The following is a 57671-nucleotide window of genomic DNA, read 5'->3' as shown; positions in this document are numbered from 1 at the left end:
GACCCTGCAGTACCACTTCAACAGCAAGGGCAAGGTGTCGCCGTTCATTGGTGCGGGCGTGAACTACACCACCTTCTTCAGCGAAGACACCACCGGTGCACTGAAGGACAGCCGCCTGAAGCTGCAGGATTCGTGGGGCCTGGCCGCGCATGCGGGCGTGGACTTCGCGATCGGCGAGAAGGGCGCGCTGCGCGTGGACATGCGCTGGATCGACATCGACAGCAAGGTGAAGTTGAACGGCGAGAAGATCGGCACAGTCAACATCGATCCGCTGGTCTACGGCGCGTCGTACGTCTTCAAGTTCTAAGCGTGTGCCGGGCGCGGGGGCTTCCCCCCCGCTCCCCCGCTGAACGCAAAACCCTCGCAGCATGTTGCCCCGGTCTTTGCCGGGGCCTTTTTTTGGAAAGCATGCAGAGGCGCGCTCTTCTGTAGAGCCGAGCCATGCTCGGCTATCGCGCGGAGCGCGCAGGTACCCGAAGAAGATCAGCCGAGCATGGCTCGGCTCTACAGAAGCATGAACGGGCCGCCTTTCAGTCGATTATTGATCCGGCGCCACTTCCACCCGGTTGCGGCCGCCTTCCTTGGCGCGGTACAGCGCTGCATCGGCCCGCGCCAATGCCTGTTCCAGCGTATCGCCACCATCATCATGCCAGCGTGCCACACCGATGCTCACGCTCACCACCGGGGCCGCATCCGAATCGGCATGTGCGATCGCCAGCGCCTGCACCTGTTGCCGAAGCTGCTCGAAAGGCGCTGATTCCGGTTGTCCCGGCGCCCAGTGCCCGAGCGCCACGAACTCTTCGCCGCCGTAGCGTGCCACCACCGAGTCGCTACCACGCAGCTGAGCAGCCAGGGTCGTCGCCACCGCATGCAGCACGGTGTCACCGGCGGGATGGCCGTGGTGGTCGTTGTAGCGCTTGAAGTAGTCGATATCGATCATGGCGATGCGCAGTGCGCCACGCGCATGCGGTGTACGCAGATAGCGCTGGAAGATCTGGTTGGCCTGGCGATCGAAGGCGCGCCGGTTCAGCAGGCCGGTCAGCCCATCGTGGTTGGCCAATGCATCCAGGCGTTGCTCGGCCCGCCACGTTGCACGCGCCTGCCGTTCGGAAATGTAGCTGCCGACAATGCCGGCCAGGTTGCTGGCCAGCACGAACATCACGCTCTGCAGCATCTGCGCCCAGTGCCGGCCCACCTGCAGCTCGGCCAGCACGAAGGCCAGCGCGATCAGGGTTCCGGTCAGCGTCGCTACCCCGAAGCGCAGCCCGCACAGAAAGTAGTTCAACAACAGGAACAGGCTGATGCCTTCGTAGGGGTAGTCCACGCCGGCACGGTGCGCGGTCCAGATCATGGTCACCAGCGCCAGCCCGCTGACCAGCACGACGCTGCCGCCCAGCCACTGCAGGTGGCGCCGCAGCACCGGCACGAAGGTCAGCGCGACGCCGAGCAGCAGTGCCGGCAGCAGAACGCCCAGCCGCCAGCGCAGCACCGGCGCGTGCACGTCCGGCGGCAACCAGTAGGTATCGAGCACGGCAAAGCCCAGCGAGAACGCCCCGGCCACGGCGCAGGCCCAGCGCATGCGCCAGACCACCTGGGCATCGAACGCGGCAGCGAACCCGTCGTCATCGGGATGCCCGGCCATGATGCGCCTGTCCGTGATCGCCATCGGCCCCTCCCCGCATGTGCACGGGCCACCCTAGCGGCCGCCGCATCAAGGCCGCGTGGCGAACACCAGGCGTGATCAAGCCCGGGCCTGCAGAGGCCCGCTAGAATGTGCGCATGAAAGCCCTGCACTCCCTGTTCCTCGCCGCCGCCCTGGCGCCGGCCCTGCTGTCCGTCTCCGCCCCCGCACATGCCTGGGGTGCGCAAGGCCACCGCCTGGTTGCCGAAGTCGCCGACGCCCGCCTCACCCCCACCGCCCGCGCCGAAGTGGACCGTCTGCTGGCCACCGAGCCAGACGCCACCCTGGCCAGCATCGCGCCCTGGGCCGATCAGCTGCGCGCCAAGGACCCCGGCCTGGGCCGTCGCTCGGCCGGTTGGCACTACGTCAACATCGCCGAAGACAACTGCCACTACGAAGCACCGAAGCACTGCAAAAGCGGCAACTGCATTGTCGAGGCACTGAAAGCACAGAGTGCCATCCTCGGCGACCGCAGCCTGACCGACGGCGAGCGCCTGCAGGCGCTGAAGTTCGTCGTGCACCTGGTGGGTGACATCCACCAGCCGATGCACGCCGGCTACGCCCATGACAAGGGCGGCAACGATTTCCAGCTGCAGTTCGGCAACCGCGGTACGAACCTGCACTCGCTGTGGGACAGCGGCATGCTCAACACCCGCAAGCTGGACGATGCCGGCTACCTGCCGCTGCTGCAGAGCCAGCGCGCGCCGAAGCTGGCACGCCAGTCCAACCCGCAGCGCGACCCGCAGGCCTGGGCCGAGGCCAGCTGCCGCATTTCCATGCAAGCTGGCGTTTATCCGGCCACGCGTAAGATCGGTGATGAATACACCGAGCGCTACCGGCCGCTGGCCGAAGCGCAGCTGCGACTGGCCGGCGAGAACCTGGCGCAGTTGCTGAACCGCGTGCTCGGCACGCGCTGAGGAGCGTTCCAATGTCGGTCCAGGTGCAGTCGTTCTTCCACCGTGACAGCAACACCTTCAGCTATCTGGTCAGCGACCCGGCAAGTGGCGAGGCAGCGCTGATCGACCCGGTACTGGACTACGACCCGGATACCGACGCCAGCAGCGAAGCACCGCTGCGCGACGTGCTGAATGCCATCGAACAACAAGGCCTGCAGCTGCGCTGGCTGCTGGAGACGCATGCCCACGCCGATCATGTGTCGGCAGGGCGCCGGCTCAAGCACCGCTTTCCGCAGGCCACGCTGGGCATCGGCGAAGGCATCCGTGCGGTGCAGGCCACTTTTGCGCCGCGCTACGGCCTGCAGCTTCCGGCCGCCGATGAGATCTTCGATCGCCTGTTCAGCGATGGCGAGACCTTCGCTCTGGGCGAACTGCGCTGTCAGGTCATCGCCGTGCCCGGCCACACCAGCGACAGCATCGCCTATCTGATCGGCGATGCGCTGTTCACCGGCGACTCGCTGTTCATGCCCGATGGCGGCACCGCCCGCTGCGATTTCCCGGGCGGCGATGCCGCGCAGTTGTACCGCTCGATCCAGCGTCTGCTGGCCCTGCCCGATGCGACGCGCGTATTCGTCTGCCACGACTACGGCCCGGGTGGCCGCGGGTTCGCCAACGAGACCACCATCGGCGAACAGCGCGCGCACAATATCCACGTGCACGACGGCGTGGCCGAGGCGGAGTTCGTCAGCGTGCGCCAGGCCCGCGATGCGACGCTGGAAGAACCGAAACTGATGCAGCCAGCGGTGAAGGCCAACATCCAGGGCGGGGCCTGATCCACGCCACTGCGCCCGCCGGGTGTGGACCGGCGCTATCCTGGTCATCGCGAGCAGTCATTTTCCCTGCGTGCGCACCACGTGCCGTCCCTTCACGATCTCGAACGTGAAGGCGTACTGCAGGGTGACCGCTACCGGCTCGACGCGCTCGGCGCCGCGGCAGTCGCCGCGGTCGGCAGGCACCTTGCCGGCCGCGAAGTGGCAGACCGCTGCGGACGAGTACTTCCACATCGCCACGGCTTCCTGCGCAGCCTGCAGCAGGGGCGCGTTCTCGCGTGCAGCCCCTGCCGCGCACTCCGGGCGATCGGTCAATGGCAGGCTGCGCTCGACGTCGCCGTTGGCATCAACCACCACCTGCAGGCAGATGGTGGTCGGCGCCAGTTCCGCGCGCGGGTCGCTATCCCCGACCTCCGGGTCCGGTGCCGCGTACAGTTGCGGCATCCGGTAGCCCTCGGTCGCACCCAGCGAATACACCTGCAGCTGCCCACTGCCGCCGCCCGCCTGCGGCTGCAGGCGCTGGTGACCGACATTCTCGCTGCGGGTATCGACGGTGGTCAGGCGATCCTGGGTTGCACACCCCACCAGCAGCGCTGCCATCATCAACAGCGGCGCGGACTTCACTTCGCGTCCTCGGTGTCATCCATGGCGTAGGTGATCGGAATGCGTACGGCACCGGCCACCGGCTTGCCGTTCTTCACCGCGGGACGATAGGTCCAGCTGCGCGCGGCGGCGACGGAGACGGCGTCGAACACCCCCGGATTGGTCGCACTGAGTACCCGCACATCGGTCGGATGGCCCTGTGCATCCACTTCGATGCGCAGATTGACCACGCCTACCTGGCGTTGCTCGACGGCGGACTTCGGATAGGACGGCGGCGGCATCTTGTCCACCTGGATCGGCCGGTCCAACCCCACCTTGGCCGCATCGTCCTGCGCATGTTCGAACGGCTCGACACCGATCCGGGTGCCACCGGCCGCACCGCCCTGGCTGGCCCATGCCACCGCCCCCATGCCCACACACAACCCGACCACCAGCACCTGCCCGGACACCCACGGCAATGCCTTCCGCTTGGACTGCTTCAACATGGCGATACGCTCCTTCAACACGGGTTGGCTGCGCCAATGGCAAACCGCGGGCGCAACCGGGTGGACCAGCTGCGCCTTCAGCAGCGTGCTGGCATACAGGCCGCGCAGCGCAGGCTGCGGACCGATGGTGCGGGCATCGCAGGCCAATTCCTGATCGCGCAGGAAGCGGCGTGCGGCCCATGGCAGCAGCGGGTGGAACCAGAACACCGCGCGCGCCAGCAGCAGCGCGCCGTTGGCCCAGTGATCGCCGTTGCGACGGTGGTTGCGCTCGTGCTGCAGGATCAGGTTCTGCTCCTGTGCGGTGAACTGCTGGTCGAATGCCGGGCCGACCACGATGCGCGGTCGCCACAGGCCCACCAGCGCGGGCAGGCCGGGATCGCCGCTGGCCTGCCAGCTGCCATCGGTGCGCGGCGTCAGTGGATCCATCCGCCGTTCGAAACGGAGTTGTGCGCGCAGGTCGCGCAGCAGGCAGATGCCCGCGCCCAGCGCCCACAGCGCGAACAACAGCCCTGCCCATGGCAACGACGGCCCGTTCAGAGCATCGATGGCACCGGGCATCACTTTCAGCGGCAGCGTGGGTACCTGCTGCAACAACGCAACCTGCGGCAACGGCAGCATCAGTGCCACCAGCAGCATCGGCAGCAGCCACCAGCTGCGGTAGGCCAGCCCCGCGCCGCCCATCCGCACCAGCAGCGGTCGCATTACTGCCAGCAGGATCACGCCCACCGCCAGCCACAGGCTGGCCTGCCACAGTCCGTCGAGCAGCTCAGTCATGGTCCAGCTCCTGGATCAGCTTCTTCAGTTCGGCGATGTCCTGTGCGCTCAACTGGCCACGTTCGCTGAAGTGCGCGACCAGCGGCGCCACGCGCCCCTCGAAGACACGCCCGATGAAGTCCTGGCTCTGCGCCTCCACCCAAGCCTGGCGCTGCAGCAGCGGCCGGTACAGGTAACGCCGTCCATCGCGCTCGGCGGCAATCGCGCCCTTGGTCAGCAGGCGGTTGAGCAGGGTCTTGATGGTCGGCTCGGCCCAGTCGCGATGGGCCAGCGCGGCCACCACGTCATCGGCACTCCGTGGTGCCTGCTGCCACAGCACCTCCATCACAACGGCTTCGGCTTCGCTGATCGGGGTCATGGTTTACATCCGTAATCGACAGCTCGATTACGCGCGTAATCGAATCATCTGTCAAGCCCCTCGACTCCGGGTTCATCCCGGCTACGCCAGCATCGATTCCTCCCGCCCCAGGCCCCGGATGAAAGCGCTGCCCAAGAAGGATTTCCCGGTCGAGCAGGCGCGCCGCTTCCTCGAACCCGGCCCGATCGTGCTGGTCAGTACCGCGTGGCAGGGCCAGCGCAACCTGATGACGATGGGCTGGCACATGGTGATGGGCTTTTCGCCGTCGCTGGTCGCCACCTACCTGTGGAATGAAAACCACAGCCATGCACTGGCCGTCAGTAGTGGCGAGTGCGTGATCAACGTACCCGGCGTGGAGCTGCTCGATACCGTGGTCGACATCGGCAACTGCAGCGGCCGCGAGGTCGACAAGTTCGCCCGGTTCGGGCTCGACGCGCTGCCCGCACGCGAGGTCGGCGCGCCACTGGTCGGGCAATGCCACTCGAACTTCGAATGCCGCTTGTACGACGACAGCCAGGTGGCATCGAGCAACCTGTTCATCTGGGAAATCGTGCGCGCCCACGTCGCGCCCCGGCCGAAGCTGCCGCGCACGGTGCATTACCGCGGCGATGGGCAGTTCATGGTGTCCGGCACCGAAGTGTCGCGTCGACGGCGGTTCAAGCCCGACATGCTGTAATGCCCGCACTCCCCCACACGCAGGACCGCCCCGCATGACCGAACACCTCACCGACCTGGACGCCGCTGTCGACTGGTTGTTTGCGCGCGTGGACGGGCCGCTGCGGATCGGGGCACCGCTGGCACTGGGCAAGCCACACCGGCTGCTCAATGCCCTCTACGCACGCGTCGAGCACGACCCTTCGCGGCCGCTGCAGCTGTATACCGCGCTGTCGCTGAACCCGCCGAAGGCGCGCGGCAACGGTCTGGAAGCGCGCTTCCTGGCACCGTTCGCGCAGCGCCATTTCGGCGACGATTTCCCGCGCCTGGCCTATGCCGATGCGATCGCGCGCGACGCGTTGCCGGCACATGTGCAGGTGGAAGAGTTCTACATGCAGTCCGGCGCCCTGCTCGGTTCGCGGCAGGCGCAGTCCAGCTACACCAGCCTGAACTACACCCACGCCGCCGATGCGGTCGCCCAGCGCGCACCGCAGGTGATCGTGCAGAAGGTGGCGATGCGCCCGAACGACCGCCGGCTTTCCCTGTCGTGCAACAACGACATCACCCAGGACACCCTGGATGCAATGACCGCGCGTGGCCTGCCGCGTCCGCTGCTGATCGCCGAGATCGATCCGCAACTGCCCTATATGGGCGGCTCGGCCACGGTCGATGTGTCGTTCTTCGATCTGGTGATCACCCCGCCACCGCCGTACCCGGCGCTGTTCGGGCTGCCGCGGCAGCCGGTCGGCGATGCCGACTACGCCATTGGCCTGTACGCCAGCACGCTGGTGCGCGACGGCGGCACCCTGCAGATCGGTATCGGCACGTTGGCCGATGCACTCAGCCACGCGCTGGTGCTGCGCCATACCGACAACGCCCGCTACCGCCGCGTACTGCACGCGCTGGACCCGCAGCTGGCCAGCCACCCGCTGGTGCAGGAAATCGGCGGACTGGATCCGTTCGAGGTGGGCCTGTACGGCTGCAGCGAGATGCTCAACGAGGGCTTCCGCCGGCTGGTGCAGACCGGGGTGATCAAGCGCAAGGTGCACGACGACCTGGCGCTGATGCAGCGCATCGAGAACGGCAGCACGTTGTCGATCGACCACGCCACCCTGGCCGCCGAGGGTGAGTACCTGCACGGTGCGTTCTACCTGGGCTCGCCGGAATTCTACGAATGGCTGCGCACGTTGCCGGAAGACGAATGCCGCGCGATCGGCATGCGCCGCATCAGCGAGATCAACCAGCTGTACGGCGGCAACGAAACGCTGGAACGCCTGCAGCGCCGCCATGCGCGCTTCTTCAACTCCTGCATGATGGCCACCGCGCTGGGCGCGGCGGTGTCGGACGCGCTGGACGATGGCCGCGTGGTGTCCGGCGTGGGTGGCCAGTACAACTTTGTGGCGATGGCGCATGCCCTGCCGGAAGCGCGCAGCGTGCTGATGTTCCGCGCCGCGCGCGATGACAAGGGCCGGCGCGAGTCCAACGTGCGCTGGAACTACGGGCACACCACCATCCCGCGCCACCTGCGCGATATCTACCTGAACGAGTACGGCATCGCCGACCTGCGAGGTCTGACCGACGAGGACTGCGTGCATGCGATGACCGCGATCACCGAAGCCCCGTTCCAGGGCGATCTGCTGCAGCAGGCACATGCCGCGCGCAAGCTGCTGGCGACCGCGCAACCGCACCCGGTGCGCCTGCAGCGCAATACGCCGCAGGCATTGGCGGCAGCGCTGGCCCCATTCCGCGCCGATGGCAGCCTGCCGGACTACCCGCTCGGCAGCGACTTCAACGAGATCGAGCAGGTACTGGTGAAGGCACTGGGCTGGCTGAAGGCCAACACGCAGACCCGTGGCGACAAGCTGCGCACGGTCTGGGCCGCGCTGCGACAACCGGCCGGCGACGGCGATGCGGTGTACCTGCAGCGCATGGGCCTGCAGGCGCCGAAGAATTTCGCAGAGCGCCTGGATGCGCGACTGCTGCGCCTGGCGCTGGCACGCACTGCCTGAGAAAGGGGGACGGAGGGGATCAAGTCGTTCATGCACAGACGACTTGATCCCCTCCGTCCCCTTTTTCATCCATGCATGGCGTGGATCTACCGCTCTATCCTCACTGCATCCTCAAGATACAGGCGGGCAATGGGCGGATGCTCTCGATGCTCGACCTGCCACAGGTCATAGGCCGCCTGCATCGCCAGCCACATACGAGCACTGCCGAGGCCCGCAAGTTCAAGACGGTACGCGAGTTCAGCAGAGATGCCGGCGTGCCCGTTGATGATGGTCGACAGCTGTCCACGGGAATAACCAAGGTGCTGCGCCAGCGCACTGATGGACATGCTGATCGCCGGCAGGATGTCTTCGCGCAGCGATTCTCCTGGATGCGGCGGATCATGCAACGGCATCGAGCAGACTCCTAGTGGTAATCAAGGTAATCGACCAGTTCGACGTCGAGCCCACGAAAGCGGAACACCAATCGCCAACTCGCCGAGACATTCACAGCCCAGTAGCCGCTATAGCTTCCGTGCAGGGGATGCAGGCGATTTCCGGGCAGCCCCATGTCTCCAGGCAGCCGGGCTTGATCCAACTGCAGAAGCAAACGCCGCAACCGAGCCACATGATCGGCACGGACTCCGGAAATGTCGCCCCGCTCATAGAGCGCCTTCAGGCCCTTATGCCTGAAGCTGACGATCATGCAGCACCAGTGTAAGGCCACACCTTACACTCCGCAAATCCAGTATAGGTTTCTGCGCCGCGCTTGTTGACCATTTTTACTATTGAGGTTGTCTCGGCAGACTCTCCTTTTCGCAAGGAACGCAGGCCAGATGAAGAGGCCAACGCGACAGCGGCGCCGTCGGGCGGAACACGCCGTCCCCTTTTCTCGTCCACGCATGGCGTGGATCTACCCAGGAAAACGAGAAAGGCCGGCTTGCGCCGGCCTTTCCTTCATCACGCTGCGATGCTGCTTACAGGGCCTTGGCCGCTTCCACCACGTGGGCGGTGGTGATGCCGAAGTGCTTGTACAGCTGATCGGCCGGCGCCGAGGCACCGAAGGTGTCGATACCGACCACAGCACCGTCCAGGCCGACGAACTGGCGCCAGAAACCGGTGACGCCGGCTTCCACGGCCACGCGCTTGCGCACGGCATTCGGCAGCACCGATTCACGGTAGGCCGCATCCTGGCGCAGGAACACGTCCGTGGACGGCATCGAGACCACGCGGGTCTTGAGGCCGGCCGCGTCCAGCTGGGCCTTGGCTTCGGTGGCCAGCGAGACTTCCGAACCGGTGGCGATCAGGATCACATCCGGGGTACCGGCCGCATCGGCCAGCACGTAGCCACCGCGCTCGATCTGGGCGATCTGCTCGGCGTTGCGCGGCTGGTGCGGCAGGTTCTGGCGGCTGAACACCAGGCAGCTCGGGCCGTCCTGGCGGGTGATCGCGGCCTTCCAGCTCACCGCCGACTCGACCGCATCGCACGGACGCCACACGTCGTTGTTCGGGATGTAGCGCAGCGAAGCCAGGTGCTCCACCGGCTGGTGGGTCGGGCCGTCTTCGCCCAGGCCGATCGAGTCGTGGGTATAGACGTGGATGGCGTGGGCCGGGATCAGCGCGCTCATGCGCACGCCGTTGCGGGCGTAGTCGCTGAACACCAGGAAGGTGGCGTCGAACGGAATGAAGCCACCGTGCAGGGCCAGGCCATTGGCAATGGCGGTCATGCCGAACTCGCGCACGCCGTAGTACACGTAGTTGGCGTTGGCGTCGTCGCTGGCAACGGACTTGCTGCCCTTCCACAGGGTCAGGTTGGAGTGCGCCAGGTCGGCCGAGCCGCCGACGATTTCCGGCAGCAGCGGGGCATAGGCTTCAATGGCCAGCTGCGAGGCCTTGCGCGAGGCGATCGTCGGGCCTTCAGCCGCCACCTGGGCGATGTAGGCATCGGCCTTGGCAACGAAGTCGGCCGGCAGTTCGCCGTGCGAACGACGGGTCAGTTCGGCGGCCTCGCCCGGGTACTGGCTGGCGTACTTGTCGAACAGCTGTTCCCACTCGGCCTGGCGCAGGGTGCCGGCGCCATTGGCGCGCCAGCCGTCGTAGATCGCCTGCGGGATCTCGAACGGACCGTACTCCCAGCCCAGCTGCTTGCGGGTGGCTTCCAGTTCGTCCTTGCCCAGCGGTGCGCCGTGGCTGGATTCCTTGCCCGCCTTGTTCGGCGAACCAAAACCAATGGTGGTGCGGCAGCAGATCAGGGTCGGCTTGTCGCTCTGCGACAGCGCGGCCTCGATGCCGGCCTTGATGCTTTCCGGGTCGTGGCCATCGACGTCACGGACCACGTTCCAGCCATAGGCTTCGAAACGCTCCGGGGTGTTGTCGGTGAACCAGCCCTCGACGTTGCCGTCGATGGAGATGTGGTTGTTGTCCCAGAAGCAGACCAGCTTGTGCAGGCCCCACGTACCGGCCAGCGACGCCGCTTCATGCGACACGCCTTCCATCAGGCAGCCATCGCCCATGAACACCCAGGTGCGGTGGTCGACCACTTCCAGCTCCGGGCGGTTGAAGCGCTGAGCCAGCAGCTTCTCGGCCAGGGCGAAGCCCACGGCGTTGGCAAAACCCTGACCCAGCGGGCCGGTGGTGGTTTCCACGCCCGGGGTCTCATGGCGCTCCGGGTGGCCGGCGGTGTGGCTGCCCAGCTGGCGGAACAGCTTGAGCTGCTCGATCGGCAGGTCGTAACCGCTCAGGTGCAGCAGCGCGTACTGCAGCATCGAACCATGGCCGTTGGACAGCACGAAACGGTCGCGGTTGAACCAGTGCGGGTTGCTCGGGTTATGGCGGAGGTAGTCGTTCCAGAGGACTTCGGCGATGTCGGCCATGCCCATGGGCATGCCGGGGTGGCCGGACTTTGCGGTTTCAACCGCATCGGCGGCAAGGAAGCGGATGGCGTTGGCCAACTGGCGACGGGTAGGCTGCGTCATGGTTCTGTCGGAATCGGGAGGCGGCCGCGGACGTGCGGGCGGCCTATTGTCCCATAGTCGCCGGGCGGGGGGTCGGTTCACCGTGCCCGGCAGTGCCGGCCGCTGGCCGCCAACTGCGCAGAATTCAATGAAGATCATGAAGTTGCCGGCCAGCGACCGGCACTACCGCCCCCGGAGTCCGGGGGCTGCGCCCTAGGCGCGGGGGTGTGGAGGCCGGTAAGGGGGCCCACGATTCGCATCGCGAAACGTGGGAGCGGCAGCGCGCATGCGATGACGCGTACCCGGCCAGCGGCCGGCACTACCCGCCCCCGGAGTCCGGGGGCGGGAATCCGGACTCAGTCCTGCTGCGGGCCCAGCGCCGGGCCATCGTGGCCTTCGCCCTTGGCCACCAGCGTGGTCAGGGCCAGGTCGCCAGTCACGTTCAGCGCGGTACGGCACATGTCCAGGAAGTGGTTCACGCCCAGGATCAGGCCGATGCCCAGCGGGTTCACGCCCACCATCGCACAGATCATCGCCACCACCGGCAGCGAGCCCGAGGGCACGCCGGCCGTGCCGATGCCACCGAGGATGCAGACCGCCATCACCATGATCTGCTGGCCGATGCTCAGGTCCACGCCGAAGAACTGGGCCAGGAAGATCACCGTCACGCCCTCGAACAGCGCAGTGCCGTTCTGGTTGGCGGTGGCGCCCACGGTCAGCACGAAGCGCGACACGCGCTGCGGCAGGCCCATCTGGTCGGCCACGCGCAGCGCGGTCGGCAGGGTGGCGTTGCTGGAGGCGGTGGAGAACGCCATCACCGTCGCTTCCTGGGTATCGCGGAAGAACGACAGCGGCGAGCGGCCGGACAGCCACACGGCGGTGCCGTAGGTCACGATCATGTGCAGGCCCAGCGCCAGCACCACCACGCCCACGTAGGCGCCCAGGCGGATGATCAGTTCGAAGCCGAACAGCGCGGCCAGGTTGAACATGAAGCAGGCCACCGCGTACGGCGCCAGGCGGATGACCAGGTTGATCAGGGTCATCGAGATTTCAAACACGCCTTCGATGGCGCGGCGCAGCGGGGCGACCTTCTCGTCGTCGGTCAACACCATGCCGATGCCGAACATCAGCGCGAAGAACATCAGCGACAGGATCGCGCCGTTGTCGGACGCGGCCTGCAGCACGTTGCTCGGCACGATCGACAACAGCATGTCCATGCCCTTCGGCGTGCCATGGATGCCGGCAACGATTTCCTTGCTGCGCTCTGCGTTCTCCGACAACATCATCGCGGCCACCTGCGGATCGACGCCGGCGCCCGGCTTGAGCAGGTTGACCAGCACCAGGCCGATGCCCACGGCGATGCCGGACAGCAGCACGGTGTAGGCGAGGGTCTTCCAGCCGATGCGGCCAAGGGCGCGGATGTCGCCCATCTCCGACACGCCCATGATCAGCGCCGAGAAGATCAGCGGCACGATCAGCATGAAGATCAGGTTGAGGAACAGGCCCGACGCCGGGGTGGTGATGTAGTCCATTACCCACTTGGCACCGGCCTGCAGACCATCGACGCTGCCACCCAGGGCGTGCACGATCAGTCCCAGGACCAGGCCGATCGCAAAGCCGATGCCCATCTTCCAATGCAGGGGCAACTTCTTCTTGTCGGCAGCAGCTGCTGTCATGCGCGGGTTTCCTCGAAAAATGAATGCACTCTAACAAAGCGCGCAAGCGGCGCCGGTTCAGGTTCGCCGCGGCGGATACAGCGGCGCCAGGCCAGTGTCAGCGGTGATCGCCGCCGCCGACCAGTGCGGTCCGTCACGGAAGACCCCGCGCAGGCGCGTGCGCAGCGGCGCCAGATCACCCTGCCCGCCCCAGCGGGCCTGTTGCAGGTCCTGCAGCACCTGGCGCTGGGCCGGGTCATCCAACCGGGCGATGACCTGCTCGATGCGTTCAACGCCGGCCATCGCGCATAGCTGAGCTTCTACCTGATCGAAGCCTTCACCATCCAGCGCGCGGCGCAGTTCGGCCAGGCCGGCACGTCCCGTCGTCACAGCGGGCACAGCCCCCCTGCCCGCCTCAGGCGGCGCCACGCGCGGGCGACGGCCACGCTGCCAGCCCCACAGCAAGGTCAGCAGCCACAGCAGCGCCAGGCCGATAGCGGCGCCCATCCATGGCCACGGACGCTCGGCCAGGCCGCTGGCGCGCGGATCGGTGGCCGCGATACGGCTGTCCTGGCCATCGCCCCCCGGCAGCGCAGCATCGGTGTCGATCGGCGGCAGCGGCGCAGGTGAAGCACTGCCACCGCCATTACCGGCTGCGACGGCGAGTGTCAGGTCCGGCAGCTTCGCTTCCTGTGGCTTGCCCGCACGAACATCCCACCACGGCAGGTGCGGCCCCGGCACCACCAGCGAACCCGGCTGGCGCGGCACGATCGAATAGCGGCGGGTGATCTTCAGGCGCGGCGTGCTGCCGTTGAAGCTCTCTTCGTACTGCGCCGGTTCGGCGAACACCTGCGCGGCGCTGCCGACGTCGGGCACCGGCAGGTCGGTGAACTGCGCGCGGGTGGCACCGTCGGCAATCGCCTCGACCACCACGTTGGCCGCCTCACCGGTACGTGCGCTGGTCGGTGCACTGGTGTAGCGCAGCTGCAGGCCCTGCAGCGGCAGCCACGGCTGCGGCGCCTGCGCCGGCTGTGCCTGTACCTGCAACGTGCGGTCGGCGCCGGTGGCATTCATCCGCCCGTCGCCGCCGCCAAAGAAGTCGTCGAAGAAGCCACCGGCACTGCGCCCACTGAAACGCGCACCGGCCAGCCGAAGTGCACCGCTGCGCTCAGGAATCAGCAGGAAGCGCCGCTCGACCACGTTGTAGCGGCGGCCATTGACCTGCCGCACATCGGTGCGGTCATCGCCCACCCGCTGCAACGACGCACCGGCCGGGGTATCCAGCACCAGTTCGCCGGAGGCCAGCTGCGAAGCGAAATACAGCCGCACCACCACGCCCACGCTCTGCTGCACATACGGCGTCTCGTCATCGACAACGGTTTCGATGAAGGCCACCGCGTTGCTGTCGGGGCCGGCCACGGCAGCGGCATCCACTTGAAGGGTCAGCGGCGCGGTACGTACGCTGCCCACCTGCAGGCCCGGCACCACCAGCGCGCCGCTACGCCGCGGCGTGAGTGCCACGCCATACAGAGTGCGCTGCTGCATGCTGCCATTGCGCCACTCCACCTGGCGGCTGCTGGTCTGCCCGCTGAGATCGAAGTCGGTACGCAACGGCGTGAAGTCCGGCGCGCCCTGGTCGCTCTCGACATTGAGCATGACCGTGTCACCCAACGCGATGCGGTCGCGGTCCAGCCACGCGCGCGGCTGCGCCCAGGCCAGCAGCGGCAGCCACAGCAGCAACGCCGCCAGTACCTGTCGGGGCCAGTGCCTGTGCATGTTGATCGCCCGCGTCATCGCCCTTCCCTCTTCCTGCGTTCGTTTTCCAGCTGGAACTTGGCCCGCAGCAATGCCCCCGGATCATCCGGCACGCGTCGCATCCACGCCTCCACCGCCTGTTGCTCCTCGCGCTGGCGCGCAGTGCTGCCGTCGCTGCCGGGCACGGGCTTGCCGTCCTGTTCGCCCTTGCCCTCACGTGCCTGCTGCATTGCCCGCTGCATGCGCTGGCGCTGCTGCTCATCGGCCCGGGCCTGTGCCTTGGCATCCTCCACCTGTGGTGGCGCCGGCTGTCCATCGCGGCCGCGCTCGCCGGGCTGCGGGCTCGACGGGTTCTTGTCGTCACCGGGCTTGGGCTGCCCCTGCTGGCCCGACTGCGGCTGGCCCTGGCCAGGATCCTGCTGGCCCTGCTGCGGCTTCTGGCCCTGCGGATTCTGCTGCCCCTGGCCGTTCTGCGGTGGCTTCTGCTGCCCGTTCTGCGGTGGTTTCTGCTGATCCTGGCCTTTGCCACCGGACTGCTTGCGCTTGCGCGCGGCATCGACCACGGCACGGTTGGCGACCGCATCGGCCATGCCGGGATGCAGCGCCAGCGCGCGGTCGTAGGCGGCAATGGCTTCGTCGTAGTGGCCCTGGCGGGCCAGTGCATTGGCCAGGTTGTACCAGCCCGCATCGCTGTCGATGCCCTCGAACTGCTTGCGGGCACCGGCGAAATCGCCATTGCGGTACGCCTGCGCACCTTCGGCCAAGCGCTGGTGCTGCACCTGGTCGGCGCGCTTCCACAGCGTGCCCTGCGCTGGCGGTGCGGCGGGCGCGGCAGGCGCCTGCGCCTGCACGTCGCTCATCCATGGCAGCAGGCCCACCGCCAGCACTGCCGCCAGCAGCGCGCGGCGGCGGAAGGCCAGCAACGCCAGCAGCATCACCGGTGGCAGCAGCCAGAACCCTTCATCACGCCATTGCTTGCCCTCGCCCGGCCGCTGCGCTGCAGTGCCTTCGCGTGCATCCAGTACGCCCAGTGCGCGCAGATCACTGGCATCGGCGGCGATGCGGGCATAGCGGCCACCGCCCGCGGTGGCCACGGCACGCAGGCTGCCTTCATCCAGCGCAGCCTGGCGGATCTGCCCACTGCCATCCCGGTACGCCGCCCCGGCGGGGGTGCCCAGGCCCAGTACCGACACCTGCAGGCCCAGGCTGCGCGCCTGCGCTGCGGCCAGTGCCGCTTCATCATCGGCGTGATCGCTGACCAGCAGGATCTGCCCCCGCAGCGCCCCGATCTGGCGCATCAACCGCGTTGCCCAGTCGATGCCGCGGTCGGCACGCTGGCCGTCACGTGGCATCACATCCGGCGACAACGCGTCCAGATACAGCGCCACATTGCTGCCGTCGTCGGTCAGCGGCGCCACGGTGTAGGCGTCCTCGGCGTAGACCACCAGGCCCACCTGTCCGCCCTGGCGGGCACGCAGCAGCTCACCCACTTTCGCCCGCGCCTGCAGCAGGCGCGACGGCGGCAGGTCGGTGGCATTGATCCGGCTGGACAGATCCAGCACGACCAGCAGCGGTGCGCTGGCCTGGAACATCGGCTGTGCCTGCTGGCGCCAGCTTGGCCCGGCCATGGCCAGCGAGGCCAGCGTCCAGCCCAGCAGGACGGCCCCGGGCAGGCGTACGCGGCGGCGCGTGCCCGCGGCCAGCAGATGCGGCAACAGGTGGGCATCCACCGCTGTTCGCCACACATCGCTGCGCCGCTGCCGGTACAGCGCCAGTGCAAGAATGACCGGCAAAGCCAGCAAGGCCCACAGCCATTCCGGGCGCAGGAAGTGCAGCGCATTCCAATCGGGAAGATTCGAAGCAAGCGCGATCATCGGCGACGCTCCGGCCACAGCCACGCCAGCACGCCCAGCAGCAACGCCACCCCCAATGGCCAGGCATAACGTTCTTCGCGCGGGCGCAGGCTCGGCCCCTTCGCGGCGATCGGCTCCAGCCGGTCCAGTTCAGCGTAGATCCCGGCCAGCTGCGCGGTGTCACGCGCGCGGAAGAACTGGCCACCGGTCATGCTGGCAATCTTCTTCAACGTGGCCTCGTCGACCGGGTCCTGATCGGCGGAAATGGGAATACCGAACAGGCGCATGCTGCCATCGCCACCAAATGCGACGGTGTGGATGCGCACGCCCTCGGCGCGGGCCACCTCCGCCGCGCGTAGCGGTTCCAGCACGCCGGCGTTGCTGACGCCGTCGGTCAGCAGGATCAATACGCGCTGGCCTTCGGGTTGGCTGCGCAGGCGCTTCACCGCCAGGCCGATGGCATCACCGATGGCCGTCTCGCGACCCGCCAGGCCAACCACGCTGTCGCGCAGCTGGTCGCGCACGCTGGCCAGATCGGCCGTCAGCGGCGTAAGCGTGTAAGCGCGGTCGCCGAAGATCAGCAGGCCGATGCGGTCACCGGCACGACGATCGAGGAAGTCGGCCAACACGGCCTTGGCTGCGGTCAGGCGATCCACCGCCTGTCCACCCAGCACCATGTCGCCCTCGCCCATGCTGCCGGACACGTCCATCGCCAGCATCATCTGCCGGCCCTCCTGCGGCGGCGTGATTGCTTCGCCCAGCTGTTGCGGGCGAGCCAGTGCGACGCACAGCGCGCACCAGCCCAGCCACAACAGCAGCGTACGCAGCCACGACACATCGACGCGGCCGCCACCGGCCAGCGCTTCCAGTTCCGTCGCCGCATAGGGCACACGCAGTGCTGCGCCGGGATCGGCACGACGCTTCCACCAGTGCATCAGCAACGGCAACGGCAGCGCCAGCAGGGCCAGCGGCCATGCCAGCTGCAGGTCCGGCCATGGCCAGTAACTTGCCAGCAGGTTCATCGGCGCCGCTCCAGCAGCATGGCCAGATAGCGCTCGCGCGCCCAGCTGCGCAGCGCCGCCACATCGTTGGCGTCCACGCGTGGGCGATAGGCACCTTCGGCCAGCAGGCTGCGACGCGCCGCGGGCAGCGTGCCTTCCGGATCCACGCGCTGCCACCAGGCATCATCGCGCAGGGATTCACTGCCGGGCTGTGCCTGGCGCGCGGCGCGACGCAGCAGTCCTGCGATCGCCGCCAGTTCGGCAGCCGCATCGGCGGTGGTTGCCAGCTCCTGATCAAACAGCTGCAACCAGCGTTGGCGGCGTCGGCGGCGCTGCCACCACAGGAAGGCCATCGCCACCAGCAACAGCAGCACCACGCCGCCGATCATCAGATAGCCCGGTGCCGGTGGCCACCACGATGGGGCCGGCGGCAGCTGCACATCGCGCAGCGGCAGGTTCGCGCTCATGCCGGCGCCTCGGTGGGCGATGGTGCCAGCCAGGCATCGCTGGGCGCATCGGTGGACAGCACCTGTACATCGACGCGGCGCGCTCCCAGCTGGCGCCGCAGCTCCTGCAGCGGTTCGACGAAGTGGGCCTGCCAATGAGCCTGCACCTCGCTGCGCCGCAGGTCCAGGCCGATGCGCTGCTGCAGGGTCTGGAACTGCAGCGCAGCCGATGGAGGCTGCAGTTCCAATGGATCGACCAGCAGCACCAGGCTGAGGTCATGGTGCTGGGCCAGCGCACTCCAGCGCGCAGGCGGAATACGGATGGCCTGCTGCGGGTCGGCCAGCACCAGCACGCGTGCACCCGGGCGCAGGACGCGACCGGCATGGTCCAGCGCGCGCTCCAGGCCAAGGTCATCGGCCGGTGGCTGCGCATACCACCGGGTGAGCGCATCCAGCACGCGCAGCACGCCGCGCGGGCCACCTGCCGGTGCGATCGGTGGTTCACGGTCGCTGCCACGCAGGGCGCCGATGCGATCACCACGACGCTGTGCCGACCACGCGGCGACAGCACCGGCACGTGCGGCCTGCACCGATTTGAAGCGCACGCGGGTGCCGAAGTACAGGGCCGGCGAGGTATCGGCCACGATCAGGCTGACCCGCTCGCGTTCGGCCTGGAACAGTTTGGTGTGGGCACGACCGGTGCGTGCGGTCACCCGCCAGTCGATATGGCGCGCATCATCACCGGCCACGTACTCGCGTGACTCGGCATACTCCATGCCACGCCCACGCAGCGGCGACGGCGCCTGCCCCGCGTTGCCGGCGCGGCCACGGCGTGGCGGCGGCGGTCGCTGTGCAAGGCGGCGCAGCGCTACCAGTTCGGCCAGCTGCGGGCGCAGCCCGTCACCGTCGCTGACGGAAGAGGCGTGGTGCAGGGATGGATCGGCCATGCGCAGGCTCAGGGTGCCGGCACGCGGGCCAACAGTTCCTGCACCAGGCGTTCGCCGTCCCAGCCTTCGGCGGTGGCTTCGTAGCTGGGCAGTACGCGATGGCGCAGCACGTCGGCGGCAACCGCTCGCACGTCATCGGGCGTGACGAAGTCGCGGCCGGCCAACCAGGCGCGCGCACGTGCGCAGCGTTCCAGCGCGATGGAACCGCGCGGGCTGGCGCCCCAGGCAATGCGGCGGCCCAGGCCAGCGTCATAGCGCGACGGATCACGCGAGGCCAGCACCAGCTCGATCAGGTAGCGTTCCAGCGCCGGCGCCATGTGCAGGTCCAGCACTTCGCGGCGGGCATCGAACACATCCTGCATCGGCAGCTTTTCCGCCGCCGGTGCGGCTTCGCCCAGCGCGCCACGGGCGCGGTCGCGGGCCAGCCGAAGGATCTCCGATTCGGCGGCCTGGTCCGGGTAGCCGATGCGTACATGCATCAGGAACCGGTCCAGCTGTGCTTCGGGCAGCGGGAAGGTGCCTTCCTGCTCGATCGGGTTCTGCGTGGCCATCACCAGGAACAGCGGCGGCAGCGCGTAGGTGTGGCGGCCAACGGTAACCTGGCGCTCACCCATCGCTTCCAGCAGCGCCGACTGCACCTTGGCCGGCGCGCGGTTGATTTCATCGGCCAGCAGGATCGGGTGGAAGATCGGGCCGGGTACGAATTCGAAGCGGCCCTCCTGCGGGCGCCAGATCTCGGTGCCGGTCAGGTCGGCCGGCAACAGGTCCGGGGTGAACTGCACGCGGGCGAAATCCGCCTCCAGGCGCGAGGCCAGCGCACGGATCGCCGTGGTCTTGGCCAGGCCCGGAGCGCCTTCCACCAACAGGTGGCCATCGGCCAGCAGCGCGATCAGCAGGCGTTCGACCAGTGCCGCCTGGCCGACGATCTCGGCCGACAGGGCATCGCGCAGCTGGGTGAAGGCGCCATGCAGGCGGGAGGCGGCCGGCGCGGGCGGCGGCGAGACGGTTTCGGGCATCGGCGGTGGCAGGTTCATGGGGGCCTTTGACCGGCGCGGGACGGCACGGGTTCCCGACATCATCGCAGGGTGCCTTGCGATTGGCATCAAGAACGGCTGAACGGCGCATCCACGCATGGCGTGGATCTACGGGTGGAAACGCAGAAGGGCCGCGCATGGCGGCCCTTCTTCGTTTCGCGGGTGGCGCGGGCTCAGTTCTGCTTGGCCACGCGCAGCACCTTCGGCGTCACGAACACCAGCAGCTCGGCCTTGTCCTTGTTGCGGCCGCGCTTCTTGAACAGGTTGCCCAGGAACGGCACGTCGCCCAGGAACGGCACCTTGCTGATGCTGCTGCGGTCGGTGAACTCGTACACGCCACCGATGACCACGGTCTGCCCATCCTCGACCAGCACCGCGGTGTTGACCTCGCGGCGGTTGATCGACGGCACCGTGCCGTAGCCCTGCAGTTCGATCAGGCGGTCGACTTCATCCTTCTTCACCTGCATGTTGAGGAACACGCGGTTGTCGTTGGTGATGGTCGGGGTCACCCGCAGTTCCAGCACCACTTCCTTGAACTGCACGTTCGGGGTGGAGCCGGCGCCACCGGCAGCACCGGTGCCGCTGATGGTGACGTAGCCGATTTCCTTGCCTTGCTTGATCATGGCCTCGCGCTGGTTGGTGGTGACCACGCGCGGGTTGGAGATCACCTCACCTCGCGACTCTTCCTGCATGGCCGACAGCTCCACGTCCAGCAGGTAGCCTGCGTTGAGGATCGACAGCGCCAGCGAGCCAGGGTTGTTGGCTGCGGCCACCGGCAGGTTCCAGTTCAGGCCGCGCTTGATGGTCGGGCCGCTGGGAATAGGCGCCGGGCCGACGCTGCCGCCGGCCTGCCACTCGCGAATCGCCTTGGCGTTGGCCTGCGCCGTATCGACCTGCGACTTGCGGGTTTCGGCATTGGCATCCAGGCTGCCGCTGAAGTACACGTTGTCGCGGCTGCCGCTGATGCCGAACTTCGCACCCAGCTCGCGGGCGAAGGTATCGGTAGCGATGACAATGCGGCTTTCGATCAGCACCTGGTCAACCGGACGGTCGATCACACCGATCAGCTCACGCATGCGCGCGATCTTCTTCGGAATGTCGCTGATCATCAGCGTGTTGGTGCGCTCGTCGGCCACGATACGGCCGCGCGAGGACAGGAAACCACTGTCTTCCTGCGACGAACCGCCACCACCGCCATTGCCGCCGCCACTGCCGCCGCCGATGCCCTTGGCCTCGGTCAGCGCTTTGAAGATCTGCGTGGCGCTGTGGTAGTTGATCTGGACGTAATCGGTGACCAGGTCTTCGCGGTTCTCGATGGCGATGCGCGCGTCTTCCTTCTCCTGCTCGAACTTGGCCAGCTCAGCCTGCGGAGCGACCCAGATGACGCTGCCATCGCGACGCTTGTCCAGGCCCTTGGCGCGCAGCACGATGTCCAGCGCCTGGTCCCACGGCACGTTGACCAGGCGCAGGGTCACATTGCCCTGTACCGAATCGGACGCCACCACGTTGAGATTGGATTCCTCGGCGATCAACTGCAGCACGGTGCGCACCGGCACGTCCTGGAAGTTGAAGGTCACCGGCTTGCCGGTGAAGCCACGCTGCCCCACCGCCTTGGCGGCCTGGGTGACGCTGCCGGCGGTGACCGCGCCCACCGCGGCGGGCGCCTGCCGCGGGCTGATCTCCACCACGTACTCGTTGCCGCTCTGGTAGGCCAGCGACTCCACCGCGCCACCGGTACTGAGCACCAGCTGGGTACCGGCACCGGACGGCTTGGCGTCGATGCGCTGCACCGGCGTGGCGAAGTCGGTGACGTTCATCGGCTTCTGCAGGTTGGCCGGCAGCCGGGCGTTACCGACATCGACCACCACGCTGTTGCCCTGCGTACGCAGGTCCGGGACCGCGCCCTGGCCGTCGAACTGGACGATCAGGCGCCCGGCGCCATCATCGCCGCGCTTGAAATCGATCTTGGCCACCGACAGGCCGGCCGGCGCTGCCGCCGGAGCCACGGTGGCGCCCACCGGCTTCTCGGCTGGTGCGGCGGCCAGCGCCGGAGCGCAGGCCAGCATCAGCGCGACTCCCAACGCGCTGACACGGTTCAAGGTAGAGCGCCGGATGGGACGCAGCCCCTTGGCTTGGTGAAAGGTCATCGTGCTATCCCCAGTAAACGATCATTGATCTTCAAGCGAGAGCGTTGCCGGCCGTTCCAGCCAGCCGCCCGCGCCATCCGGCACCAGTTCGATCAGCTCCACGTGGTCCTCGAAGACCGCCGTGACCCGCCCGTCGCTCTGCCCAAGGTACCCACCCGGGCGTACCCGGTAGGTCACCTTGTCCGGCCCCATCACCAGCGCCACGGTAGCGGCGCCGGTGCCGATGGTACCGACCATGTCCAGTGCATCCAGCGGGAAGCCTTCCAGCGGCTCCTTGCGCCGGTTCGGATCCGGACGCAATCCGCCATTCCCCTGCTGCGGATTGGTCCAGGCATCGGTGAACGGGTCGCGCAGACCCTGTGCGGAGTATTCGAAGGTTTCGAACTGCTGCATCACCGGCAGCGGCTCCAGCGGCTGCGCCGGTCGGGCACGCTCGCCTTCCACCCACTTTTCAAGGTTGGGCGCATCACCCGGCGTGCTGGTCACATCGCGGCCGCACGCGGCCAGCATCAGCACGACGGCTGCCATCCCACAACGCGCAAAGAGGGAACGGATCACTTCTTCTCCTCCTTGCCGGCGTCAGCCGCCTGCTGTGCCTGCACCTCGGTCTCATCCAGATAGCGATAGGTCTTGACCGTGCCGGACAGCTCCAGCGCACCGCTGCGGGCGTTGCCGCTGGCCTTGTCCTTGGGCTTGAGGTTGATGTCGTGCATGGTCAGGATCACCACCCGCGGCAGCGAGGCCACGCCGCTGACGAACGCACCGAACTGATGGTAACTGCCCACCATGCGCAGCTTGATCGGCTTTTCGGCGTAGAACTCCTTGACCTGCTCCTGCTCCGGCTCGAACAGCTCGTTGGTCAGGCCGCTGGACAACGCGGTCTGCGAAATGTCGATGATCAGGTCCGGCATTTCGGTCTTGCTGGGCAGCTGCCGCAGCATCTGCTGCAGCACCTGTTCCATCTGTGCCAGCTGCTGCTTCAGCGGCGCCAGGTTCACCGCGCGTTCCTGCTGCTTGGTGAACTCGGCACGCAGGTCGACTTCCTTCGATTCCAGGCCGGCCAGTTCCTCGCGCTTGCCACTGATCAGCAGCATCCACGCAACGAACATGATCACCAGCGCCAACAGCGAGCAGAAGACGATCTTGGCCTTCTGCGGCCAGTTGCCGATGTCGTTGAAATCCAGGTTCTTCAGATCGATTTTCTGGCTCATGCGCGATCCCCCTGCAGCGGGGCGTTGAAGGCCTGCGGCGGCTGCGCCAGGCGGCTGCCCTCGGGCTTCGGCGCAGGCTTGGCAGCCGGGGCTGCCGGCTGGTTCGGCGCGGCCGGGGTGGCAGCGGGTGCGTTGACCGGAGCGGCGGCGGGGGCAGCCGGAGCAGCAGCGGGCTGGCCTGCGGCCGGTGCAGCAGGCGCCGCTGCATCCGGGCCGGCGGCAAGCGGGGCCACGGCGGGCGGAGCCGGCGTTGCCACCGAACCATCGGCGTTGAGGCCTGGCGTACCGGCCACTTCCTCACTCTGTGCCGGCAGCTTCACCTTGACCACGAACACATAGGGCAGCGCCTTGATGTCCGCAACCGGGCCGGTCTTGCCGTCCTTGTCCTTCTCGGGGTCACGCGCTTCGATGATCGACAGTTCCGGGTTGGTCATCCAGCCGGACGTTTCCAGGTTGCGCATGTACGCCGAAACACGGGCGTTGGACTGGGTGCGCCCTTCCAGGGTCAGCACGTCGCCTTCCTGCTTCAGCGCGGTCAGCACCAGGCCATCGGGAATCGTGCGCACCAGCGCATCGAACAGGTGCACCATCTGCGAGCGCTTGGCCTGCAGTTCTTCAATGACCTTCTTGCGGGCCAGCAGGCGTTCCTTCTGCGCGTCAAGGCGGTCGATCTCCTTGTTCTGTTCCTTGACCTTCTCGATCTCGGCTTCCAGATAGGCATTGCGGTCCATCTGGCCGCTCACCTGGCGGTCGTAATAGAACCAGATCACCAGCGACAGCAGCAGGCCACCGATAGCGGCCATGCCCAGCATTGCGTAGAACTCGCGCTGGCGTTGCTTGCGCCGCTCGGCGCGCCAGGGCAATAGATTGATGCGTGCCATCAGTCGAAGCTCCTCAGCGCCAGACCGGTGGCGATCATCAGCGCGGGGGCATCCTGGGCCAGCGCATGTGCGTTCACCTTCGGCCCCAGGGTCATCTGCGCCAGCGGGTTGGCGACCACGGTCGGCACGCCCAGCTGTTCCTCGACCATTTCCGGCAGGCCGCCGAGCACGGCGCAGCCGCCGGCCAGCACGATGTGGTCAACGCGGTTGAACTCGCTGCCTGCATAGAAGAACTGCAGCAGGCGGCTGATCTGCTGGACCGTGGCTTCCTTGAACGGCTCCAGCACTTCCATCTCGTAGCTTTCCGGCAGCCCACCCTGGCGCTTGGCCAGGCCGGCTTCCTCGTAGCTCAGGCCGTAACGGCGCATGATCTCGTCGGTCAGCTGCTTGCCACCGAACACCTGTTCGCGGCTGTACAGGCTGCGGCCGCCGCGCAGAACGTTGAGGGTGGTCATGGTGGCGCCGATATCGACCAGCGCGACCACGCCCTCGATGGACACCGGCAGCTCGCTGGCGACCAGGGCGTAGGCGTTCTCGACCGCGAAGGCCTCCACGTCCATCACCTTGGCCTGCAGGCCACCCAGTTCCAGGGCCGACTGGCGCAGTTCCACGTTCTCCGAACGCGACGCGGCCAGCAGCACCTGGACCATCTCCGGGTTGTTCGGGATCGCCCCGATCACCTCGAAGTCCAGGTTCACTTCCTCGATCGGGTACGGAATGTAGTTGACCGCTTCCAGCTCGATCTGGGCTTCCATGTCGTTCTCGTCGAGCTCGGCCGGCATCGGGATCACCTTGGTGATCACCGCCGAACCGGCAACGGCGGCAGCGGCCAGCTTGGCCTTGCTCCCCGAGCGGTTCATCGCGCGGCGGATGGCCTCACCCACGGCCTCCACTTCCACGATGTTCTTTTCCACCACCGCATTCGGCGGAAGAGGTTCCACAGCGTAATGTTCCACGCGAAAACGGTTGCCACTGCGGGACAGCTGCAAAAGCTTTACCGCAGTCGAACTGATGTCGACGCCTACAAGCGGCGACTGACTTTTTGGGATGAGCCCCACGGTTTCTCCCCTGCCGACGGGCACTTGGACGCAAGACCTGCGCCCGAGCATTAATAACGTATTCTTAGCAAATGGCAACGGCCCTGCTGTGAAGTTCCTCACGGATTCACGATGCAGCCCCTGACTGTTCCCCTTGCGCTCCCCGGTGCCGACCCCAGCCGCCACCTTGCGTAATCTATACTCTGCGACCACGAAATTCGCAATCGGAATCTGAACCCGATGACTCGACTCCGCCGCTGGCTGCGCTGGATCTTCCTGATTGTCCTGGTCCTGGCGCTGATCGGCGCGGCCGCCGTGGGCGGTCTGTACTACGCCGTGTCCTCCAAGCTTCCCGACGTGCAGACCCTGCGCGACGTGGAAATGCAGGAGCCGATGTACGTCTATGCCGCCGACGGCAAGCTGATGGCGGTGTTCGGCGAGACCCGGCGTACCCCGATCACCATGAAGGACGTGCCGGAGAAGCTGAAGCAGGCCTTCCTGGCCACCGAGGACGCCCGCTTCTACGAGCATGGCGGCGTGGACTACAAGGGCATCGGCCGCGCGGTGTGGCTGCTGGCCACCACCAACGACAAGCGCGTGCCCGGTGGTTCCACCATCACCCAGCAGGTGGCCCGCCAGTTCTTCCTCAGCTCCGAGTACAGCTATACCCGCAAGCTGGCCGAGATCCTGCTGGCGCGGAAGATCGAATCCGAGCTGAGCAAGGACGAGATCTTCGAGCTGTACCTGAACAAGAGTTTCTTCGGCAACCGCGCCTACGGCGTGGCCGCCGCCGCCGAGTTCTATTACGGCAAGAAGCTGAACGAGCTGGACCTGGACGAGATGGCCTCGCTGGCCGGCATCCCCAAGTTCCCCTCCTCGGGCAACCCGATCTCCAATCCGGAGCGCGCCCGCCAGCGTCGTGACAACTATGTGCTGCAGCGCATGGCCGACCTGAAGTTCGTCAGCCAGGCCGAGGCCGACGCGGCCAAGGCCGTGCCGATGCACGCCACCGCGCATGAGCCGCCGGTGCAGGTCGATGCCCCGTACGTGGCCGAGCTGGTGCGCCAGGAAATGATCGCCCGCTTCGGCGGTGACGTGGTCAACAAGGGCTACCACGTCACCACCACGATCGATTCGACCCTGCAGACCGCCGCCAACCAGTCGGTGCGCGACGGCCTGCTGCTGTACGACCACCGCCACGGCTGGCACGGCGTGGAGAAGCAGGTACAGGTGGGTGCCGGTGAAGACGCCGCCGCCCTGGCCGAGCACCTGCGTGGCCTGTACGGCCAGGCCGGCCTGCTGCCGGCCATCGTTGCCAGCACCGGTGCCGATGGCAGCGCCACCGTGGTGCTGGCCAACCGCAGCGAGATCGTGCTGCCGGCCGGTGCCGCCAAGTGGACCAACAAGACCCCGGGCAAGCTGGTGCAGCGCGGTGACATCGTGCGCGTGCGTGCCGGTGCCAAGGAAGGGGAGTGGCTGCTGGACCAGATCCCGCGCGGCCAGTCCGCGCTGGTCTCGCTGGATGCCCACAGCGGCGCGCTGAAGGCGCTGGTTGGCGGTTTCAGCTTCTCCGGCAACAAGTTCAACCGTGCCACCCAGGCCCGCCGCCAGCCGGGTTCGAGCTTCAAGCCCTTCATCTACGCCGCGGCCTTCGACAAGGGCTACAACCCGGCCTCGATCGTGCTCGACGCCCCGGTCGTGTTCCGCGACCGCCGCGGCAAGACCTGGGCCCCGCAGAACGACGGCGGCGGTTTCCGCGGCCCGATGCGCCTGCGTGAAGCGCTGGTGCAGTCGCGCAACCTGGTCTCGGTGCGCCTGCTCGATGGCATGGGCGTGGACTATGCGCGCAAGTACATCAGCGAATTTGGCTTCGCCGAATCGGAGCTTCCGCCGAACCTATCGATGTCGCTGGGTACCGCCTCGCTCACCCCGCTGTCGGTGGCCCGTGGTTACGCCGTGTTCGCCAACGGCGGCTCGCGCGTGGACACCTGGCTGATTGACCAGGTGAACGACCGCGACGGCAACCTGGTGTTCAAGGAAAACCCGGCGATGGCCTGCCGCGACTGCGCCGGCAGCAGCGACCAGCCGGTCAACCAGGTGGTGGACGGCTTCAACTTCGGCGCCCCGGCCCCGAAGGTGGACCCGGCTGCTGCGGCCAAGGCCGAAGCCAAGGCCGAGACCCCGGCCGCGCCGGTCAACCCCGATGCCCGCACCGCCCCGCGCGCGATCGACGCCCGCACCGCCTACCAGCTGGTGTCGATGATGCGCGACGTGGTCCAGCGCGGTACCGGTGTGCAGGCCAAGGTGCTCGGACGCGAGGACGTGGGCGGCAAGACCGGCTCCACCAACGACCACCGCGACGCCTGGTTCTCCGGCTTCGGCGGCCCGTACGTGACCACCGTATGGGTGGGCCGCGACGACTTCCGCTCGCTGGGCTACCGCGAATACGGTGGCAAGGCCGCCCTGCCGATCTGGATCGACTACATGCGCACCGCGCTGAAGGACACCCCGATTGCGCAGAACGAGCCGCCCAGCGGCATGGTCCAGGCCACCCTCAACGGCGCGACCGAGTGGGTGAAGGTGGAAGACATGGACCGCCTGACCGACTACGACCTGAACCTCAATACGCCGCAGGCCGACGCCGCCGCGTTCGATATCTTCTGAGGAAGGATTCGGTGGGTGCCAACCGTTGGTTGGCATCTCCGCGCCATACCCACGCAGATGTCACATCCGTGCGCTACTCTGTAGCCAGGTCGCAACAGGGAGTCATCGCATGCATCGCGCCCGTCAGCATGCTGCCAGCCAGACCCGCGAGCGCCGTCACCGCCTCGCCCACGAAGCCGCCCGCCTGATGGCCGAAGGCGGCATCCGCGACTACCACCAGGCCAAGTTGAAGGCTGCCAGCCGGCTTGGCATCCACGACGATGCCTCCCTGCCCCGCAACACCGAGATCGAAGACGCCCTGCGCGAATACCAGCGGCTGTTCTCTGGCCCCCAGCACGGCAGCGAACTGCAGCGCCGCCGCGAAGCTGCCATGCGTGCGCTGGAGTTCCTGCAAGGCTTCGCCCCGCGCCTGGCTGGCCCGGTGCTGGAGGGCACCGCCGACGCCAACAGCCCCGTGCAGCTGCACCTGCACAGCGACGACCCGGAAGCCGTGCACCGCTTCCTGGAGGAGCACGGCATTCCCGCCGAATCGCGGACGCGTCGCCTGCGCATGGATCGCGAGCGCAGCCTGGATGTGCCGGTGTGGGTGTTCAGTGCCGAGGAGCTGACTTTCGACCTGGCCGTGCTGCCCTACGATGCCCTGCGCCAGGCACCGCTGTCGCCGGTGGATGAGAAGCCGATGCGACGTGCGTCCGTGGCGCAGTTGCGGCAGGTGCTGGCCGAGGCCGAGATCACCGCGTACATCAGCGGATGACGGCAGCGCCGGCCCATGGCCGGCGAGCGCAGCGGTACCTGCCAGTGATGGGTGCGGACCGTTGGTCCGCACTGTGCTTCAGGCAATCGATTGCTGGCCGGAGAGCAGTCGAGCACGGCTCGACTCTACAAAAGCTGCGCTACCTGCGCTGGCAGATGATGCCCATCATGCTCCCGCTACCAGACGAAACGGGTATCGCGCAGCGGGTCGCTGAGCAGCCGCGGCAGCCACGGTACTGGGGCTCGCTGCGGATACTCCCGCATCATCTGTGCATGCATGACCTGCAGGCCCCGCAGCAACCAGATCTGGTCATAGATGTCGTTGAACCCATCCGACCACCCACTCTTCACCCGCTCATGCTCGCCGCCCTTCAAGAGCGGCATCTGGTCCAGCGGCACGTCCAGGATCGTCGCCAGTGAGGCGTTGATCTGCGCATTCTCCACAGCGGCCTTGCGCACGGGGTCCAACCGATCCCGAATCTGCCGGCAGTCGTAGGGGAAGCACCCGCCTGTGACGTTGATGTAGTCAGCGATGTCCGCCAGCATGTCGGCCTTCAGACGCCACACCACCTCGCTGTCCATCACCTGCCGTACCCGCATCGTGCGCAGCGTACTCGCCCGCACGTCCTCCGGCGTGGTGAACTCGGCCCCCCGCGTGCTGCCAGCGTGACGCACCAGCACGATGCGATGGATCGCCTCGCGGGTGACGCCTTCGATGCGCAGCGCCGCGGCTTTCGGTTGCACGCGCGGCGGCGGTACACCCAGCATCTGCCACAGGTACCACAGCACCAGCAGCAGACCGGCAATGCATAGCCCGCTCATCAGCGTCCACAGGTCCAGGTTCCGGGTGTAGTAGCGAAAGCGCGCCCGCCAGATATAGAACGTGCGATAGCTGACGATTCCACTTACCCATCTGTACATTGCCTTCTCCTCGGCAAGGACCCCGGCGCGGCGGGGTTCATTACGCGCACCACGCCGGGGCCGCATGGCTTACCAGCCGATGCCGACGCCGACGCCCATGCTGCGCTCACCGCTGTTGGTGAACGCACCATTGAGGCTGAAGGTGGCCGAGCCCTTCTCGTTGAGCACGCGCTGGTAGCCCACGGCCATCGCGGACTCACCCTCGCTGTAGCCCACGCCCGCACCCAGGCGGTTGTAGGTGGCCAGGCCAGCGGTGTTCATCGCCATCGCGGTCTGCGCGCTGCTCATCGCCGCCATGCGGTTGAAGCGCTTGTCCATCTTGTCCAGGCGACGCTCGAAGTTACTGATCGCGCCATCGGTATACTCGTTGGCGCGTGCCAGCATCTTCTCCAATTCAGCGGTGTCGACCTGCGGCTTGGGCGTGTCGTCCTGCTTCGACTTCGGCTGCGGCGCGGGCTTCTCACCCTCGCCGACCGACGCCACCTGCTGGCCGCCTTCGGCCTGCGGCACCGGTGCTTCCGGCTCCGGCGCCGAAGCGACGGCCATTGCCCGCGGCTGCGGCGCATCGATGCGCTGCTCCAGCCCGTCCATGCGGCCGTTGAGCTGCTGCTGCATCGAGTGCAGCTGGCCGCCATTGACTGCATCGCGGCTGCCGGCCGCAATCAGGCCATTGGCCACGTTGGAAATGACCATGCCGTGGGCTCCGGCCAGGGTGAGCTGGTTGAGACCGTCGGCGCGGACCGAGGGGGTGTCCTGGAACACGCTGCGCAGCTGGGACTCGACCTGGTTCAGCCGCGAGCGGTTGCTGATGACTGCACCGTCGAGCGCCTCCAGCGCACCATTGAGGGTGGACTGGGACTGGCCCTGCACGGTGAAGCTGGGGCCGACGATGTTGCCGTTGGCATCGACTTCACCGCCGAGAGCAGAGAGCGCACCGCGCAGCTGACCTACGGTGGCGGCATTGTGGTTGGCGGTGCCGTTGGCGATGTTTACGAGGCGGCGTTGGAGTCCGGTAGATCCAAAAGAAACGGTACTGGATTCATCTGCAATGGAACTTGCGCCAATCGCAACGCTACTGAACGCTCCGCTCCTAACCGAGCTATGGGAGCCGATAGCAACACCGCTGGTTTGCCTAACGGACGAAAGGACACCAATCGATATACCGGCCTCCGCCTCCCCAAGAACAAGGGATGCTCGTCCGAGCGCCACAGAATTCCTGGATCTAGCCTTCGCAAAGCTGCCGATGGCCGCTCCACCTTCGCTAGACAAAGATGCCTCGGCAGAAACGCCCATCGCGACTCCAACCAGTCCTGCACGAGCGTCGATTTCAGGACCTCCAATGCCAACAACTACGTAGCGTGACTTGTTCAGAAGCCCTTCTACAGCCTGATTGGTCGAATAGAGCTGACCTCCACGCACCACGTCCGTGCTACCTACAGACAACTGCGCCTCAGCAACGCCAGTCAGTCGTGCACCACCATAGTCAATGACACCCGAATCTAAGCCTGCCAGCGAGCGCTGCTGAGCCTTAGTCTCTTGACGCATCGCCTCCAGATCATTCCGATTTTGCGAGATCTTCTGCTCTGCGGCGTACAACTGACTGCCGGTTACGGCATCACGGCTTCCTGGCGCCACTCGGCCGTCAGCCAGGTTGGTCAACACCATGCCATTCACGCCATTCAGCGCGATCTGGTTCATGCCGTCGGCGCGGGCCGAGGGTGAATCCTGGAAGATCGAGCTGAGCTGGCCTTCCACCCTGTCCGCACGGCGGCCTGCGGTGATGACAGCGCCATCGAGCGCCATCAACGCATCCTCCACGCTGTTCTGCGCACCACCCTGCACCGAATAGGTTGGGGCAATGATTTTGCCGTTGACATCCATGCCTGCGCTGCCGCCGAGGGTGGCGAGGGAATCCTTCAGCTGAGAGACGGTCGTCGCGTTGTGATCAGCGGTGCCCCGGGCAATGTTTACAAGACGGCGCTGAACGCCAATACCGCCAAATGACGCAACTCCCTCTTCACCTGCTTGGGACCCATTTCCAAGTGCGAGCGAGCCGTGAGCCCCGCTTGAAACTCTTGCGCCCGCACCAATTGCGACACCGTCATTCGCGCCGCCCGCGCTTCCACCAACCTGTGCACCGACTCCCATTGCGAATCCATTCGCAGAGTCCACAGAGACAGTCGCCGCTCTACCAATTGCGGTCGAGTTCTTCCCCATGGCCTCCGAAAACGTCCCTACCGCAGTTCCTCCCTCCAGTCCCGTCTTTGCTGAATTTCCCAACGCAACGCCTGCCACACCCGCTTCGGCGCGTTCACTGAGGGGAGCTGAGCCGATACTCACAAACTGCGCGATATCCTCAAGATCAGAGACGCGTGAATTGGTTGAATATAGCTGCCTCCCAGACACAGCTTCGGCACTACTGGCACTCAGGACTCCATCCGCCACACCACTGATCTTCCGGTTGGCATTGGCACTGTTACGCACGTCCAGTAAGGTGCCGCTGTTCTTCCCACCCAGGCGGACATTGCCGGTGGCGCCTGTCTGGGAGACCAGGCCGGCGAGCGCGGTCGTCTCGGTCAGTGCCTTGGCAGCATCGGCTTTTGCGGCGTTGGCCGCCGTCTGCGCGCTCGTCGCCATGTTCTGCGCAGTGGACACGGCCTGGTTGGTCGCGAACAGCTGATTGCCGGTGATGGCATCGGTACTGCCATTGCTGACCGCGCCATCGGCAATGTACTGGATCTTGCGCTTGAGAGTGGCGCTGCCCACCGAAACGGAGTTGACGGACGCCGTGACAGAGCCCGCACCCAGTGCCACTGCATTGTCATGGCGGGCATTGGCCCGGTCACCCAGTGCAACGGCGCTGGTGTTGGCCGATACCGCAAGATTGCCCAACGCGGTGGCGAACTGCGCGGTGGCCTCGCTGCCACGCCCCAGCGCAGTGGACTGCTTTGCCGTCGCTTTGCTCAGGTACCCCATTGCAGTGGCATGCTCGGCAGCCGCATTGGCGTCACCGCCCACGGCGATGGAGAAGTTGCCGCTGGCAATGGCCCGGAAGCCGGTCGCGACCGCGCCGTTTGCGCTGCGCGTGTTTGCACCGATGGAAACGCCGGCATTCTGGTTGTTCACCTTGTTGCCTTCTGCATCGACGCCGGCCAGTGCATCGAATCCGAGTGCGACACTGCGACCGTTGTAGGCCTTGGCATTGTTGCCGATGGCGGTGCTGATGCCGTAGCTGCCCGACTCTGCAACCGCGCCCTTGCCCAGTGCCAGGGTGGTGGCATCGATACGATTGGTGGCGGACTGCGCGAGCGTCCGAACGTCCGCGAGGTCTCCCTTTACGGTTCCCACTGCCGATTCCACTGTCCCCAGCCTGGTGTTTGTGGCGTTGAGCTGCCGGCCGTTCACGGCATCCGTACTGCTTGTCGTCAACGTTCCATCAGAAACGCCACTCACTTTTCGCGTCGCCAACACTGCATTACGCATGCTGACTTCCGTGCCGGTATTGCTGTTGGCAATACGCACTATGCCGCTCGCGGAATCCTGCTTGATCAGGCCATCGACCCGCTCGTTCATCGCATGCAGTTGCTTGCCGGTAACGGCATCTGAGCTGGAAGCCGTAATGCGGCCGTCTTCCACGTTCACAATTCTCCGCCGCAGCGTCGAACTGCCCACAGAGACAGTATTCATTTCGGTTGCGGAAGAACGCACACCCAGCGCAACTGCTCCTTGCGCGGTGGTCGACGCGCCGTAGCCCAGGGCTACGCCATCAATGCGCGCCTCGGCGCCACCGCCTATGGCGATTGCACCGGTGTAGCCGGCCGTCCCGGCCTTCGCAGCAGCACCAATGGCGATGCCGGAGTTGCCGCCGCCGGTATCAACCGAGGCTTTGCTGCCCAGGGCGACGCCATCAACGCCATTGGCAAATGCGTTCGCGCCCATTGCGACCGCATTCTCGCCCTGTGACAACGAGCCACTGCCGACCGCAAGCGCGTTCTGGCGCGTTGCCGCAGCGCTGTTTCCGAATGCGGTGGAGCCGATGCCCTTGCCATAGGCGTTCGTGCCCACAATCGTGCTGTGACCGCCATTGGCGCTGGCATTGTAGCCAACGGCAACGCTGTCCACGCCGTTCGCATTTGCCTTGGCGCCGAACGCAGAACTGAAGTTCCCCTTCACATAGCTTTGGTGGCCAAACATGGTGATCCAGTCGCCATCCGCTACTGCCCCACCGCCCATGACGAGATAGTCCTGGCTTCCCAGGACAGCGTTTGCGTAGGAGACTCCCGACGTTCTACCAATGATCGGGACGCAGTTGACGTTCCCAGAGTCGGTGTAACTGCATCCCCCCATGTAGAAGGCCGCTGCTTCTGCTCCACTCAGGCCCGGCCCGATCTGCATAAGCGCGACTAGCGCTGTAGCCGTGCACGCTTTCGCCACACGCCCGCCGCCTTGGTTGCGGTTGATCAGCTCGCTGGCTACCTCCCAGCACCCCTTGGCCCGGTTCCAGATACGCCGATAGATTCGATTCATGGTCTTTCTCCTTAACAGTTTTCGGAAAAGGCATCCCGCGCCATGCGCGGGACGCAGGGAGGGGGATCAGCTGGACTGGATGGCCACGTCCTGGACATGCTCGCGATAACCGTCCTGGGAAAGCCGGTAGCGCAGGCGCAGCGAATTGCCCGGCTGCGGCTGGAACGGCAGGGTGAAATCGGCATCCGGGTACAGGCTGTGCGAGAGGTCGTGCGGCGTGCAGACGCCGGCGGCCGTGCATTCGGCCGCATGGACGATGCCCACGCGCAGCGTGCCGCTGTTGTGCAGCGTGTTGCCGCGCACCTGCAGGTCGACCACGCCGTCGGCGGGCACCACGTTCACCAGCGCACCCCACACCAGGCTGACGCCGACGTCGGCGTGCGCAGCGTCGTCGCTGCTTTCCAGTTCAGTGCCTTCCGGGCCGCGCACACCTTCGAAGTACACGCGGTATGCGGTTTCCTTCTGTACCGGCTGCAGTGGGATCAGCCGGATCAGTCGATTGCCACCGCCTGACAGCGCGAACTTGCCGGGGGTGATGGCAATGGCCGAATCGGCGACCTCGATGTCCTGCTCCTGTTCGCGGGGCGTTGCCGGGTTGTCGATGCGTCGCAGGCTGGCCTGTACATACTGCGGGCGGGTGGACTGCGAGTAGACGCGGATCTGCGCACCGCGCTTGGCATCCATCGCGGTTCGCATGGGATGGATGGACAGGTTGGCGTGTGCTGCTGGCGCAAGCAGCGCACTCAACGGCAGCATCCAGGCGATCAGTTTGTTCATGGCAGGCTCCGTGTGGGATCAGGGTTTGGCGGTGGGGACGCGCAGTTCGACCGTCAGCTCGCCCTCGTAGAGACCGGGGCGCTTGCTGGCGACGGGGGTGGGAGGTGTCAGCAATGTCAGCGGCGTGGGCACGCAATAGACCGGCTGGCTGATACCGGGCAGCATCACCAGGCGCAGTTCGGCGCTGTCGATGCCATGCAGCAGCTCCTCCACGCCATGCCGCATGCGGATATCGCGCCCGGCGTAGTTCAGGCTGACGTGGTAGTCCAGGCGCTGGCGGTCGTCGCTGCCGCCGTCGCGGTGCCAGACCGCGAAGTCGCTGCCGGGTGGCGGGCGCGGCCCGCTGTCACGCACGGTGACGCCGAGGAACTCGCTCTGCGAGCCGAGGCCGTCATAGAGGCACATCTCCAGCTGCTTGCGGCCGCCTACCATCTGCTTGATGGGGTCGTAGCGCAGGTCCATGTTGACCAGCGGCGCGACGGTGTCGAAGGTCGGAAAGTAGATCGAGATCGCGTCGTAGTCGGTGACGGTGAAATCGAAGTTGAAGGTGGCGGTGGCGACGGGAGCTGCGGCGGGATCGGCCTTGATGTTCAGGCGCATCGTGGCCTTCCAGTGGCCGGCCACGAGCCTCGCAAGCTCAGACGCTTGAATAGTCAGAGCAGCACCCGTGCCGATCGGTTCGTCCGATGCACATTCGTACCAGAACGCTTCATTCAGAATGCGCTTCTGGCTGTCCCAGTAATCAATATTGCAGCGAGGACCCGACATAACCCGCAGCAGACTTCCTACTGCACGAATTTCCGTACGCAGGCCTGTCCTCAGATCGACGAGACGGAACGCTATCTCAGTTGTTCCCACTGATAAGCTCGGCTCACTCTCTGTTGGGCACTTCCCAAACTCACTATCAGAAGCAGACCCACACACAACATGGATCTGCCCATACTTCATCGCCACGTCATGACTGAACCCCAGCACCGTCCTCGGCGCCCACAGCTCCACGTCGCCGGGCACGGCCGAGCGGTCCCACGACATCACGATGTCCCGGCTCTGATCGGTGGGATGTGTCTCTGGCGGCCACTGCGCCCACGCCCGCGGCATCAGCACAGCCAGCGCGCACACCAGCATCAACACGAACAACACACGCCGGCTCATGGCGTTCCTCCTGCAGCAGCGGTCTGGGGCGTGGCGGCAATCAACGCGCGTTCCTGCAGCAGGCGGGTCACGCGGGCCTGCTGGCGGATTTCGGCCGGTAGCTGGGCCACGGCCAGCGGCTCGCAGTGCACGGCACCGACCAGCAGCACCACCTGGCGGCGCTCGCGCACCTGCAGCGGGCAGTGCAGCAGGCGGTCGTCCTGCAGCAGGTAGAGCGTTGTCTCGCGGCGCGGGAAGTCGGCGACGAAGCCGCCGTTGGCGCTGGTGCCGGGCACCGGCGCATTGAGGATGCGGGCGCCGCCCAGCGGCGCGCCGGCAAGCGTGCGGGCGGTGCCGATGAAGGTGTAGGTCACTTCGATCGGCACCGGCATGCGCATCAGCCGTCCTGGCGCCAGGAACATCGGGCGCGCACCGCCTGCGCCGCTCACGCGGATGGCGGCCATGCTGGTGTCGATGCTGGCGTCCTGCAGTTCGGCCCGGTGCGACTGGTAGGCGGTCAACGGCAGCAGCCGGCGCTCGCCGATCTGCAGCCGTTGCCGGCCCGCGCCGCTCACCTGCAGTTCGGCCGCCACGCCTTGCAGGTCCAGATCATCGGTAGCGGCTACCTGTACCGCCAGCCCGGCGTCGGCGCCGGTGCCTGCGCCCCAGTAGGCACCGCGCCGGCCCAGGGCGAAGGCCGAGCTGTGCGTGCCGCTGTAGGCGGTCTCGCTGCGGCCATGCTGCTGGTAGTACGCCACGGTGGCGCCGGTCTGTCCGTAGCGGTTCTGCAGCTGCCCGCCCAGCGATGCGCTGTAGCGGTCGTTGTTGTTGGCGCGCAGCTCGGAGGTCAGCTCACGCAACTGCGCGTCCACCTCCTGGCGATAGCTCTGGCCGACGCTGTAGTTGATCTCCGGCCGCTGGTGCTGCGGCTGGCGCATGTCCACCGCATAGCGGCGCTGGCCGTTGCCAACATGGCTGCGCTGCAGGCGGGTGAAGCTTACGTTGAGGTAAATGCCACGATCGCGCGTGCGGGTGTCGCGGGCACTGTCGTGGCTGAGCTGCTGCCACAGGCCCAGCCGCGTGGAGACGCTGAAATCCTGCCAACGATGGCTGCGGCTGAAGCTGGCCTGCCAGGTACGGCTGAGCTGCGGCTCACGGTGCGGTTGCAGCGGTTGCGGCGGCAGGAACGGATCCAGTGGCGCCAACGGATCATCGTCACCGGGACGGCTCCAACCGGTGCGCCAGGTCTGGCGCCGGGTGTACCCCAGGTACGCCGTACCACCGGCGATCGGCAGCGACACCGATCCGCTGAGCGAGTTGGTGCAGCCCAGGCGGTCCCGTGCATCGGCCTCGAACTGGCAGGCCTTGCCGCGCATGCGCTGCTGGTAGATGTTCCAGGAGGCCTTGCGCCGGTATGACAGCTGATGCTGCTGGCCGTGGCTGCCATCGCTGCCGCGCATGCCGCTGAAGGTTGCGCGCATCTCCTGCGTGGCCAGCACGCGGCGCAGGTCCACGCGCAGTTCGCCATAGCTGTGCCCGCCCAGATGGGCGACGCCCGCGGTAGCCGCCAGGTCGCGTGCGAATGGCACGCGCATACCGGCCACCGCCACCTGCTCACCATCGAAGCGGTCGCTGCGGCGCTCGTTGCGGCGGCCACCCTGCACGAACCACTGCCATTGGCTGTCGGTCCAGTCACCGCCCTTGTCGAAGGGGGCTTCTTCAGTACGCACCAGCACGCCATCCTCGTAGATGCGCATGCGCACCAGGTAGCTGCCGAACGGGAAGTTGCGGGTATCGATCTGGTTGATGCCGGCCTGCAGGTAGTAGGTCTGCAGCAGGCGCTCGCCGTCGAACACGTCCACGCGCGCATCGCGGGCGAGCAGGACCGTCAGTGGCGAGGCCTGCACGGCAGCATCGCTGTCCACGTAAGCCTGGGTGGTGCCCACGCGGGCACCGTCGAAGCGGTCCAGCGGCAGCATGCTGAAACCGAAGGTGCCGCCCTGTGGGCTGGACAGGTTGCGGCGGTCCATGCGCCCGGCCTGCAGGTAGTACTGCTGGCCCAGGTCATGGCGGTAATAGACGTTGTCTAATTCGAAATGCGCATCGCCACCACTGCTGCGGTAGCGCTGCTGGGTGAAGTACCAGTCGGCGGACATATGGCCCCGCTGGAACAGGCCGAGAACGCCGGTGCCGCGCGCACTGAACGACTGGTAGTCGCGCCCACCGGTAAGGTTGAGTACCTGCTGGTGCAGGAAAGCGTTCTCGGCATTGCTGCTGAGCGCGTGGAAGCGTTCCGCGGCGGGCTCGCCACCGATCCACTCGCGCGCCACGAACAGGCGCACGGCGCCCTCGCCTTCGTCATACAGCGCGCGCGCGGCCGCAGGGTCTTCCGGGGGATCCAGATAGCCGCAACCGGCCTCGGCGCCACCGAAGCGGCAGGCCAGGTGGCTGTTGCGTGGCAGCGGCTGCGACAGCGCCGGCAGCAGCGCGGCCTGCGCCTCGGCAGGCAGGTCCAGCGCCTGCAGCACGCGCGCGGGATCTTCCAGCTGCACATGCTCCAGGGTGACGCGCACCGGCGACAGCCCGGCCGAGCGGCCGAACAGCTGGATGTCGAGTTGTTCGGTCTGTCCTTCGACCAGATCTTCGAAACCGGGCGGGACGCCGCGCGCGGCCGCCAGCGGAGTGGACAACGCCAGGGCGAGCGCGACCGCCAGCCGGGTGACGGCGGGGGCGTGTGAGGTCATGGGGGTACCGCTGGAGAAGCGGCCGGCCCGAATGCGGGCCGGCGCGGGGGATTACGGCGTGGCGGCCTTCTGGTTCAGCACGACGTTGACGATGCCGCTGTAGCGCCCCTTGGTGGTGATCGGGGCCGGGGTGGTCTGGGCAATGGTCAACGGCATCGAGATCGAGGCGCCCGGGGTCGAGCCGGCACCGGTGAACAGGTCGACTGCCTTGTACTCGATGGCGGCGGCACCCAGTGCGCGATTGTTGAGGCTGATGGTCATCGGCACGGTGACGCTGCCGGTCTCATTTGCGAGGGCAAACGCACCGTCGATGCGTGCCTCGATATCCGCGGTGTCATCATTGGAGTGAATGCGCACACGCTGCGTGTCCGGAATCAGGCCGCGCAGCGGATCGTGGGTCAGCGTGACCAGGTCCGGCAGCGGGGTGCCGTCATCACGCAGCAGTGCCAGGGTCGGGTCGACGTCGGCATAGACGGAGATCTTGGTTTCCAGCGCGTGCGCAGACAGCGAAACAGTGGCCAGCGCTGCAGCGAGCGCGGCCTTCTTGATGATGGCGTGCATGGGTTGTCTCTCTCGGACAGGGGAATATGAAAGCCTCCCTCCCCTAAGGAGAAAGGGAGGGAGGCGCCACCCGCAGAGGTGGGTGCGGGCGACGGAGAGAATGTTAGGAATCCATTGCCATGCAGACTATTCAAGCATTCCTAAAACGTGGAACGTTAAGGAGAATTCTTGAAGGTGTTCAATGTTTGAGGGCTATGCAATTCCCCTCACTGCTTGAATGCAATAAACCTCATTGCTTCGCATTTGTAGAGTCGAGCCGTGCTCGACGGCTGTTCGCACCATACGTGCGAGTCGAGCATGGCTCGACTCTATAGACAGCTTTTCCGGTCGTTTGACGTCATCCACGCATGGCGTGGATCTACTGTGGCGCCGGGCCCATGCGCGGCTGCCGTTCGCTTCAACCTGCGGGCACCACGGTGACGTGATCGACATCGATGTCGGTCGGCTTGAATCGATGCGTGTCGACCTTGCCACGCAGCTCGACCACGGTGTCGGCGCCAATGGCCTGCGGCGGCAGGTCTTCGTCATCGATCTCGACTTCGATCTGGCCGCTGGCATCACGGAACTGGTAGCGTTCGTCCCCGATCTTGGAGATGAGGGAGCCACGCAGCACCACCGGATGGTCATCGCGCTGCGCGCGTGCGTCGGCGACGGTGCTGGCAGCCGTTCCCGCGCCTGGTCCGGTGTACTGCGCAAAGGCCTGCGGGCTCAGCAGGGCAAGCGGCGTGGCGATGAGGGCGATGGCAAACAGTCGGTTCATGGTGTTCTCCGTGGAGGGATGAGTACCCTCAGGTTCTATCGCCCTCCATGTGATGCCCATGCAATAGATCCGAAAAGATGTGAACGCGACATCCATTGTCAGAATGCATTCAGATCCTGAAGCGAGTCCCTGTGGAACCGCGCCCGGGCGCGGCTGCTGTCCGCGCTGCGCGCGGGAGTCGAGCATGGCTCGACTCTACAGATATCAGGCCGCCTTTCGGCGGCCTGATGAGACATCGTGTTGGCACGCGATCAGAAGAAGATCGCGTACAGGATCAACAGCGGAATCGGCACGCCCAACAGCCAGAGCAGAATCATTTTCATGGCAGGTCTCCTTGCATGGAATGCGGGTTACAGGTCGCGGCGACGGCCGCCCCAGGTGGCGCTGAGGCTGGCGAAGAACGCGCCGATCAGCAGAGTGATGAACAGCCACAGCGCGGCGTACGCTGCGGCCTTGCGAGCATCGTCGGCCGCCTGCTTGGCGGTGGTCTTTGCCTTCTCCAGCGCGGCACGCATGCGCGTCTGCACATCGGTCACACGGGCCTGCGCTTCGGCCGGGCTCATGCCGGTCTCGCGCGCGATCAGCTGCGACAGGTACTGGGTGTCGGCCGGATCCAGGCCATCGCCCTGCAGGCTGTTGACGATGATGCGGTTCACTTCGGCGCGGACTTCACGGCGGTCGCCCATCGGGCCGTTGCCCGGCATCGGGCGCGGCGGCGGGCCCATGCGCGCGTCGCGTGGGCCGACGCTTGCGGCCGGCGGCGGCGGGGGGGCATTCGGATCCATCGGTGCACCCGGCGGCGGCGCTGCAGGAGCAGAAGGCCCTGCGCTGGTGGTGCTGCGGAACAGCGAATCGACCCAGTAGTTGAGGTCGCCTTCCGGAGCCGCAGCGGCAGCGCTGCCGGCGCCCGCAGCGGCAACACCGGCCGTGGATGCGGCAGCGCCTGCGGTGGCGCCCGCCACCTTTGCACCGGCGCCCAGCACGCCACCGATGGCCGAGGTCAGCAGGCCCGCAGTCAGCAGCGTGGCCACCGCCCACGACACGAAGCCGTGCGCGGTATCGCGGAAGTAGGTTTCATCGCCATGGATCTGCGTCCACTTGGTGCGCAGGCGGCCGGCGAGGTAGCCACCCAGGCCCGAGGCGGCGAGTGCGGTGAAGGTGAGCCAGGCGATGCTGGACCAGCCGAAGGTTTCCTTGCTGACGCCTTCGAACGACCACGGCGACACCGAGGAGAGGCCAAGGCCGACACCGAGGATGAGCAGGATGAGGGAGAGTGCGGCGGCAGCGGCGGCACCGGCGAAGATCGCGCCCCAGGACACGGCGCTTTCACTGGGAGGGGTGATGATCGGGGCGGTGACGACAGTGGCGACGTCGGGACCAAGCGGGCCGCGCTCGGGTGGGTCGAATCGGGTACTCATCGGGATGGACGCTCCATTTCAGGTGCTAAGGATGCAGCTGGCGTCCTGAGGCTGCGCGAGCGCTTGTGAAGCTGGTGAGACCCTTGAATCACGCGGTCTTGGCGCGGTGAAGCGCGTGCCAACCAAGGTTGGCACCTACCGAAGGCGGATGCGGTGGTAGATCCACGCCAGGCGTGGATGATTTTTCGCCGGCGCCGAAATCGTGCGGACCAACGGTCCGCACCTACCAGGTCCGCGCAAAAAAAAACGCCCCGCGGATGCGGGGCGTTCTCGGCACAACCTACGCGGGCGATCAGCCCTGGTAGTCGCGCACGTCGCTGCCGGTGTAGACCTGGCGCGGACGGCCGATCTTCATTTCCGGGTCGACCTGCTGTTCCAGCCAATGCGACACCCAGCCGGAGGTACGGCCCAGGGCGAACATGACGGTGAACATCTCGGTCGGGATCTGCAGCGCCTTGTAGATGATGCCGCTGTAGAAATCGACGTTCGGGTACAGCTTGCGGGCGACGAAGTACTCGTCCTGCAGCGCGGCCTGCTCCAGCTTCACGGCCACGTCCAGCAGCGGATCCTGCACGCCCAGCTGCTTGAGCACCTTGCTGGTCATCTCGCCGATGACCTTGGCGCGCGGGTCGAAGTTCTTGTAGACGCGGTGGCCGAAGCCCATCAGGCGGAAGCCTGAGGTCTTGTCCTTGGCCTTGACCACGGCGGACTCGACGTTGTCGGCAGTGCCGATCTCTTCCAGCATCTTCAGCACGGCTTCGTTGGCACCGCCGTGGGCCGGACCCCACAGCGCGGTGACGCCCGCGGCGACCGACGCGTACGGGTTGGCACCGGTCGAACCGACCAGGCGCACGGTCGAGGTCGAGGCGTTCTGCTCGTGGTCGGCGTGCAGGATGAACAGCAGGTCCAGCGCCTTGACCACGTCCGGGTTCAGATCGTACTGGCCGTCAGCCGACTCGAAGGTCTGCTTCAGGAAACGGCTGACGTAGTCCAGCGAGGTGTCCGGCTTGTTGGCCGGCAGGCCCTTGCCGTGGCGGTAGATCAGCGCCGACAGGGTCGGCACCTTGGCGATCAGGCGCACGGCGGCCTGGCGGCGCTGTTCGGCGTCGGACAGGTCCAGCGAGTCGTGGTAGATGGCCGACAGCTGCGCGATCGCAGCGGCCAGGATGGCCATCGGGTGGGCATCCTTGGCGAAGCTGCCGATCAGGGTGTTGATCGACTCATCGACGTTGGCTTCGGCGGTCAGCTCATCGGTGAAGGCCTTCAGCTGCTCGGCGCTCGGGCGCTCGCCGTTGATCAGCAGGTAGGCCACTTCGACGTAGCTCGACTTTTCCGACAGCTGTTCGATCGGGTAGCCGCGGTACAGCAGCACGCCCTTGTCGCCGTCGATGTAGGTGATGGCGGACTTGCAGCTGGCCGTCGCGGTGAAGCCAGAATCGTAGGTGAAATACCCCGTTTCCTTGGTCAGCTTCGCGATGTCGACGCAGTCGTTGCCAAGGGTGGGTTTGATGACGGGCAGAACGACCGACTTGTCGCCGGCGTTGAGCGTGACCTGATCAAGATCGGACACTGTGTGCGCTCCTTCATGGGAAGGCGCCTGCCCAAGCGCATTGGTCAGGCACGTGAATGACGTCCTCGGCCTGTGCCGGGGATCAGGTCATTATCGCACAGCAGCATTTGCCCGGCGCTAGACAGAAGTCGTATACGACAGGCAGCCAGACGCCGGCCGTTGAGCGGCCCGGATCGGCAAAAGCGTTGTCACACGAACGCAGTGTTCCGTCCATCCAAACGCCCGTTGGGTTGGCGTTGGGGAAAAACAAACGGCCGCGCAGAGCGCGGCCGTTGGTTCGAAGCTGGATCGACAGATCAGCGCGCGTAGCGCTTCTGGAACTTGTCGATACGGCCCGAGGTGTCGATGACCTTGTGCTTGCCCGTGTAGAACGGGTGCGAAGCCGAGGAAATTTCAACCTTGACCAGCGGGTATTCGTTGCCGTCTTCCCACTGGATGGTTTCCTTCGTCGCCATGGTGGAGCGGGTCAGGATCTTGAAATCGGAGGTGACGTCATGGAAGACGACGTCGCGGTAGTTCGGATGGATATCGGCCTTCATGGGCTCACACCGTAAATGGGCTGGTGGTCAAGAGCGGCATTATAAGCACCGGTTGCCGCCCGGGGCAACCGGTGCCGGGCCACGGACGTCAGTCCGCGCCCAGGGCCTGGCGCACCAGGGCCTCGAAACGCTGCTGGTCGTAGGCCATCAGCAGATCGCAGTTGTCCGGCTGGCCGGTCTGGCGGTTCCAATCGACGATGGTGGCGCCGCGGCTGAACGTGCCGTTCAGCTCCACATTCAGCGGGCGCGACTCGACCCGCAGCTGGCCTTCGGGGTTCAGCGCCCAGGCCATGGCCACCGCATCGGCGGTGTACCAGCGCCCGCCCTTGCTGTCTTCGGACAGGCCACGGGTCTTGCGCGAGATCAGTTCGTAGAAGCGGGCGCGATCGGAATCGGCCTGCAGCCACTTCTCGGCGTCCTGCAGCGGCAGGCCATGGGCGACGGTGGCCTCCCAGTCCGACACCAGCAGGTGCTTGAACGAGGTGAACACCACGTGCGCCGCTTCCGGGTCGAACGCAATGTTGAATTCGGCCGCCGGGGTGATGTTGCCGTGGCAGGTGACCGCGCCGCCCATCACCACGATGCGCTTGATGCGCTCGGGCAGGGTCGGGTCCAGCTTCAGTGCCAGGGCAAGGTTGGTCAGCGGGCCCAGCATCACCAGCATCAGCTCGCCGGCGTGCTCGTGCGACAGGCGCAGGATGGCCAGTGCGGCGTGCTCGGCTTCGGCCTGGCGGCTGGGCGGCGGCAGGTCCACGTCGCCGTAGCCGTCACGGCCATGCACGTGGGCAGCGTCGACGGAGGGATGCAGCAGCGGATCCGGGCTGCCGGCAAACACCGGCACGTCGGCGCGGCCGACGATGTCGCAGAGCTTGAGGGCGTTGCGAACGGTGTACTCGAGGCCGACATTGCCGGCGGCGATGGTCAGGGCGACCACGTCGTGCCGTTCATCGGCGAAGGCCATCAGCAGGGCCAGGGCGTCGTCCACACCGGGGTCGGTGTCGATCAACAGCGGGATCTTGTGGGTCATCGTTGCCGTCTTCAGATCGGCAACGAAGTGTGGACCGGGTTGATGACCGTTGCAATACCGCACTACCCCAACGGCAAAGGTGCCGGGGAGAGCGTCGGATCCTTTGCTCGCCACTAACGGCCCCGCCCGACTCGCTCACGAACATGAACGAATTTTGATTGGGCACGCTTGGAGCGCTCAACATTCATTTGCTATAAAAAGTGATAAATATTTTATAGAAAGCCGCCATGAACGGCGCCTATGAGCACTGGGACAAGGTGCGCCACAGAGCGCCACCGGCAGGCCTGAACGCGGAGCAGTGGTGGCTGGGTATCACGTGGACGCGCGCAGCATTGCTGAAGCCGCTACCGCTGTTGCTGGACAAGACGCAGCAACCCTTCAAGCTCGCACTTACCGATTCAATGCAGCGGCACCTGCACTACATTGACCGGGAGGCCGCAGGCTCGGTGAAGGGTGTGGATGCTGCCAGCGGCCAAGGACGGTTCATGATCCGGTCGCTGATCGAGGAAGCGATGACCTCATCGCAGTTGGAGGGCGCCTCAACCACGCGGGCCGTGGCAAAGGAAATGTTGAGCACGGGCCGCGCGCCGCGCGACCAGTCCGAGCGCATGATCTACAACAACTACGTGGCAATGAACGTGATCCGCGAGCGCGGCATACGCCCGATCACTCCCGGCGAGATTCTGGAACTGCACAGCATCCTCACCGACGGAACGCTGGAGCTGCCAACCGACAGCGGGCGTTTCAGAACCGCCGAAGACAACGTTGCGATCTTCGACCGCGGCTCACCGCCTACGCTTCTGCACACCCCTCCTCCGGCCGAGGAAGTGCCTGCACGGATTGAGCGGCTGTGCACGTTCATCAATGAAGAAAGCACACCGTTTGTGCATCCAGTCGCCAAAGCCATCGCACTACATTTCCAGATTGGCTATGACCACCCTTTCGTGGATGGAAATGGCCGTACTGCGCGCGCACTGTTCTACTGGGCAATGATGAATGCCGGGTACTGGATGACCGAGTACTTCTCCATTTCCAGCGTGCTGAAGAAGTCCCCAGGCAAGTACATGCGGGCCTACCTGTACACCGAAAGTGACAACCGGGATCTTGGCTACTTCGTTGCGCAACAGCTGGAGGCCATTGAGCAATCGATCCAGGGACTGCACGCCTACATCGCCAGGAAGCATGCAGAGGATCAGGCAGCGCGACGCATGTTGCGAACCGCCCGGCTTGGCGGCATGCAGCTCAATCACCGTCAGCGCGCGTTGCTGGCCAACGCGCTGAAAGATCCTGATCGGACCTACACCGTCGCCAGCCACCAGGCGGCACACACCATCACCTATCCGACCGCATTGAAGGATCTGAATGGACTGGTGGCATCTGGGCTTGTCAGCAAAGAGCGCGTCGGCAAAGCGTCAGAATATCTGGTGCTTCCAGGCCTGTCGGAACGCTTGGTGTTGTAGATCCACGCCATGCGTGGATGTGTGGACCAAGGTCCACCCCCACCAACGCGACATCACGCCGAGGCGTAACGCACGGCGGTGCCGATCCAGCGCTGCACCACGCGGTCGGCCAGCGCGGGTTGCTGGTCCAGCAAGCGCTCGGCCAGGTCGTGCACGCCGGGCAGCAGGCCGGCGTCGCGGGCCAGATCCGCGATGCGGAAGCCGGCCAGGCCGGTCTGCCGCGTACCCAGCAGTTCGCCGGGGCCACGCAGCTCCAGATCTTTTTCGGCGATGACGAAACCATCGTTGGTTTCGCGCATGGTCTGCAGGCGCTCGCGCGCCATCTGCGAAAGCGGCGCCTGATACAGCAGCACGCAGCGCGACACCGCCGAACCACGGCCGACGCGGCCGCGCAGCTGGTGCAGCTGGGCCAGGCCCAAGCGCTCGGCATTCTCGATCACCATCAACGATGCATTGGGCACATCCACGCCCACTTCAATCACCGTGGTCGCCACCAGCAGGTCGATGTCGCCGGCCTTGAACGCCACCATCGTCGCCAGCTTTTCGGCGGCTTTCAGGCGGCCATGCACCAGCCCGACGCGTACGCCGGGCAGCAGTGCCTGCAGTGATTCGTAAGTGGCCTGCGCGGGGGTTGCATCCAGCTCTTCGCTTTCCTCGATGAGCGTGCACACCCAATACACCTGCCGCCCTTCCTGGCAGGCCAGCGCAATGCGCTCGATCAGCTCCGGGCGACGGTCATTGTTCAGTGCGACGGTCTGCACCGGCGTGCGGCCCGGTGGCAGTTCGTCGATGGCCGAGACATCCAGGTCCGCGTATTCGGACATCGCCAGCGTGCGCGGAATCGGTGTTGCGGTCATCACCAGCTGGTGCGGCACGCTGTTGCCTCCCGCGCCCTTGTCACGCAGCGCCAGTCGCTGATGCACGCCGAAGCGATGCTGCTCGTCGACGATGGCCAGTGCCAGATCCTGGAACACCACGGCCTCCTGCATCAGTGCGTGGGTGCCGACCACCACCTGCGCTTCGCCGCTGGCGACCTGCTCCATCACCTTGGCGCGCGCCTTGCCGGTGACCTTGCCGGCCAGCCAGGCGATGCGCACGCCGAGCGGTTCCAGCCAGCCGCGAAGGTTGTTGAGATGCTGTTCGGCCAGCAACTCGGTGGGCGCAGCCAATGCAACCTGCTTGCCCTGCTCCACCGCCAGCATCGCCGCCAGCGCGGCGACCACGGTCTTGCCGGAACCGACGTCGCCCTGCACCAGCCGCAGCATCGGGCTGGGCCGCGCGAGGTCTTCACGGATCTGCTTGAACACGCGCGCCTGCGCGCCGGTGAGCGCGAACGGCAGCTGCTTCAGCAGCGCCTTGGCCAGCTTGCCGGGGCCGGCCAGCGGCGGTGCATGGTGCGCCTGCAGCGCGATACGCTGGCGACGCAGGCTGAGGTGGTGGGCCAGCAGCTCTTCCATTGCCAGGCGGCGCTGCGCCGGGTGGGTGCCGGCGGCCAGCGCGGCCAGGTCGGCATCGGGCGGCGGCCGGTGCACGGTCAGCAGCGCGCTGCGCAGCGACGGCAGGCCGAGGCCATCGAGCCAGCCGCTGGGCAGCAGTTCCAGCGTGCTTTCCTCCGGCAGGCGGTCCAGCGCCTGGCCGATCAGCTTGCGCATCGTCATCGGGCCCACGCCTTCGACGGTGGGATACACCGGGTCGAGGCGGTCGCCGAGTTCGGGATCGTCGTTGCGGCCCAGCACCTGGTAGCTGGGATGGACGATTTCCAGGCCGAGGTGGCCCGGCTTGGGCGTGCCGAAGCAGCGCAGCCGGTTGCCGACCGCGAACTGGCCGACCTGCTGCTGGCGGAAATGGAAGAAGCGCAGCACCAGGGTGCCCTGCCCTTCGTCTTCCACCGCTACTTTCAGCATCGGCCGGTAGCGCATGCCGCGCTCCACCGCGACCACCCGCCCTTCCACCTGCGCCGGCACGCCGTTGCGCAGGTCCTCAATGCGGGTCAGCCGGGTACGGTCTTCATAGCGCAGTGGCAGATGAAGCCAGAGATCCTGCAGGGTGGCCAGGCCACGCGCCTGCAGTTTGGCGGCCACGGCCGGACCGACGCCCGCGAGCATCGCCAGGGATGCTTCGCCGGACGGTGACAGGACCGGGGTGACCGCCGCCTTGCGTGCCACGTGGCGGTCAGTCGATGACCATCACCGCGTCGACCTCGAAGTTGGCGCCCTTCGGCAGGCCGGAGACTTCGATGGTGGAACGGGCCGGGTACGGGGCCTGGAAGTAGTCCTGCATGACCGCGTTGACCTTGGCGAACTCGCCCAGGTCGGTCAGGTACAGGCCCAGGCGCACGACCTTGTCCAGCGAGCCGCCGGCGGCTTCGGCCACGGCCTTGAGGTTGTCGAAGGCGCGGCGGGCCTGTGCTTCGACGTCACCGGCGCCGACGATGTCGCCGGTGGCCGGGTCGAGCGGGATCTGGCCGGAGAAGTACACGGTGTTGCCGGCGCGCACGGCCTGCGAGTACGGGCCGATGGCGGCGGGGGCCTTTTCGGTGTTGATGATCTGGCGGGACATGGGTCGCTCCGGTGCTTGGGGGAAAACAGAGCGGTGATTGTACCGGGTGGGGGCGATGTCGGCTGGGGTCGGATCCGTTTCCTGGCGGGAAACGGCTCTGACCCCGTGCGCTCTCTGTAGAGCCGAGCCCATGCTCGGCTGCTTCAGGCAAGAGCAGCCGAGCATGGGCTCGGCTCTACGGATCGGGGCCGGCGCGGGTTATTGCCGGCGTACCGACTGCACGACCGACAGACGGCGCAGGCGGCGCATCACTTCGGCCAGATGGTTGCGGTCGCGTACCTGGATGTTGAACGCCAGCACGGCGGCGTTGAAGTCGCGGTCCAGGTAGTCCACGCGCTCGATGTTGGAATGGCTCTGCGCGATGGCAGCAGCCAGCTGCGCCAGCACACCGGTGCCGTTCTCTACTTCCACCACCAGCGAAGTGTCGTAGTCGCCGGAAACGGTGGTGTCCCAGCCGATCGGCACCCAGCGCTCGGGCGACTTGCGCAGCTCGGCCAGGTTCGGGCAGTCCATGCGGTGAACCACGATGCCCTTGCCGGCGGTGTGGTAGCCCATGATCTCGTCGCCGGGAATCGGCTGGCAGCAGCCGGCGAAGGTGACCACGCCACGCTCGCTGCCGTTGATCAGGATCTTTTCCTGCGAGTGGTGGCGCGAATGCGGGCCGCCACGCAGTTCGGCGTAGGCCATCAGCGCCTGCGCGGCCTGGGTCGGCATCCAGTTGCCCAGTGCGACCTCGGCCAGCAGCGCCTCCAGGCGTGGGAAACGATGCTCGGCCAGGAACGCATCCAGGCGCCCCTTCGGCAACCGTTCCAGCGACGAATCCATCGCCTCCAGCGCACGGTCGAGCATGCGGTGGCCGAGCTGCACGGCATCTTCGTGCTCCAGCTGCTTGAGCTGGTGGCGGATGGCGGTGCGCGCCTTGCTGGTGACCACGAATTCCAGCCACTGCGGTTTCGGCGTGGCCGAGCGTGCGGTGATGATCTCCACCGACTGGCCCGACACCAGCTTGGTGCGCAGTGGCACCAGTTTCTTGTCCACGCGCGAGGCCACCGCCATGTTGCCGACGTCGGTATGCACGGCGTAGGCGAAATCGAGCGCGGTGGAGTTGCGCGGCAGCGCCAGGATCTTGCCCTTCGGGGTGAACAGGTAGACCTCGTCCGGGAACAGGTCGACCTTGACGTTGTCGAGGAACTCCAGCGAGGAACCGGCAGCACGCTGCGAATCGATCAGTTCGACGATCCAGGCGTGCGCACGGCTCTGCGCACTGTTGGGTGAATCGCCGCCGAACTTGTAGGTCCAGTGCGCGGCCACGCCGCGTTCGGCGATCAGGTCCATTTCCTCGGTACGGATCTGCACTTCGATCGGCGAGCCATACGGCCCGAACAACACCGTGTGCAGCGACTGGTAACCATTGGCCTTGGGAATGGCGATGAAATCGCGGAAGCGGCCATCCAGCGGCTTGAAGGTGGCGTGCACCGAACCCAGCGCGTGGTAGCAGCTGGGCACGCTGCGCACCACCAGGCGGAAGCCGAACACGTCCATCACCTGGTCGAAGGTTTTGTTCTCGTCGCGCATCTTGTTGTAGATGCTCCACGGGGTCTTGATGCGGCTGACCAGGCGATGCTCGATACCTTCCTTCGCCAGCCGCTGCGACAGCTGCACTTCCACCTGTGCCAGCGCTTCACGGCGTACCACCGGCTGGCTGCGGATGTGCTTTTCCAGGATCGCGTGGCGCCACGGGTACAGCGCCTTGAAGCCAAGATTCTGCAGTTCGCTCTTGACCAGGCTCATGCCCAGGCGCTGGGCGATGGGCGCGTAGATCTCCAGCGTCTCGCGGGCGATGCGGCCGCGCGCTTCGCGGCTCTGCGCGCCCAGCGTGCGCATGTTGTGCAGGCGGTCGGCCAGCTTGATCATGATCACGCGCAGGTCGCGCGACATCGCCAGCAGCATCTTGCGGAAGCTCTCGGCGGCCGCTTCCTGGCGGTCGCGGAACTTCAGCTTGTCCAGCTTGGTCACGCCGTCGACCAGCTCGGCCACGGCTTCGCCGAACTCGGCGGCCAGCGCCTCACGGGTCAGCGGTGTGTCTTCGATGGTGTCGTGCAGGATCGCCGCGATCAACGCTTCCACGTCCAGGCCAAGCTCGGCCAGCACCTGGGCCACGGCCACCGGATGGGTGATATAGGGCTCGCCCGACTTGCGCGTCTGCCCGGCGTGCGCGGCGGCTCCGACTTCCCAGGCGCGGCGCAGCAGCGGCAGCTGTTCCGGCGGCAGGTAATGGGCGGCGCGTTCAAGCTGGAGGACGTAGTCGGGTACGGCGGCAGCGGGGGCTGCGGCGACCTTGGCAGTGGGGCCTGGGTTCATGCCCGAAGCCTATTCCAGCGCGACGTTTACGGCAAATCCTGAATGCGAAACAGCCCGCACGGGGCGGGCTGTTCGGCGATCCAGCAACGACGTTGATCGATGCGATCAATCGTCGTTCTTGGACATGTCTTCGTCGGCGACTACTTCGGCGGCAGCCCACTCCAGCGCTTCGCGCTCGGCGCGCTCACGCTCGGCCTTCTCGACTTCGTCGATCAGCGCGTTGTCGATCTTGCGGGCGGCGATTTCGCGCAGCGCCAGCACGGTCGGCTTGTCTTCGGTCTCGCTGTTGTCCAGCGTGGCCTGCACGCCGTTGGCGAGCTGGCGGGCACGCTTGGATGCCATCATGACCAGTTCGAAACGGTTGTTAACGACTTCCAGGCAATCTTCTACGGTGATGCGGGCCATACGGGCTCCCGGCGACCGGTCGGCCGCTCAGTCGAATGAGGGAAAGGGGACGGAGTGTACTGGCAGGAGCTGGACAAAATCAAGCCAACCCCCACCCGATTCTTTTGGAATCAGTCAGTTGCACCCGGATCGGGGGTCAGCAACGCCTGGATCAGGCTGGCGTGGCGGACCTTCTGGGCCTCCCGTCGCAGGCGGCTGGCGGTGAAGATGGCGCACAGCTCGTCCACGGCAGTGTCGAACACCTCGTTGACGATGACGTAGTCGAACTCGTTGAAGTGCAGCATCTCGTCCCGGGCCGCGCCCAGGCGCTGGGCGATGACGGCTTCGCTGTCCTGGCCGCGCTTGCGCATGCGGTCCTGCAGGGCCTGCTTGGACGGCGGCAGGATGAACACGGTGACCGTGCCCGGCACCAGTTGGCGCACCTGCTGCGCGCCCTGCCAGTCGATCTCCAGCAGCACGTCCTGGCCGGCGGCCAGCTGCGGCTCCACCGACTGCCGGGCCGTGCCCTTCCAGTCGCCGTGCACCCAGGCGTGCTCGAAGAAGTCGCCGGCGGCGATCATCTGCTCGAACTTCTCGGCACTGACGAAGTGGTAGTGCTGGCCATTCACTTCACCGGGGCGCATTGCGCGCGAGGTGAAGGAAATCGACAGGGCGATCTGCGGGTCACGCGCCAGGGTGGCATTGACGATGCTGCTCTTGCCGGCGCCAGACGGGGCGGCCACGATGTACAGCGTGCCGCGCGCAACGGTGTCCGACGGCTTCGACGGGGCGCTCATGCGGGGGATCCAACGGTTTGATTTCGCAAACTTTTTTCCTCGGTGTTCCAGGTCCGGCGCGGCGGATCGCGCCAGGACGGCGGGGGCTGCGCGGAACATCCTGGAACCAGGCCCGGCAGACGCTTCCCCGGGGTGCGGGCACGCAACTTTACCAGAGGCGCCCGTTTGCGCGCCTGCCCGGCAGGCGCCGGGCCTTGTGCCACATGGGTATGCGGGTGCCTGTGCTATAACCGGGCCGTACCCAACGACAGCCCGGAGGCCTGCGCCTCCCCGCCATCCCAGGAGAACGGCATGCCATCGATGAGCCGCCGCCAGTTCCTGAAAGTGACCGGGACAACCCTGGTCGGCTCCAGCCTGGCATTGATGGGCTTCGCGCCCGGCATCGCGCTCGCGGAGGTCAGGCAGTACAAGCTGACCCGCGCGACCGAGACCCGCAACACCTGTACCTACTGTTCGGTGGCCTGCGGCATCCTGATGTACAGCCTCGGCGATGGCGCCAAGAACGCCGAGCCGAGCATCTTCCATATCGAAGGCGACCCGGACCATCCGGTCAACCGCGGCACGCTGTGCCCGAAGGGTGCCGGCCTGGCCGACATCATCCACAGCAAGTCGCGCCTGCTCTACCCCGAGTACCGGGCACCGGGCTCGAACGAGTGGAAGCGGCTGAGCTGGGACGATGCGCTGGACCGCATCGCGCGGCTGATGAAGGAAGACCGCGACGCCAACTTCGTGCAGAAGAACGAGGCCGGGCAGACGGTCAACCGCTGGCTGACCACCGGCATGCTGGCGGCCTCGGCCACCAGCAATGAAACCGCGGTGCTGACCCACAAGGTCGTCCGCTCCCTCGGCATGCTGGCATTCGACAACCAGGCACGTGTCTGACACGGCCCGACGGTGGCAGGTCTTGCCCCGACGCTAGGCCGTGGTGCGATGACGAATCACTGGGTCGACATCAAGAATGCCGACCTGATCCTGATCATGGGTGGCAATGCCGCCGAGGCGCACCCGTGCGGGTTCAAATGGGTGACCGAGGCCAAGGCGCACAACAAGGCCCGGCTGATCGTGGTCGATCCGCGCTTCAACCGCTCGGCCGCGGTGGCCGACGTGTACGCGCCGATCCGCACCGGTACCGATATCGTGTTCCTGGGGGGCCTGATCAACTACCTGTTGACCGAGGACCGCATCCAGCACGAGTACGTGCTGAACTACACCGACATGTCGTTCCTGGTGAAGGACGAGTTCGCCTTCAAGGACGGCCTGTATTCGGGCTACAACGAAGAGAAGCGCAGCTACGACCGCTCCAGCTGGGACTACGCCTACGGTGACGATGGCTTCGTGCGCAGCGACCCGACGCTGAAGGACCCGCGCTGCGTCTACAACCTGCTCAAGCAGCACTATGCGCGCTACACGGTGGAGATGGTCGAGCGCATCTGCGGCACTCCGGCCGACAGCATCCGCCAGATCTGGGACATGATCGCGTCCACCGCCGTCAAGGACAAGGCGATGACCATCCTGTACGCGCTGGGCTGGACGCAGCACTCGATCGGCGCACAGAACGTGCGTGCCGGCACCATGGTGCAGCTGCTGCTGGGCAACATCGGCGTGGCCGGTGGTGGCATGAACGCGCTGCGCGGGCATTCCAACATCCAGGGCCTGACCGACATCGGCCTGATGTCCGACCTGCTGCCCGGCTACCTGACCCTGCCGAAACAGGACGAACAGGACTACGACGCCTACATCGCCAAGCGCACGCAGAAGCCGCTGCGCGCCAACCAGATGTCGTTCTGGCAGAACTACCCGAAGTTCCACGTCAGCCTGATGAAATCGTGGTGGGGCGACGCTGCCACCGCCGACAACAACTGGTGCTTTGATCACCTGCCCAAGCTGGACAAGCCGTACGACATGCTGCAGGCGTACGAGCTGATGAACGAGGGCAAGATCCATGGCTACATCTGCCAGGGCTTCAACCCCCTGGCCTCGGCGCCGAACAAGGGCAAGCTGATCAGCGCGTTCTCCAAGCTGAAGTTCATGGTCAGCATGGATCCGCTGGAAACCGAGACCATCGCCTTCTGGCAGAACCACGGCGCACTGAACGACGTCGACCCGAGCACGATCCAGACCGAAGTATTCCGCCTACCGACCACCTCCTTTGCCGAGGAGAACGGCGCGGTGGTGAATTCCTCGCGCTGGCTGCAATGGCACTGGAAGGGGGCCAATCCGCCAGGCGAAGCGCGCAGCGACATCGAGATCATGTCCGAGCTGTTCCATCGCATCAAAGCGTTGTACGAGAAGGACGGCGGTGCGTGGTGGGAGCCGGTGCGCGACCTGGCCTGGAACTACGCCAACCCTGAGGTACCCACGCCCGAAGAACTGGCGATGGAATACAACGGCAAGGCGCTGGCCGACGTGTTCGATCCGAAGGACCCGACCAGGCTGGTGCGCAAGGCCGGCGAGCAGCTGGCCGCATTCGGCGACCTGCGCGACGACGGCAGCACCGCCTGCGGCTGCTGGATCTACATCGGTGCCTGGGGCCCGACCGGCAACATGATGGCGCGGCGTGACAACAGCGACCCCACCGGCATCGGCAACACGCTGGGCTGGGCCTGGGCGTGGCCGGCCAATCGTCGCGTGATGTACAACCGCGCCTCGTGCGACGTCGCCGGAAAGCCATTTGATCCACGGCGCACGCTGCTGGCGTGGAACGGGAAAAACTGGGGCAGCGTGGACGTGCCCGACTTCAAGGCAGACGAAGATCCCGCCGGCGGAATGGGCCCGTTCATCATGAACCCGGAGGGCATCGCGCGCTTCTTCGCCAAGGCCGGCATGGCCGAAGGCCCGTTCCCGGAGCACTACGAACCGTTCGATACACCGCTGCGCAGCAACCCGCTCAGCCCCGGCCAGGCACTGACGCTGAACAACCCGGCCGCCCGCGTATTTGCCAGCGATCGCGCACAGATCGGTTCGCCGGACGAGTTCCCGCATGTGGCCACCACCTACCGCCTGACCGAGCATTTCCACTTCTGGACCAAGCACGGCAAGTTGAACGCCATCATCCAGCCCGAGCAGTTCGTCGAGATCGGCGCGGCGTTGGCCGACGAGCTGGGCATCAACAACGGCAGCCGCGTGCGGGTCAGTTCCAAGCGCGGCCACATCGAAGCGGTCGCCATGGTGACCAAGCGCATCAAGGCCCTGCAGATCGATGGCCGGACCGTGCACCAGGTGGGCGTGCCGATCCACTGGGGCTTCCTCGGTGCGGCCAAACCCGGCTACATCGCCAATACGCTGACCAACGCCATCGGTGACGGCAACTCGCAGACGCCCGAATCGAAGTGCATCCTGGTCAAGGTCGAGAAGGTGTAGGAGACACGCCATGTCACTGCAATCGCTGGACATCATCCGCCGCTCGGCCACCACCACGCCCTCGCCGGAAGCGCGCGGTGCGCATACCGGCCAGGTCGCCAAGCTGATCGATGTGAGCAAGTGCATCGGCTGCAAGGCCTGCCAGGTCGCCTGCATGGAGTGGAACGATCTGCGCGACGAAGTGGGCAGCTGCGTTGGCAGCTACGACAACCCGCCCGACCTGAGCGAACAGTCGTGGACGGTGATGAAATTCCGCGAGTACGAGGACGAGAAGGGCAAGCTGGAGTGGCTGATCCGCAAGGAAGGCTGCATGCACTGCAGCGATCCGGGCTGCCTGAAGGCCTGCCCGTCGCCCGGTGCCATCATCCAGTACGCCAACGGCATCGTCGACTTCCAGGAAGAAAACTGCATCGGCTGCGGTTACTGCGTGACCGGTTGCCCGTTCGACGTGCCGCGCATTTCCAAGAAGGACCACAAGGCCTACAAATGCACGCTGTGTTCGGACCGGGTGGCGGTGGGCCAGGAACCGGCCTGCGTGAAGACCTGCCCGACCGGCGCGATCACCTTCGGCAGCAAGCAGGCGATGACCGAGCACGCGGCCGGACGCGTGGAAGACCTGAAATCGCGCGGCTACGAGAATGCTGGCCTGTACGATCCGCAGGGCGTCGGCGGCACCCACGTGATGTACGTGCTGCAGCATGTGGACAAGCCCGAGCTGTACGCCGATCTGCCCAAGGACCCACGCATCAGCCCGATGGTGGAGGTCTGGAAGGGCGTGGCCAAGCCGCTGGGCGTGCTGGCGATCGCCGTCACCGCCTTCGCCGGCTTCCTGCATTACATCGGCATCGGCCGCAACACGGTCAATGACGAGGAAGAAGAGGAAGCCGAACACGAGGCGAAGCAGATCGAAGAGGAGCAGCGGCCATGAAGTACGCCCCGCACCCGCGCCAGATCATCCGCTACCGTGCGCCGACCCGCATCAATCACTGGATCGTGGCGATCTGCTTCGTGCTGACCGCGCTGTCCGGGTTGGCGTTGTTCCACCCTGCTCTGTTCCCGTTGACCCAGCTGTTCGGTGGCGGCCCCTGGACGCGCATCCTGCATCCGTTCATCGGGCTGGCCATGGTGGTGGGCTTTGCCTTGCTGGCGTTCCGCATGTGGCGCGACAATCTGCCGACCGCCGACGATCGCGCATGGATGCGCGGCATGCGCGATGTACTGCGCAACGAGGATGAGAAGCTGCCGCCGGTGGGCCGTTTCAATGCGGGCCAGAAACTGCTGTTCTGGGCCATCATCGGCTGCCTGTCGGCGCTGCTGCTGACCGGCTTCGTGATCTGGCGGCAGTACTTCAGCCACTTCTTCCCGATCGGGGTGATCCGCTTCTCGGTACTTGCCCATGCGCTGTTCGGCTGGGTGCTGGTCTGCGCCATCGTGGTGCACATCTATGCAGCGATCTGGATCAAGGGCTCGGTGCGGGCGATGACCCAGGGCAAGGTGACCTATGGGTGGGCGTACAAGCACCACCGGCAGTGGTTCCGGGACATCCTGCGCGGACGTCGGGAAGAGGGGTAGCGGCAGGGCCTGCGGCCCTGCACCCGCTTCAAGCCAAGGCAACAGCAACAGCGGCTATCCGTGGGATGGCGGGGTGGATCCGGTTGCGGGGGACGCTGCAAGTACCCCTCCGGGGCCCGGCCCAGCCGCTGGCGGCTGTGCGTTCGGGCGCTTGCGAAGCAGTGCTTCGCAAGCAAAGCGCCCTCACCCATGTAAGCTCGGTCGCCGCTTGCACGTGTGCGCAGTCCTGCGCACACGGCAAGACCGGGGTTGGGCATCGTGCCCAACCCGCCCGAGGCTTGCCTCGGGCCCATGCCGCGGACACCACCGCCCCGCCTACCCACCCGGCCTTTGACAGTTTCCTGTCACCGTCGCACACCACGGGAAGATCAAGAGAAAAGGCAGAAGCGAAGGCAACAGCAACGGCGGTTGGCTGGCGGCCGCGGCTTTGCGAGCGAAGCGACCCGCTTTTGCTCTTGCTTGTGATTTCCCGTGGTGGATCGGCAACCGGAATCTGTCTGGGGCCGGGCGGGTGGGGTTGGCGGGGTATCCGCGCCATGGATGGCGCGGCTAATCCTCCAGGGATGGATTCACGGCGTCCCCCGCAATTCCACCCATCC

General features: G+C 66.3%; 46 protein-coding genes (1 of these 46 running past the window's edge). 11 read left to right on the top strand and 35 right to left on the bottom strand.

The features are described from left to right. Nucleotides 1–307 carry the 3' portion of an OmpW family protein gene (locus tag R5H29_RS05880; RefSeq protein WP_155030039.1) on the top strand. It extends 323 nt beyond the left edge of the window, so the window shows 307 of its 630 coding nt (coding positions 324–630); its start codon lies beyond the left edge, outside the window; it ends in the stop codon at nt 305–307. A 231-nt stretch (nt 308–538) separates the two neighbouring features. Here the strand turns inward: R5H29_RS05880 and R5H29_RS05875 are convergent, their stop codons facing one another. Continuing rightward, nucleotides 539–1666, bottom strand: a complete 1128-nt coding sequence (locus R5H29_RS05875) for a GGDEF domain-containing protein (protein WP_111098873.1) — start codon at nt 1664–1666, stop codon at nt 539–541. A 113-nt stretch (nt 1667–1779) separates the two neighbouring features. On the opposite strand from R5H29_RS05875, the gene R5H29_RS05870 reads away from it, so the two are divergent. Further along, the gene (locus R5H29_RS05870; RefSeq protein WP_180833049.1) at nt 1780–2598 is read left to right on the top strand and encodes a S1/P1 nuclease; all 819 of its coding nucleotides are present in this window, start codon (nt 1780–1782) and stop codon (nt 2596–2598) included. Between the two features lie 11 nt (nt 2599–2609). Then, the gene (locus R5H29_RS05865; RefSeq protein ID WP_019660009.1) at nt 2610–3410 is read left to right on the top strand and encodes an MBL fold metallo-hydrolase; all 801 of its coding nucleotides are present in this window, start codon (nt 2610–2612) and stop codon (nt 3408–3410) included. A gap of 57 nt (nt 3411–3467) precedes the next feature. On the opposite strand, the gene R5H29_RS05860 is transcribed toward R5H29_RS05865, so the two are convergent. The 3 genes from R5H29_RS05860 to R5H29_RS05850 are packed head-to-tail and all read right to left on the bottom strand — an operon-like array spanning nt 3468 to nt 5627. Next, the gene (locus R5H29_RS05860) at nt 3468–4031 is read right to left on the bottom strand and encodes a hypothetical protein (RefSeq protein ID WP_019660008.1); all 564 of its coding nucleotides are present in this window, start codon (nt 4029–4031) and stop codon (nt 3468–3470) included. Further along, nucleotides 4028–5269, bottom strand: a complete 1242-nt coding sequence (locus R5H29_RS05855; protein WP_332328912.1) for a TonB family protein — start codon at nt 5267–5269, stop codon at nt 4028–4030. The genes R5H29_RS05860 and R5H29_RS05855 overlap by 4 nt, the downstream gene beginning before the upstream one ends. Next, nucleotides 5262–5627, bottom strand: coding sequence for a BlaI/MecI/CopY family transcriptional regulator (locus R5H29_RS05850; RefSeq protein ID WP_010484077.1), 366 nt, complete (start codon nt 5625–5627; stop codon nt 5262–5264). The genes R5H29_RS05855 and R5H29_RS05850 overlap by 8 nt, the downstream gene beginning before the upstream one ends. A 118-nt stretch (nt 5628–5745) precedes the next feature. Between R5H29_RS05850 and R5H29_RS05845 the strand changes: the two genes are divergently transcribed. After that, nucleotides 5746–6303 carry a flavin reductase family protein gene (locus tag R5H29_RS05845; protein WP_134735193.1) on the top strand — a complete coding sequence of 186 codons (558 nt, stop codon included), beginning with the start codon at nt 5746–5748 and terminating at the stop codon, nt 6301–6303. A gap of 34 nt (nt 6304–6337) precedes the next feature. Next, nucleotides 6338–8290: an acetyl-CoA hydrolase/transferase C-terminal domain-containing protein gene (locus R5H29_RS05840; protein WP_332328911.1), complete on the top strand. Its 1953-nt coding sequence runs from the start codon at nt 6338–6340 to the stop codon at nt 8288–8290. An 86-nt stretch (nt 8291–8376) separates the two neighbouring features. Here R5H29_RS05840 and R5H29_RS05835 read toward each other — a convergent pair whose 3' ends face one another. The 15 genes from R5H29_RS05835 to R5H29_RS05765 form a co-directional block, all read right to left on the bottom strand. Then, nucleotides 8377–8682 carry a HigA family addiction module antitoxin gene (locus R5H29_RS05835; protein WP_021203687.1) on the bottom strand — a complete coding sequence of 102 codons (306 nt, stop codon included), beginning with the start codon at nt 8680–8682 and terminating at the stop codon, nt 8377–8379. An 11-nt stretch (nt 8683–8693) separates the two neighbouring features. Next, complete coding sequence (locus tag R5H29_RS05830) at nt 8694–8972, bottom strand: type II toxin-antitoxin system RelE/ParE family toxin (RefSeq protein WP_010484073.1); 279 nt, start codon at nt 8970–8972, stop codon at nt 8694–8696. Nucleotides 8973–9243: 271 nt separating this feature from the next. Continuing rightward, nucleotides 9244–11241, bottom strand: a complete 1998-nt coding sequence (gene tkt, locus R5H29_RS05825; RefSeq protein WP_332328910.1) for a transketolase — start codon at nt 11239–11241, stop codon at nt 9244–9246. Between the two features lie 335 nt (nt 11242–11576). Continuing rightward, nucleotides 11577–12896 carry a dicarboxylate/amino acid:cation symporter gene (locus tag R5H29_RS05820; RefSeq protein ID WP_180877610.1) on the bottom strand — a complete coding sequence of 440 codons (1320 nt, stop codon included), beginning with the start codon at nt 12894–12896 and terminating at the stop codon, nt 11577–11579. A gap of 57 nt (nt 12897–12953) precedes the next feature. Beyond that, on the bottom strand, nt 12954–14669 hold the full coding sequence (locus R5H29_RS05815) for a BatD family protein (protein ID WP_332328909.1): 1716 nt from the start codon (nt 14667–14669) through the stop codon (nt 12954–12956). Next, a complete protein-coding gene (locus tag R5H29_RS05810; RefSeq protein WP_332328908.1) occupies nt 14666–16504 on the bottom strand; it encodes a VWA domain-containing protein in 1839 nt (612 codons plus the stop codon). The genes R5H29_RS05815 and R5H29_RS05810 overlap by 4 nt, the downstream gene beginning before the upstream one ends. After that, nucleotides 16501–17505, bottom strand: coding sequence for a VWA domain-containing protein (locus R5H29_RS05805; RefSeq protein WP_332328907.1), 1005 nt, complete (start codon nt 17503–17505; stop codon nt 16501–16503). Before R5H29_RS05805 ends, R5H29_RS05810 begins: the two co-directional genes overlap by 4 nt. Beyond that, nucleotides 17502–17951, bottom strand: coding sequence for a DUF4381 family protein (locus tag R5H29_RS05800; protein WP_010484068.1), 450 nt, complete (start codon nt 17949–17951; stop codon nt 17502–17504). The genes R5H29_RS05805 and R5H29_RS05800 overlap by 4 nt, the downstream gene beginning before the upstream one ends. Beyond that, complete coding sequence (locus tag R5H29_RS05795) at nt 17948–18877, bottom strand: DUF58 domain-containing protein (protein WP_111103978.1); 930 nt, start codon at nt 18875–18877, stop codon at nt 17948–17950. The genes R5H29_RS05800 and R5H29_RS05795 overlap by 4 nt, the downstream gene beginning before the upstream one ends. 8 nt (nt 18878–18885) lie before the next feature. Next, the gene (locus R5H29_RS05790; protein WP_021203694.1) at nt 18886–19911 is read right to left on the bottom strand and encodes a MoxR family ATPase; all 1026 of its coding nucleotides are present in this window, start codon (nt 19909–19911) and stop codon (nt 18886–18888) included. Nucleotides 19912–20084: 173 nt separating this feature from the next. Beyond that, nucleotides 20085–22058 carry a type IV pilus secretin PilQ gene (locus R5H29_RS05785; protein WP_019659995.1) on the bottom strand — a complete coding sequence of 658 codons (1974 nt, stop codon included), beginning with the start codon at nt 22056–22058 and terminating at the stop codon, nt 20085–20087. A gap of 21 nt (nt 22059–22079) precedes the next feature. Further along, nucleotides 22080–22586, bottom strand: coding sequence for a pilus assembly protein PilP (locus R5H29_RS05780; RefSeq protein WP_010484064.1), 507 nt, complete (start codon nt 22584–22586; stop codon nt 22080–22082). Nucleotides 22587–22612: 26 nt separating this feature from the next. Next, complete coding sequence (locus R5H29_RS05775) at nt 22613–23269, bottom strand: type 4a pilus biogenesis protein PilO (protein WP_049410131.1); 657 nt, start codon at nt 23267–23269, stop codon at nt 22613–22615. Further along, on the bottom strand, nt 23266–24150 hold the full coding sequence (locus tag R5H29_RS05770; protein WP_134731838.1) for a PilN domain-containing protein: 885 nt from the start codon (nt 24148–24150) through the stop codon (nt 23266–23268). The genes R5H29_RS05775 and R5H29_RS05770 overlap by 4 nt, the downstream gene beginning before the upstream one ends. Next, nucleotides 24150–25208 (bottom strand): pilus assembly protein PilM, encoded by a 1059-nt coding sequence (locus tag R5H29_RS05765; protein ID WP_010484061.1) that lies wholly within the window; start codon nt 25206–25208, stop codon nt 24150–24152. Before R5H29_RS05765 ends, R5H29_RS05770 begins: the two co-directional genes overlap by 1 nt. 219 nt (nt 25209–25427) lie before the next feature. On the opposite strand from R5H29_RS05765, the gene R5H29_RS05760 reads away from it, so the two are divergent. Beyond that, the gene (locus tag R5H29_RS05760) at nt 25428–27851 is read left to right on the top strand and encodes a penicillin-binding protein 1A (protein ID WP_332328905.1); all 2424 of its coding nucleotides are present in this window, start codon (nt 25428–25430) and stop codon (nt 27849–27851) included. A 109-nt stretch (nt 27852–27960) separates the two neighbouring features. Continuing rightward, nucleotides 27961–28605: a hypothetical protein gene (locus tag R5H29_RS05755; protein ID WP_332328904.1), complete on the top strand. Its 645-nt coding sequence runs from the start codon at nt 27961–27963 to the stop codon at nt 28603–28605. Nucleotides 28606–28781: 176 nt separating this feature from the next. On the opposite strand, the gene R5H29_RS05750 is transcribed toward R5H29_RS05755, so the two are convergent. The 11 genes from R5H29_RS05750 to R5H29_RS05700 form a co-directional block, all read right to left on the bottom strand. Then, nucleotides 28782–29525, bottom strand: a complete 744-nt coding sequence (locus R5H29_RS05750; protein ID WP_332328903.1) for a hypothetical protein — start codon at nt 29523–29525, stop codon at nt 28782–28784. Between the two features lie 69 nt (nt 29526–29594). Next, nucleotides 29595–34052, bottom strand: a complete 4458-nt coding sequence (locus R5H29_RS05745) for an ESPR-type extended signal peptide-containing protein (protein ID WP_332328902.1) — start codon at nt 34050–34052, stop codon at nt 29595–29597. A gap of 66 nt (nt 34053–34118) precedes the next feature. After that, on the bottom strand, nt 34119–34829 hold the full coding sequence (locus R5H29_RS05740) for a pilus assembly protein (protein WP_332328901.1): 711 nt from the start codon (nt 34827–34829) through the stop codon (nt 34119–34121). Nucleotides 34830–34847: 18 nt separating this feature from the next. Further along, the gene (locus tag R5H29_RS05735) at nt 34848–35981 is read right to left on the bottom strand and encodes a CfaE/CblD family pilus tip adhesin (RefSeq protein WP_332328900.1); all 1134 of its coding nucleotides are present in this window, start codon (nt 35979–35981) and stop codon (nt 34848–34850) included. Further along, nucleotides 35978–38704, bottom strand: a complete 2727-nt coding sequence (locus R5H29_RS05730; protein WP_332328899.1) for a TcfC E-set like domain-containing protein — start codon at nt 38702–38704, stop codon at nt 35978–35980. The genes R5H29_RS05735 and R5H29_RS05730 overlap by 4 nt, the downstream gene beginning before the upstream one ends. Before the next feature lie 51 nt (nt 38705–38755). Next, nucleotides 38756–39265: a CS1 type fimbrial major subunit gene (locus R5H29_RS05725; RefSeq protein ID WP_332328898.1), complete on the bottom strand. Its 510-nt coding sequence runs from the start codon at nt 39263–39265 to the stop codon at nt 38756–38758. A gap of 397 nt (nt 39266–39662) precedes the next feature. After that, nucleotides 39663–40025: a NirD/YgiW/YdeI family stress tolerance protein gene (locus tag R5H29_RS05720; RefSeq protein ID WP_332328897.1), complete on the bottom strand. Its 363-nt coding sequence runs from the start codon at nt 40023–40025 to the stop codon at nt 39663–39665. Nucleotides 40026–40375: 350 nt separating this feature from the next. Continuing rightward, nucleotides 40376–41443 (bottom strand): hypothetical protein, encoded by a 1068-nt coding sequence (locus R5H29_RS05715; protein ID WP_134731826.1) that lies wholly within the window; start codon nt 41441–41443, stop codon nt 40376–40378. A 292-nt stretch (nt 41444–41735) separates the two neighbouring features. Beyond that, a complete protein-coding gene (locus R5H29_RS05710) occupies nt 41736–43013 on the bottom strand; it encodes a citrate synthase (RefSeq protein WP_049453347.1) in 1278 nt (425 codons plus the stop codon). A 296-nt stretch (nt 43014–43309) separates the two neighbouring features. Further along, nucleotides 43310–43552: a type B 50S ribosomal protein L31 gene (locus tag R5H29_RS05705; RefSeq protein ID WP_005410871.1), complete on the bottom strand. Its 243-nt coding sequence runs from the start codon at nt 43550–43552 to the stop codon at nt 43310–43312. An 88-nt stretch (nt 43553–43640) separates the two neighbouring features. Continuing rightward, nucleotides 43641–44579 (bottom strand): nucleoside hydrolase, encoded by a 939-nt coding sequence (locus R5H29_RS05700; RefSeq protein ID WP_021203710.1) that lies wholly within the window; start codon nt 44577–44579, stop codon nt 43641–43643. A gap of 227 nt (nt 44580–44806) precedes the next feature. Between R5H29_RS05700 and R5H29_RS05695 the strand changes: the two genes are divergently transcribed. Next, the gene (locus tag R5H29_RS05695) at nt 44807–46039 is read left to right on the top strand and encodes a Fic family protein (RefSeq protein WP_227844873.1); all 1233 of its coding nucleotides are present in this window, start codon (nt 44807–44809) and stop codon (nt 46037–46039) included. A gap of 53 nt (nt 46040–46092) precedes the next feature. Here the strand turns inward: R5H29_RS05695 and recG are convergent, their stop codons facing one another. The 5 genes from recG to gmk form a co-directional block, all read right to left on the bottom strand. Beyond that, a complete protein-coding gene (gene recG / locus R5H29_RS05690; protein ID WP_099559967.1) occupies nt 46093–48204 on the bottom strand; it encodes an ATP-dependent DNA helicase RecG in 2112 nt (703 codons plus the stop codon). A 7-nt stretch (nt 48205–48211) separates the two neighbouring features. Then, complete coding sequence (locus R5H29_RS05685; RefSeq protein ID WP_005410875.1) at nt 48212–48598, bottom strand: RidA family protein; 387 nt, start codon at nt 48596–48598, stop codon at nt 48212–48214. 198 nt (nt 48599–48796) lie between these two features. Continuing rightward, the gene (locus R5H29_RS05680) at nt 48797–50959 is read right to left on the bottom strand and encodes a bifunctional (p)ppGpp synthetase/guanosine-3',5'-bis(diphosphate) 3'-pyrophosphohydrolase (RefSeq protein ID WP_019661980.1); all 2163 of its coding nucleotides are present in this window, start codon (nt 50957–50959) and stop codon (nt 48797–48799) included. A gap of 105 nt (nt 50960–51064) precedes the next feature. Further along, a complete protein-coding gene (gene rpoZ / locus R5H29_RS05675) occupies nt 51065–51364 on the bottom strand; it encodes a DNA-directed RNA polymerase subunit omega (RefSeq protein WP_005410877.1) in 300 nt (99 codons plus the stop codon). 110 nt (nt 51365–51474) lie between these two features. Next, nucleotides 51475–52140 (bottom strand): guanylate kinase, encoded by a 666-nt coding sequence (gene gmk, locus R5H29_RS05670; RefSeq protein ID WP_019661981.1) that lies wholly within the window; start codon nt 52138–52140, stop codon nt 51475–51477. A 291-nt stretch (nt 52141–52431) separates the two neighbouring features. On the opposite strand from gmk, the gene fdnG reads away from it, so the two are divergent. Genes fdnG through R5H29_RS05655 form a run of 3 tightly spaced genes read left to right on the top strand, consistent with a single transcriptional unit; the run spans nt 52432 to nt 57072 of the window. After that, on the top strand, nt 52432–55500 hold the full coding sequence (gene fdnG, locus R5H29_RS05665) for a formate dehydrogenase-N subunit alpha (protein ID WP_332328896.1): 3069 nt from the start codon (nt 52432–52434) through the stop codon (nt 55498–55500). 10 nt (nt 55501–55510) lie between these two features. Next, nucleotides 55511–56428 (top strand): formate dehydrogenase subunit beta, encoded by a 918-nt coding sequence (gene fdxH / locus R5H29_RS05660; RefSeq protein ID WP_332328895.1) that lies wholly within the window; start codon nt 55511–55513, stop codon nt 56426–56428. After that, nucleotides 56425–57072 (top strand): formate dehydrogenase subunit gamma, encoded by a 648-nt coding sequence (locus tag R5H29_RS05655; RefSeq protein WP_005410882.1) that lies wholly within the window; start codon nt 56425–56427, stop codon nt 57070–57072. Before fdxH ends, R5H29_RS05655 begins: the two co-directional genes overlap by 4 nt. The last annotated feature ends 599 nt before the right edge of the window (nt 57073–57671 follow it).

Origin of the sequence: Stenotrophomonas sp. A3_2, assembly GCF_036624925.1 — a bacterium.
Lineage (GTDB): Bacteria > Pseudomonadota > Gammaproteobacteria > Xanthomonadales > Xanthomonadaceae > Stenotrophomonas > Stenotrophomonas hibiscicola.
The sequence above is the reverse complement of the archived record's forward strand: the minus strand, read 5'-3'. Positions and strand labels throughout refer to the sequence as shown.

Bases quoted from the DNA above. Each gene is read 5' to 3' on its own strand.
- R5H29_RS05875 (WP_111098873.1), bottom strand. From the start codon at position 1,666: ATGGCGATCACGGACAGGCGCATCATGGCCGGGCATCCCGATGACGAC.
- R5H29_RS05870 (WP_180833049.1), top strand. From the start codon at position 1,780: ATGAAAGCCCTGCACTCCCTGTTCCTCGCCGCCGCCCTGGCGCCGGCC.
- R5H29_RS05865 (WP_019660009.1), top strand. From the start codon at position 2,610: ATGTCGGTCCAGGTGCAGTCGTTCTTCCACCGTGACAGCAACACCTTC.
- R5H29_RS05855 (WP_332328912.1), bottom strand. From the start codon at position 5,269: ATGACTGAGCTGCTCGACGGACTGTGGCAGGCCAGCCTGTGGCTGGCG.
- R5H29_RS05850 (WP_010484077.1), bottom strand. From the start codon at position 5,627: ATGACCCCGATCAGCGAAGCCGAAGCCGTTGTGATGGAGGTGCTGTGG.
- R5H29_RS05845 (WP_134735193.1), top strand. From the start codon at position 5,746: ATGAAAGCGCTGCCCAAGAAGGATTTCCCGGTCGAGCAGGCGCGCCGC.
- R5H29_RS05840 (WP_332328911.1), top strand. From the start codon at position 6,338: ATGACCGAACACCTCACCGACCTGGACGCCGCTGTCGACTGGTTGTTT.
- R5H29_RS05835 (WP_021203687.1), bottom strand. From the start codon at position 8,682: ATGCCGTTGCATGATCCGCCGCATCCAGGAGAATCGCTGCGCGAAGAC.
- R5H29_RS05830 (WP_010484073.1), bottom strand. From the start codon at position 8,972: ATGATCGTCAGCTTCAGGCATAAGGGCCTGAAGGCGCTCTATGAGCGG.
- tkt (WP_332328910.1), bottom strand. From the start codon at position 11,241: ATGACGCAGCCTACCCGTCGCCAGTTGGCCAACGCCATCCGCTTCCTT.
- R5H29_RS05820 (WP_180877610.1), bottom strand. From the start codon at position 12,896: ATGACAGCAGCTGCTGCCGACAAGAAGAAGTTGCCCCTGCATTGGAAG.
- R5H29_RS05815 (WP_332328909.1), bottom strand. From the start codon at position 14,669: ATGACGCGGGCGATCAACATGCACAGGCACTGGCCCCGACAGGTACTG.
- R5H29_RS05810 (WP_332328908.1), bottom strand. From the start codon at position 16,504: ATGATCGCGCTTGCTTCGAATCTTCCCGATTGGAATGCGCTGCACTTC.
- R5H29_RS05805 (WP_332328907.1), bottom strand. From the start codon at position 17,505: ATGAACCTGCTGGCAAGTTACTGGCCATGGCCGGACCTGCAGCTGGCA.
- R5H29_RS05800 (WP_010484068.1), bottom strand. From the start codon at position 17,951: ATGAGCGCGAACCTGCCGCTGCGCGATGTGCAGCTGCCGCCGGCCCCA.
- R5H29_RS05795 (WP_111103978.1), bottom strand. From the start codon at position 18,877: ATGGCCGATCCATCCCTGCACCACGCCTCTTCCGTCAGCGACGGTGAC.
- R5H29_RS05790 (WP_021203694.1), bottom strand. From the start codon at position 19,911: ATGAACCTGCCACCGCCGATGCCCGAAACCGTCTCGCCGCCGCCCGCG.
- R5H29_RS05785 (WP_019659995.1), bottom strand. From the start codon at position 22,058: ATGACCTTTCACCAAGCCAAGGGGCTGCGTCCCATCCGGCGCTCTACC.
- R5H29_RS05780 (WP_010484064.1), bottom strand. From the start codon at position 22,586: ATGGCAGCCGTCGTGCTGATGCTGGCCGCGTGCGGCCGCGATGTGACC.
- R5H29_RS05775 (WP_049410131.1), bottom strand. From the start codon at position 23,269: ATGAGCCAGAAAATCGATCTGAAGAACCTGGATTTCAACGACATCGGC.
- R5H29_RS05770 (WP_134731838.1), bottom strand. From the start codon at position 24,150: ATGGCACGCATCAATCTATTGCCCTGGCGCGCCGAGCGGCGCAAGCAA.
- R5H29_RS05760 (WP_332328905.1), top strand. From the start codon at position 25,428: ATGACTCGACTCCGCCGCTGGCTGCGCTGGATCTTCCTGATTGTCCTG.
- R5H29_RS05755 (WP_332328904.1), top strand. From the start codon at position 27,961: ATGCATCGCGCCCGTCAGCATGCTGCCAGCCAGACCCGCGAGCGCCGT.
- R5H29_RS05750 (WP_332328903.1), bottom strand. From the start codon at position 29,525: ATGTACAGATGGGTAAGTGGAATCGTCAGCTATCGCACGTTCTATATC.
- R5H29_RS05745 (WP_332328902.1), bottom strand. From the start codon at position 34,052: ATGAATCGAATCTATCGGCGTATCTGGAACCGGGCCAAGGGGTGCTGG.
- R5H29_RS05740 (WP_332328901.1), bottom strand. From the start codon at position 34,829: ATGAACAAACTGATCGCCTGGATGCTGCCGTTGAGTGCGCTGCTTGCG.
- R5H29_RS05735 (WP_332328900.1), bottom strand. From the start codon at position 35,981: ATGAGCCGGCGTGTGTTGTTCGTGTTGATGCTGGTGTGCGCGCTGGCT.
- R5H29_RS05730 (WP_332328899.1), bottom strand. From the start codon at position 38,704: ATGACCTCACACGCCCCCGCCGTCACCCGGCTGGCGGTCGCGCTCGCC.
- R5H29_RS05725 (WP_332328898.1), bottom strand. From the start codon at position 39,265: ATGCACGCCATCATCAAGAAGGCCGCGCTCGCTGCAGCGCTGGCCACT.
- R5H29_RS05720 (WP_332328897.1), bottom strand. From the start codon at position 40,025: ATGAACCGACTGTTTGCCATCGCCCTCATCGCCACGCCGCTTGCCCTG.
- R5H29_RS05715 (WP_134731826.1), bottom strand. From the start codon at position 41,443: ATGAGTACCCGATTCGACCCACCCGAGCGCGGCCCGCTTGGTCCCGAC.
- R5H29_RS05705 (WP_005410871.1), bottom strand. From the start codon at position 43,552: ATGAAGGCCGATATCCATCCGAACTACCGCGACGTCGTCTTCCATGAC.
- R5H29_RS05700 (WP_021203710.1), bottom strand. From the start codon at position 44,579: ATGACCCACAAGATCCCGCTGTTGATCGACACCGACCCCGGTGTGGAC.
- R5H29_RS05695 (WP_227844873.1), top strand. From the start codon at position 44,807: ATGAACGGCGCCTATGAGCACTGGGACAAGGTGCGCCACAGAGCGCCA.
- R5H29_RS05685 (WP_005410875.1), bottom strand. From the start codon at position 48,598: ATGTCCCGCCAGATCATCAACACCGAAAAGGCCCCCGCCGCCATCGGC.
- R5H29_RS05680 (WP_019661980.1), bottom strand. From the start codon at position 50,959: ATGAACCCAGGCCCCACTGCCAAGGTCGCCGCAGCCCCCGCTGCCGCC.
- rpoZ (WP_005410877.1), bottom strand. From the start codon at position 51,364: ATGGCCCGCATCACCGTAGAAGATTGCCTGGAAGTCGTTAACAACCGT.
- gmk (WP_019661981.1), bottom strand. From the start codon at position 52,140: ATGAGCGCCCCGTCGAAGCCGTCGGACACCGTTGCGCGCGGCACGCTG.
- fdxH (WP_332328895.1), top strand. From the start codon at position 55,511: ATGTCACTGCAATCGCTGGACATCATCCGCCGCTCGGCCACCACCACG.
- R5H29_RS05655 (WP_005410882.1), top strand. From the start codon at position 56,425: ATGAAGTACGCCCCGCACCCGCGCCAGATCATCCGCTACCGTGCGCCG.